General features: G+C 42.6%; 37 protein-coding genes and 1 pseudogene. 20 read left to right on the top strand and 18 right to left on the bottom strand.

From position 1 onward, the window contains the following. Positions 1-9: 9 nt before the first annotated feature. Positions 10-603, top strand: coding sequence for a YceI family protein (locus IPP74_14175; GenBank protein ID MBL0320417.1), 594 nt, complete (start codon positions 10-12; stop codon positions 601-603). Positions 604-795: 192 nt separating this feature from the next. Then, entirely contained in the window at positions 796-1,221 is a 426-nt protein-coding gene (locus IPP74_14170) for a hypothetical protein (protein ID MBL0320416.1), read from the top strand. Between the two features lie 21 nt (positions 1,222-1,242). Here the strand turns inward: IPP74_14170 and IPP74_14165 are convergent, their stop codons facing one another. Then, entirely contained in the window at positions 1,243-2,007 is a 765-nt protein-coding gene (locus IPP74_14165; GenBank protein ID MBL0320415.1) for a hypothetical protein, read from the bottom strand. Positions 2,008-2,194: 187 nt separating this feature from the next. After that, positions 2,195-2,644 carry a YaiI/YqxD family protein gene (locus IPP74_14160; GenBank protein ID MBL0320414.1) on the bottom strand — a complete coding sequence of 150 codons (450 nt, stop codon included), beginning with the start codon at positions 2,642-2,644 and terminating at the stop codon, positions 2,195-2,197. Positions 2,645-2,813: 169 nt separating this feature from the next. Between IPP74_14160 and IPP74_14155 the strand changes: the two genes are divergently transcribed. The 3 genes from IPP74_14155 to IPP74_14145 all read left to right on the top strand — a co-directional run bounded on the left by IPP74_14155 (position 2,814) and on the right by IPP74_14145 (position 4,029). Next, positions 2,814-3,038, top strand: a complete 225-nt coding sequence (locus IPP74_14155; protein MBL0320413.1) for an alkylphosphonate utilization protein — start codon at positions 2,814-2,816, stop codon at positions 3,036-3,038. A 1-nt stretch (position 3,039) separates the two neighbouring features. Further along, the gene (locus IPP74_14150; protein ID MBL0320412.1) at positions 3,040-3,249 is read left to right on the top strand and encodes a SlyX family protein; all 210 of its coding nucleotides are present in this window, start codon (positions 3,040-3,042) and stop codon (positions 3,247-3,249) included. A 186-nt stretch (positions 3,250-3,435) separates the two neighbouring features. Then, positions 3,436-4,029 (top strand): hypothetical protein, encoded by a 594-nt coding sequence (locus IPP74_14145; protein MBL0320411.1) that lies wholly within the window; start codon positions 3,436-3,438, stop codon positions 4,027-4,029. Between the two features lie 513 nt (positions 4,030-4,542). Here the strand turns inward: IPP74_14145 and IPP74_14140 are convergent. Both IPP74_14140 and IPP74_14135 read right to left on the bottom strand, forming a co-directional pair. Continuing rightward, positions 4,543-4,791: a hypothetical protein gene (locus IPP74_14140; protein MBL0320410.1), complete on the bottom strand. Its 249-nt coding sequence runs from the start codon at positions 4,789-4,791 to the stop codon at positions 4,543-4,545. 368 nt (positions 4,792-5,159) lie between these two features. Continuing rightward, positions 5,160-5,492 carry a hypothetical protein gene (locus IPP74_14135; GenBank protein MBL0320409.1) on the bottom strand — a complete coding sequence of 111 codons (333 nt, stop codon included), beginning with the start codon at positions 5,490-5,492 and terminating at the stop codon, positions 5,160-5,162. A gap of 487 nt (positions 5,493-5,979) precedes the next feature. Between IPP74_14135 and IPP74_14130 the strand changes: the two genes are divergently transcribed. The 5 genes from IPP74_14130 to IPP74_14110 all read left to right on the top strand — a co-directional run bounded on the left by IPP74_14130 (position 5,980) and on the right by IPP74_14110 (position 10,364). Further along, positions 5,980-6,666 carry a hypothetical protein gene (locus tag IPP74_14130; GenBank protein ID MBL0320408.1) on the top strand — a complete coding sequence of 229 codons (687 nt, stop codon included), beginning with the start codon at positions 5,980-5,982 and terminating at the stop codon, positions 6,664-6,666. A 36-nt stretch (positions 6,667-6,702) separates the two neighbouring features. Next, positions 6,703-7,311 (top strand): hypothetical protein, encoded by a 609-nt coding sequence (locus IPP74_14125; GenBank protein ID MBL0320407.1) that lies wholly within the window; start codon positions 6,703-6,705, stop codon positions 7,309-7,311. 42 nt (positions 7,312-7,353) lie between these two features. After that, positions 7,354-8,337, top strand: coding sequence for a nucleotidyltransferase domain-containing protein (locus tag IPP74_14120; GenBank protein MBL0320406.1), 984 nt, complete (start codon positions 7,354-7,356; stop codon positions 8,335-8,337). Further along, on the top strand, positions 8,337-9,152 hold the full coding sequence (locus IPP74_14115) for a nucleotidyltransferase domain-containing protein (protein MBL0320405.1): 816 nt from the start codon (positions 8,337-8,339) through the stop codon (positions 9,150-9,152). Before IPP74_14120 ends, IPP74_14115 begins: the two co-directional genes overlap by 1 nt. Before the next feature lie 138 nt (positions 9,153-9,290). Beyond that, positions 9,291-10,364: a sel1 repeat family protein gene (locus tag IPP74_14110; GenBank protein MBL0320404.1), complete on the top strand. Its 1,074-nt coding sequence runs from the start codon at positions 9,291-9,293 to the stop codon at positions 10,362-10,364. Between the two features lie 3 nt (positions 10,365-10,367). Here the strand turns inward: IPP74_14110 and IPP74_14105 are convergent, their stop codons facing one another. The 3 genes from IPP74_14105 to IPP74_14095 form a co-directional block, all read right to left on the bottom strand. Further along, a complete protein-coding gene (locus IPP74_14105; GenBank protein ID MBL0320403.1) occupies positions 10,368-10,913 on the bottom strand; it encodes a hypothetical protein in 546 nt (181 codons plus the stop codon). Between the two features lie 70 nt (positions 10,914-10,983). After that, positions 10,984-11,466 (bottom strand): hypothetical protein, encoded by a 483-nt coding sequence (locus IPP74_14100; GenBank protein ID MBL0320402.1) that lies wholly within the window; start codon positions 11,464-11,466, stop codon positions 10,984-10,986. A gap of 111 nt (positions 11,467-11,577) precedes the next feature. Then, the gene (locus tag IPP74_14095) at positions 11,578-12,255 is read right to left on the bottom strand and encodes a hypothetical protein (GenBank protein MBL0320401.1); all 678 of its coding nucleotides are present in this window, start codon (positions 12,253-12,255) and stop codon (positions 11,578-11,580) included. A 651-nt stretch (positions 12,256-12,906) separates the two neighbouring features. On the opposite strand from IPP74_14095, the gene IPP74_14090 reads away from it, so the two are divergent. The 4 genes from IPP74_14090 to IPP74_14075 all read left to right on the top strand — a co-directional run bounded on the left by IPP74_14090 (position 12,907) and on the right by IPP74_14075 (position 20,904). Continuing rightward, a complete protein-coding gene (locus IPP74_14090; protein ID MBL0320400.1) occupies positions 12,907-14,070 on the top strand; it encodes a hypothetical protein in 1,164 nt (387 codons plus the stop codon). 12 nt (positions 14,071-14,082) lie between these two features. Further along, positions 14,083-18,492 (top strand): calcium-binding protein, encoded by a 4,410-nt coding sequence (locus tag IPP74_14085; GenBank protein MBL0320399.1) that lies wholly within the window; start codon positions 14,083-14,085, stop codon positions 18,490-18,492. A 39-nt stretch (positions 18,493-18,531) separates the two neighbouring features. Next, positions 18,532-18,828 carry a hypothetical protein gene (locus IPP74_14080; protein MBL0320398.1) on the top strand — a complete coding sequence of 99 codons (297 nt, stop codon included), beginning with the start codon at positions 18,532-18,534 and terminating at the stop codon, positions 18,826-18,828. 450 nt (positions 18,829-19,278) lie between these two features. Continuing rightward, positions 19,279-20,904 carry a hypothetical protein gene (locus IPP74_14075; GenBank protein MBL0320397.1) on the top strand — a complete coding sequence of 542 codons (1,626 nt, stop codon included), beginning with the start codon at positions 19,279-19,281 and terminating at the stop codon, positions 20,902-20,904. Between the two features lie 22 nt (positions 20,905-20,926). On the opposite strand, the gene IPP74_14070 is transcribed toward IPP74_14075, so the two are convergent. Together IPP74_14070 and IPP74_14065 are read right to left on the bottom strand one after the other, a co-directional pair. Further along, positions 20,927-21,259: a hypothetical protein gene (locus tag IPP74_14070; protein ID MBL0320396.1), complete on the bottom strand. Its 333-nt coding sequence runs from the start codon at positions 21,257-21,259 to the stop codon at positions 20,927-20,929. 216 nt (positions 21,260-21,475) lie between these two features. Then, entirely contained in the window at positions 21,476-22,141 is a 666-nt protein-coding gene (locus tag IPP74_14065; protein MBL0320395.1) for a hypothetical protein, read from the bottom strand. A gap of 188 nt (positions 22,142-22,329) precedes the next feature. Between IPP74_14065 and IPP74_14060 the strand changes: the two are divergent. After that, positions 22,330-23,386: pseudogene (locus IPP74_14060) on the top strand (IS3 family transposase). 994 nt (positions 23,387-24,380) lie between these two features. Here the strand turns inward: IPP74_14060 and IPP74_14055 are convergent. The 9 genes from IPP74_14055 to IPP74_14015 all read right to left on the bottom strand — a co-directional run bounded on the left by IPP74_14055 (position 24,381) and on the right by IPP74_14015 (position 36,857). Then, positions 24,381-26,090 carry a hypothetical protein gene (locus IPP74_14055; GenBank protein MBL0320394.1) on the bottom strand — a complete coding sequence of 570 codons (1,710 nt, stop codon included), beginning with the start codon at positions 26,088-26,090 and terminating at the stop codon, positions 24,381-24,383. 9 nt (positions 26,091-26,099) lie between these two features. Next, positions 26,100-27,860 carry a sel1 repeat family protein gene (locus IPP74_14050; protein MBL0320393.1) on the bottom strand — a complete coding sequence of 587 codons (1,761 nt, stop codon included), beginning with the start codon at positions 27,858-27,860 and terminating at the stop codon, positions 26,100-26,102. A 16-nt stretch (positions 27,861-27,876) separates the two neighbouring features. Continuing rightward, positions 27,877-29,220, bottom strand: a complete 1,344-nt coding sequence (locus tag IPP74_14045; protein ID MBL0320392.1) for an ATP-binding protein — start codon at positions 29,218-29,220, stop codon at positions 27,877-27,879. Positions 29,221-29,222: 2 nt separating this feature from the next. Continuing rightward, the gene (locus tag IPP74_14040; GenBank protein MBL0320391.1) at positions 29,223-31,712 is read right to left on the bottom strand and encodes an Hsp70 family protein; all 2,490 of its coding nucleotides are present in this window, start codon (positions 31,710-31,712) and stop codon (positions 29,223-29,225) included. Beyond that, positions 31,709-32,077 carry a hypothetical protein gene (locus IPP74_14035; protein MBL0320390.1) on the bottom strand — a complete coding sequence of 123 codons (369 nt, stop codon included), beginning with the start codon at positions 32,075-32,077 and terminating at the stop codon, positions 31,709-31,711. The genes IPP74_14040 and IPP74_14035 overlap by 4 nt, the downstream gene beginning before the upstream one ends. A 548-nt stretch (positions 32,078-32,625) precedes the next feature. Further along, entirely contained in the window at positions 32,626-34,005 is a 1,380-nt protein-coding gene (locus IPP74_14030; protein ID MBL0320389.1) for a tyrosine-type recombinase/integrase, read from the bottom strand. Positions 34,006-34,436: 431 nt separating this feature from the next. Beyond that, complete coding sequence (locus tag IPP74_14025) at positions 34,437-34,661, bottom strand: AlpA family phage regulatory protein (protein ID MBL0320388.1); 225 nt, start codon at positions 34,659-34,661, stop codon at positions 34,437-34,439. Positions 34,662-34,746: 85 nt separating this feature from the next. Beyond that, positions 34,747-35,664 carry a hypothetical protein gene (locus IPP74_14020; protein MBL0320387.1) on the bottom strand — a complete coding sequence of 306 codons (918 nt, stop codon included), beginning with the start codon at positions 35,662-35,664 and terminating at the stop codon, positions 34,747-34,749. Next, entirely contained in the window at positions 35,661-36,857 is a 1,197-nt protein-coding gene (locus tag IPP74_14015; protein MBL0320386.1) for a tyrosine-type recombinase/integrase, read from the bottom strand. Before IPP74_14015 ends, IPP74_14020 begins: the two co-directional genes overlap by 4 nt. Positions 36,858-37,189: 332 nt before the next feature. Between IPP74_14015 and IPP74_14010 the strand changes: the two genes are divergently transcribed. From IPP74_14010 to IPP74_13990, 5 genes are all read left to right on the top strand, one after another. Further along, positions 37,190-37,510 (top strand): hypothetical protein, encoded by a 321-nt coding sequence (locus tag IPP74_14010; GenBank protein ID MBL0320385.1) that lies wholly within the window; start codon positions 37,190-37,192, stop codon positions 37,508-37,510. Between the two features lie 101 nt (positions 37,511-37,611). Then, positions 37,612-38,940, top strand: a complete 1,329-nt coding sequence (locus tag IPP74_14005; protein ID MBL0320384.1) for a TolC family protein — start codon at positions 37,612-37,614, stop codon at positions 38,938-38,940. Then, entirely contained in the window at positions 38,933-40,060 is a 1,128-nt protein-coding gene (locus tag IPP74_14000; GenBank protein MBL0320383.1) for an efflux RND transporter periplasmic adaptor subunit, read from the top strand. Before IPP74_14005 ends, IPP74_14000 begins: the two co-directional genes overlap by 8 nt. A gap of 15 nt (positions 40,061-40,075) precedes the next feature. Further along, positions 40,076-43,324, top strand: coding sequence for a CusA/CzcA family heavy metal efflux RND transporter (locus IPP74_13995; protein ID MBL0320382.1), 3,249 nt, complete (start codon positions 40,076-40,078; stop codon positions 43,322-43,324). Between the two features lie 29 nt (positions 43,325-43,353). Further along, the gene (locus tag IPP74_13990; GenBank protein MBL0320381.1) at positions 43,354-43,614 is read left to right on the top strand and encodes a hypothetical protein; all 261 of its coding nucleotides are present in this window, start codon (positions 43,354-43,356) and stop codon (positions 43,612-43,614) included. Positions 43,615-43,657: the final 43 nt, after the last annotated feature.

The following is a 43,657-nucleotide window of genomic DNA, read 5'->3' as shown; positions in this document are numbered from 1 at the left end:
TGGGGATTCATGAAAAAATGTTTCATCAAAACATCATTATTATCGTTTGTATCAAGTTGCGTATTTGTTGCTTCCGCGCCAGCGTGGGCGGCGGAGACTTATAAGCTCGATCCCAACCATACCGCTGTGGTCTGGCACATTAGCCATTTCGGCTTTTCAAATCCATCGGGTAAATTTATGAATATCGTGGGTACGTTGGTACTAGACGAAAAGAAGCCCGAAAATAGCAAGATTGAAGTTGCTATTCCAACCGATGGTGGTGTTTCTGGTGTTCCTAAATTAGACGAGCATCTTAAAACCAAGGATTTTTTCAATGTAGAAAAATATCCTTCAGCTACCTATGTCAGCAACAGCGTTGAAATGACGGGTAAGGATACGGCTAAAGTTCATGGTAAGCTTACCTTGTTGGGCGTAACCAAGCCAGTGGTTCTGGATGTTAAACTGAACAAAATTGGCGATAATATGATGAAGAAAAAGACCGCTGGTTTTACGGCAACAGCTCAGATCAAACGCTCTGACTTTGGTATGACCACGTATCTTCCTGGCTTAGGCGATGATGTTACACTGAGCATCGAGACCGAAGCAACCATCAGTCAACCGTAAGCGCCCATGCTTGACGAAGACAGGAGGGGGCTATGTCCGGCTGGCTGGTTTTCCAGGAAAATCAGCCATTGCATGGGAGGATGAACATTCTGCTCTGTTTTTAGGACAAAACGCCCCCCATTAGAGTCGTTTAGGTTACGTATCATTAACCAAACTCCGTCATGCTGAAGAAACGGCATGATGAGACATTGTATGAGCCCAAATGAATTTTATTATCTAAATATCATCCTGACAATCTTGACGGTGCTGCCATTTATTTTGCGCAGGATGAAAAAAAGGCAAAAGAACAAACTCAGCGTCAAACTCTACGGTGCTTTTTTATTCGCACCTATCATGTCGGATCAAACAGGTGAGCTGGTTCAGCCGATTCGTTACACCGTCGTGAATGATTGCGGCAAATTGCTGATGCTTACGCATATCGAAATATGTGTGCAAAACGAAGTGGTCCAGGTGCAGGAAGTATTTGAGCAGATAGAAAAAGGCGGGTTGCCTTTTAAAGGTGAAATCTTGCTTAAGGATGTGCCTCAGCAGGGTTACCCAAGAATTGTGATGAAGATCTACCTGCACCGAGAAAAGAAGCCTATCATCAGGGATGTTTCATTAACCCAGATTCGCTGAGATTTTTAGAAAAGATAGACATTAGCGCGGGTAAAAATTGGTGATATTGGATAAGGCCGCGCGCGCAGTCCATGTGGGCTGTGCAACCTGGCAGTTAGGTGATGGCGTTGCTTTATCGACGTTGTGGTCATGGTTTGATTGTTCGGGCTTGCTAGCCGGAGTTAAATTAAGGGAGCGTTTTGAATGTGGATCATTAGTCAATTGGCGTGGTAAATCAGTAACATCCGCGGGTGCTCCGTTTTTTAACAGATGCCTGATTTGATGGCTAAACCCTTGTTGAAATGCATAACATAAAGGAGAGTTACCATAGAGATCATTGGTATGGATAGCCTTTTTCAAATCGGGAAGTTGTAGCAGCAAATCATATCGCTCACAGCCTAAGATCAAATGGATAGGTGCGTAATGGCTTTGTTTTTTCTCAAAAAGGACATTGGTCGTTTCAACAAGTCTAGGAAACTGATAGATGTTAACATGTTTAAAGGCGAAAAATAATACAGGTAAGCCTTGGTCATTGTGATGGTTAATATTGCCACCATTATCAAACCAGAAGTTATAGGATTCCGGTTGTTGGGCGATAAGTGCCCAATGTCCAGCTGAATTGCCCAGGCAATCGGTTTCATTAGGATCAACGTGTTCATCAAATAGTAAGGTCGCCATTTCGTCTACATCGCCCTTTGCTGCAGCGTGAATTAAGGCGTTTTCGTCGCCGACAAGTTCAGGGGTATCATCGTAATGATCGGCATGGATACTAGAAATGGATTGATAAAATTCGGATATTGATTTCATGTTATTTAATTAATTCCTGTATAATTTTGCATGTTTATTGAAATTTATCAGATAAATTATGATGTCAAAAAAGAGTCAAAATAGAGCTGAGGTTTTTTATATGAAGTTGAAAGAGTTGTCAATCAATATAATTTAAAATTGACTATTGAATGATCTTTAATTACTAATTTTTTTTAATGAGCACGTTCTAGGAGTGTTTTATTTTCTGAATCGCATTCTCCAGGCTCTGCAAGAAATGGGAGCGGTCTTGTTTGGAGAAGCTGGGGTTATAATTGGATATTTCGCCGGTTTCACGTAATTGACTATGAAGCGCCCGCATGGCAACGGCCGAGCCAATATTATTGGCCGTAAAAAGTTTGCCATTTGGATTAATGGCGGTAGCGCCATTATGCAGGCATCGTTGCGCCAGCAGGATATCGGCGGTGACAACGACATCATCGGCTTCAACGTGTTCGACGATCCAATTATCGGCAGCATCGAATGCGTGTTCCACAATAATCGAATGCACCATGGGGTCCCTGCTTGGTCGTACACCACCATTACTAACCATAAACACTTCCATTTTATGGCGGCTGGCCACCTGAATGGCTTCGTCCTTAACGGGGCAGGCATCGGCATCGACATAGAGTTTTAGCATAGGGAGCTTTGTAAGGTAAAATCCTAACTATAGTGGCATATTCGGCGATTCCAGGCAAGTCGCTCGGCTAAGTATTTCTATTTCGCATGTGAATTAAGTTGTTAAAACCAGATTTACCATTAAAATAAACAACTTACTTAACCATTTAAAGTTAAAGCCAGGAGGCTCCATGACGGATATCGTTGAAACAAAAGGCTGTAATGGAAATATTTTAAAAGACGGTGATTCTGTTTTTCCGATCAAAGATTTAAAGGTAAAGGGACGTTCCTCAGCGTTGAAAAAAGGAACTATCATCAAAAAAATCCGCCTCACGTCCGACCCTGACGAAATTGAATGTAATGCTCCCGCCATTAAGGGACTGGTGCTTAAAACCTGTTTTGTGAAAAAGGCCTAGCATGCAAGCGTTGATAATACAGCTTCAGGAAATGCTGGCTCATCAAAGTGAAGATATTTCACGTTTGAGCGATGAGCTGCACATCCAGCAAAAGGAAATTGCGAAGCTGACGATGAAGGTGATGCAATTACAGACCAAGCTGGATGCTGCCTTACAGGATCCAGCGCACGGGCCATCGGGAGAAAAAGAACCGCCGCCGCCGCATTATTAGCAGCGATGTTTTATATGACCTGGAGAGACTCCAGGGTGTGCCAAAAAATATTAAATGTAAAAATGGATGGGTAATATTTTTTAATATGAAATTTAATGGATATCGATTCTTTATATCATAAATTATTATTTTATTGATTTATAAAAAAGTTCCTATACATATTTGTCAACAGTAAGAGAGGTTGCTATGACAAAATATAGGCCTAATGGCAGGAACAGAGCGATTATTGCTCCTGAGACTGAAGCCGTCATTCATCATTTTTATCCCACATTGCATCTGGGATGTGCCCGCTATATCAAAGAGGGGATTGAAACACACTTAACGAAAGAACCATCTGTTTCATCGCTTTTGACCTATTCGTATACGGTAGATGCTACACCTGTGGATGAAATTGCCTCCAAGGTTGAGGGCGCACTCACCTTAAACCCTGGAAAACATTTATTTTTGCTTGAAGCACATTATGGCAAACTGGTGCTGGAGCAATTAAAGCCATTTTTGGAAAAGGAATCGAACCGCTTTACGGTGGTATGGATGGGAAATTTTAATAAGAATTGGCAGTTCAGTAGTGAGGCCAAGCAGCAAGTGCCAATGGGGGGTGATATGAATATTGACATGATGTGCTTAACTGATTATCAATCACTTTCACACCGCGATAAATTGCGTGCTGATGTGTTAAATGGGGAGAATGCCGCGTGTCCAACTGCAGGCAAACTAATTGGCCAGAATATAGCCAGGGCTTGCGTGGATAAATGGTATGATCTAAGCCAATATTTATTTTAGAGTCTGCCTGGTTTTTTATGCGCTCTTTCCAGCTTAGATAAGCCTCTCCCTCTCTTTTTTTATCCAATCGTTCATCCATTTTGTCGAGCAATAATTGTGTGATATCGGTGCGTAATTTGCTTTTTTCAAACAAGCGCATATGCATGGGGGGCTGGTAAGAAGAGGGCTGGTCCATGATGTTTGTAGGTGTATCCAGTACATATTTAGCCAGATCTGCATTTTGGGGGGGGATAAGTGAGGGTGTGTTTGATGGGCGTTTGGGTGGTGATGGTTAGTGCCAGGAGTCATGGCGCACAGCAAGGATTTGTTAATATCATCATTCCGAAATAGAGCGTCAATAGAGCGTCTTCATAGGTCAGGATCGGTTTGGCTAACCAGCTCTTCGAGTATGTTACAAAATTGATCTCATTTCGTATGTTCAAAGAGTAGCGTTAATGATTTGAATGCCTGCCTGGAATTGCCGGTGTTGATGGCGGATTTTAACTCATATGCATAGGGATCTAAATCATAGTATCACCCTTTTTTACGTGTGGGCACAGGGGTGGGGTGATCCATCTCTTCGGTAATGATTAAGCTACCAAGGGCTCCTACCGCTCCACCTATGGCCGCTCCCATGACCAAGCCAGGAAATTCTGCTGCAATGCCAATGGCGGCACCTACAGCAACACCGGCTGATGCAGCTGATGCAATGGCCCCAATTGCACCATGCTCATAGGGGTGATCGGTGTTATTTTCAGTTCTTACTTTGTTAATTTTCGTCATAACAACTCCTGAAATGAGGATTCATGTTTAATACCAAACATGCGTTATGTTGCGTAAGGATGCGATGCGAAAATGCTCTCTTTGTGTAAGGGGTGCGTAATGGCATTACCCAGGGTTCATAACGGAAGTAAAGCTCAGTCGTTAGGTGTGTTTCTATGCGTGTATTAAAGCACTATTCTATAGGGTTATTGCGCGTAAAGCGGGTTTGTGTTCGCCACTATTTTCGATGCTTCAAAATCAATTAGGGATTATGCACGCGTTATCCTTCGCTCTCACGGCTATGATCATTTTATTAACCAGTATCGGAATCAATTTTTATGGTTATAAAAAAAATAGGTTGGTGCGAACCAACCGTGAAGATAGATGTGTCATTTTACAGCTCCACATTCTGCGCATAATTTGGCATTAGGTGTACGCAACGGCTTACCACACGATTTGCAAGGCTCTCCATATCCCGAAATTCTATGATGTATGATTGCGTTCTGATGACAATTAATCATTCCAGTTTTCTGCTGATACCAGTCACGCAGAGGCTTAAATAATGTATCAATAGGCGATTCAGCTAGGGGTGTTCTATTCTCTTGGCGGAATTTTTTTACATTTTTCGTGCACATACTATAAATATGAGATGCTTCTGCATACTCTGTTTCATCAAGCATTGGAACGACGCCCTGACAGCGCCAACACCACATTTTCTTCATAAATTAATATCCTGATTTTCTATCCCGGTCAGCGTCTAGAAAACCAATCCAATGTGGAGCGGAATTAAAACGTTATACTCGGATGATGGAATATATCATAAATTCGTAGTTTGTCGGAAACTCTGACACGCTGCTTCATAACCAAGCGTATGAGCCTTTTTAAAAAAGCTTCTTAATAGCAGTAGCATATTACTAACCCCATGAATCGAGAGCTTAGACCACAATAATGCTCGTTGACGGATAGCCAATCTTATCACAATCTTTTTGCAAATCATCCAGTGATAAATCGTCATTCAGCATATCAATTGCCCACGTCCTTTGCCATCGACAATATTCTAAAAAAGAATTCCTATGGCGGATAATGTAGAAAGCTGTTTTAATATTTAAATTAAATGGTACAGTCTACCAAGAATGCGAGAATTCAACGATGCCGGTTTGCGGCTTTATGAAGCCGGAAAAGTGGGAAAATTAAGAGGAGTATTAAATAATGAAAATATGGACGGTTACATGTTGTTTGGTGATGTTTTTTTCCAGTTTCTCTTCTGCGTGGAGCCAGGAGCGAGATTCTAATCTTATACGGACTAAGTTGCCTAAAATTCCCCAAAGTATGATCCATTTTGATAACAGGATTGTCTATGCCAATCTAACTCCATACGGCTATACTCAAATACAAGAAACATGTGAGGACAAGAACGTGTGGTATTTATATGGCAATCTGCCCAAACGAACCTATCCTAGCAATGCCAAGAGTTATGGCAAACCACAATTTATGAAAGGAGTCTCCGGTGATTCATATGTTGCCGATGAGGCTATCACACAAGAATGCAAAAAGACTTCGGAGTGGAAACAACTTCACAAAGATGATCAAGGTACAGTTACCTGGCTTGATACCAATAGTCCCGAAAAGAAAGATAACGCATTAAAAGCTATTGTTAAAATGGATTATGCCGAGCGGAGTTATGATCCTCCGTATAATGCACCTTACATACAAAAAATCTCAACGTACATGTTCTATTGTGAAGCTCAAAACTACATGATAATCAACGGATATGATGTGGATAAAGATCAGTTCGTCACGGACGGGTATTTTCCTCTTAAGCCAGAAATGGCGCCTATTTCAGAAGCATTAGATGCAGAGAAAGAAGTATTTAAGTATGTTTGTGGGCAAAGATAATTGAGAGATGACCAATAGATTTCTATGGAAGGAATTATGGATATTGACACTTTAAATCCAGAAATAATAAAAGAACTCAATGTTGCTTTTAACGAAGCTAAACTCCTGGGAGCGGAATTAGATACAGCGCGACGCATGGTAGCAATAACCTTCTCTTTGATAATGGTTGATGAAGAAGGTCATGTGCCTGATGATACAAGGATACAGGTTATATTGTATCCGGTGGGTCAACTATGTGCATCATTGAGAAATGGTGAGTGGAATGATCCTGATGCACAAATCGTCCCTTTCCAACCCGAACAATTGCTAGATATTATTATTAGTTTTGGTGGATTGCATATCTATGGTTGGGATTTTTTTGATTGTGAGGAGAATGAGGAATTAATATGGAAAGATAAAATATCTATGAATTATGAAAACGGGACTGATGGCAAAACACACACGCTTCATATTTTTCAGCATGGCCCCGGTAGAACACTTGATATGCATATATCCTTTGATAATATAAAATTTTTTACGCCTGACTATAGTGAAATACCAATCACTGAAGTGGCCAAAACAGGCCGCAGGGGATGGGATGCCTTATATAGCGGGAATAAAAATGTACAAAATCATTATCAGATATTCCCGATAAATAAGTCATAGAAATAAGAATCTTAACAAGTGAATCATTCGGATAAAATTAGCATGCAGACAATCGTTGAGATGACATTTGGATCCTATCTCTATGGTACACAAACGCCTGCTTCGGATCTCGATATTAAGGCCATTTATATCCCTAATGCCAGGGATATTCTCTTGCAACGAATTCAACCTGTAGTCTCCTATAAACGTCCTAAAATGCAAGGTGAGAAAAACACCTCTGAAGACATAGATAACGAGGCATACAGCATAGCGAAGTTTCTTGAGTTGTTGGCAGAAGGACAAACCGTTGCATTAGACATGCTCTTCGCTCCCCAACAAGCGATGAGAGAAAAGCCCCATCCGCTTTGGAATGACATACAAATTCTGGCTCCAAAATTATTTACCAAACAAGCCGCTTCTTTTGTGCGTTATTGTAAACAACAAGCCAATAAATACGGTATAAAGGGTTCTCGTGTTGCTGCTGCAAGAGCAGCTTTAGACTTTCTCATCACCGCAGAAATAAACCACGGCCCTTCCGCTAAACTAGAACGTGTTAAAAAGGAACTTAATCTTTTAGTACATCAAAGTGAATTTCTGATCTTAGGCGAAATAATAGAAACAAGCGGGAACCGGGTGCAGTACTTTGAAATATGTGGAAAGAAGGCTTTATTTAGCAACTCCATCAAATCAGCTCGAGCCACAGCACAAAAACTGATGGATGAATATGGCCAACGCGCGCTATCAGCTGAGAGGAACCAAGGAGTGGATTGGAAAGCATTATCGCATGCAGTGCGTATAGGCCACCAGGCACTAGAATTTCTTACCACACAATTCATTACCTTCCCACGGCCAGAAGCTAATCATTTGGTAGATATTAAGTTGGGAAGACTTCCGTTTCAACAGGTGAGTGAAGAAATTGAAACATTGCTGGTTGAAGTGGAGACTGCCATGGTCTATTCACCGCTACCTGATTCATTTGATCAACGGCTTATCGATGGTTTTATTGAAGCACTGTACCGTAAAATAATAAACGAGGATAAGAATTGATGCTGCCAAAATTTCCTATATCTGATGAAAAGAAAAATTATATTCGCCACAAAATAAGTGAAATAGAACGGAACCACCATGTTCAAGTGCTCCTGGCAATTGAGTCAGGTAGTCGCGCTTGGGGCTTTCCATCTTTGGATAGTGATTATGATGTGCGCTTTATTTACGTACGTACCAAAAATAATTATCTGTCAGTGAATGAATGGCGTGATGTTATTGAAACACCTAGTTATCATGATCAAACTCTGGATTCATTATATGACATGAATGGATGGGACATACGGAAAGCGCTGCAATTGGCGCTTAAGTCCAATCCGGTTTTAGTAGAATGGCTAGTATCACCGATCACGTACCAGAAACACTCTCTTAGTGTGGAAAAGTTGCTGGATTTTGTTCAGCAAGCATCCAACACCAATACACTTTGTTACCATTATGACCGTCAAGCACGCCGCGCCTGGGAACAAATGGAACAGATGGGAAATCAAGTTAGAGTCAAAACCTATTGTTATGCATTGCGTCCAGCATTGGTGACGCAGTGGATTTTACAGCATAATAGCCTCCCTCCCATGGATATGACTTCTTTATGTGAAGGAGTCGTGAAGGATAATCAATTATATAAAGAAATTGCACGATTAATCGAGGGTAAAGCCCAATCGCAGGAAGGGGATTTTATGCCAAGAAACCGGATCATAGATGATTATATTAGCTCAATTCTACAGCACAAAGCGGAACATCCTAAAATGATTGCTAAGAATGAAACTATTGCCGCGGCAGCCGACAACTTGTTCCGTGAGATACTAGAAAATATTTCCTGAGCCATAATCATGATCCTGAGAGACAAACCCATGCGCCATATTTTACCCCTATTCATTTTTCTTAGCTTCATGCTATGTTTACTGCCTTCTTCTGCTAAAGCCCTTTGGATACAGGGGGATAATTATTGCAGACTACAAGTGAAACAATATCTGCCCGAAGCGAAGGCTGGGAACCCTGCCGATCAATTAATGGTTGGTGAATTGTTGATTTATCCGATATCGGTTGGCGGTTGTCAATGGGAACCTAAGGAAGATAAAAGCCGAACGAAAGAAGGGATCGGCTGGTATTTAAAAGCGGCGAACCAAGGGTTCACGACTGCTATGATTGAGCTGGGCGACATCTATGCAGACGCCCATCTACCATTCCTTCATCAGGATTTTACTCTTTCCAGTCAGTGGTATAAAAAAGCCGCTGATCTTAATGACTCAAGAGGGCAATATAAATATGCGATGTTTTTGCTAGAAGGGGTTGGAACGCAGCAAGCTAATGATTCAGCCGTTCAATTATTAAGATTATCTTCGTTTAACGGCAATATCAATGCTCAAAATAAGCTGGCTGAATTCTATTATGAAGGCGATAATGTGATTCAAGATAAAGAGCGCGCCCTTAAATTATGGAAAATAGCGGCACGCCATTGCAGTGTTAGTGCGGCTGACAATTTAATCAGAATAAAAGAAATACCGCTTACAGAGGAAGGAAAAGTAATCATCAGGCCGTATTTATCAGAATTTTATAGAGATAACTCACCGGCGCTTGCAGGATGTTCTTCTGCACAGTCAGATATTGCTGGTTGCTACGAAGAAAAGAACCGTTGTGCGGATATTTCACCTAACGAAGACAAAGCGCGCGAATGGCGTTTGCGTGCTGCAGAAAGTGGTGACTGGGTGCGTCAAAAGGATCTCTTTGAACAATTCCTTAAGCCGGATTCAAAGGATAAGGAGTCTGACAATAAAATAAGTGCTTGTTATTTTGGCACGTTAATAGAGGTAACGAATCCCATAGCTTTTAAACCTGATAAATACAGCCTATACAGAAAAAAAGAGGATGAGAAATATTGGAATGGCCTGCGTAATGACTCAAAGGAACGGCTTGCCACGCTTAAGGCCACGATGAATCCAGATGAGTTAAAAGCCTGTAGCGATAAAATAGATGCGTGGAGCCAGTTGCACCCGGAAGTCTCTGAAGATGAATTACGGTCTCTGGTGTTTTGATAATCAAAATCTGCGGGGAAAGCGCGCTTGATTGAGCGGAGCAAGATTAAATTGTTTTGTGGATGCATTCCAAACGAGAGGGATATCACAACTGATAGCAGAAGCTCGATCAACAAATATTTCCTGCCCGCAATAATGACCGCCAACCTTTATCCACACAGTCGCTTTTGATTCCAGTTTTTCAATAGTTATTCCAAAAACAGTCTTATCAAATGCTTTTATCACGCCACGGGGTGTATTCGCGAAAATGATGACACCCGTTCCGCCATTACCATGCCGATAGGAAGCGCCTGCTTCACATGGAATATAGGCATCTTCTAAAATAAAATCATCAACACCATCACCATTTAAATCAACGCGCTTAACATAATCATACTTAGATTCTGTTTGCTGAGAGGTGGATTTTTCTAAACGGCATCCTTCTTCTAGGCTTTTAATCTCTGCGATCACGGCATCAGGAATATGTGCTTCTTTTGCAGCACGTGCGCTAGCCCCATTCGGACTAAGAGCGAGAGATATGAATATAAAAAGGAGTGATACTTTTTTCATCGACCTATACCTAACATGAGAGCTAAACAAATATAGATAATACGACTCAATACGTTTTAAACAAACTGTCCTATCCGGCATTTTTATCTGACTGATCAACCTGGCGAGATAAGATTGTGAATTCCGGTTCCACATATGAAATAACATCGATAGTATGATTGAGGCAATTAATGCCCCAATGTTTTAAGGGGCCAGGATGTGCGTCGCATGCAATCGTGGCTTTTTGAGCATAATCTAAGAAATGTGATTTTGAGTATAAGCAAAGCAATCTGCCTTCCCATTTCTCTGTCTCATCGTTGCAAGAAAATGATTCATTTCTAACAGAATAAATCACATAGGAGGGCCATATTATTTCAAATAAAGAACATGTCGAATCGGATGCAATAGCTCCTACTTCACTCATGACATCCTTGCCCAGTTTTAAATCTTTCGCATTTGCTCTTACCAGGGTGGCTTCTTCGAAAACAATGCGTAAACAATTATCCCGAGGCTCAGATAGACTGCGAAGATAGAGATGTTTACATGCATTAATCTTGTCTTGCAATTTCATCATGCTAATAACCTTATTATTCGAAAATGTGACCGATGAAAGAAACTTCACAACTAATCCTCCGCAACTTCCCAATCCGAGAGCGTGGTTTTGCCTGTTTTGTTGAAACAATCGTTATTGAGCCTTTTGATCTGCCTTCTTGGGATCTTTGATGACCCCTGAACAAAATCGTCGTTCCTGATTAATTTTCATCAAACCAACTTTGATCTTTTCAGTAAGCAGAGGATAGTTAGGTAACAGTTTTGACTTTATTTCGGAGAACTTGTCTTTAATTTCCATATTGCAGGTATATGGCTCGAAGAGTTTTCCATTCATAAAATCTCCTCCTGTAATTGTAACACTAAGATCGCCGAGATAGGTTACTTCTCCTGGTTTAACCGTGAAATGAACAAGGCTGCCCTCATTCTTAACAGCATCCCATTTTCCACCTATAACCCGATAGATCGCTGAGCCCACGGGGACCTCTAAACGATACAATGTATACGTCCCAGGAGCTAATTTTAAAATGTTCAGTTCCTCAACAACCTTTCCATTAAACAGGCCTGATTTTCGACTAGTGAAGTTCTTTGGAGTATGAAGACGTTTTCCGGTAACCTGTGCCCATGAAGTCATGGCCGTATGATGAATGGTTGTTAGTGCATTGAAATTAGTTACCTCCGTTCTGAAGACCACTATCGATTCTTCCGGAGTGGGATTCATGTCTGAAGTGAGACGTTCTTTAATAAGTGTTTCAGAGCAGCTACCCAACAAAAGAGTCAATAACAAAAGGCAGAACATTTTCGTGATACGCATAACAACTAACACCTAATAGAGTAAAAGGCGGATAGTACTCCTAAAAAATTAAATTGAAAGTCCCGTAAAGCGACATTAGCCGACAAGGCAACTCGTCCTTGCCAAGATAATTCAGTAGAAACCCTTTTATAAGTATCAACCTCTATCCAATAACATTCCCGCGTTGAGCCATTGGGCAATCTAAATTGAACTTGCCCCCCCATGTTTAATAAATGGGCTCTTCGTGCTGCTTCGATGACTTCTGGGATTGCACTCAATCGGCCAAGCATATTCATTGCCACTTAAAGAGGCTTTCTGCAGTAGCATTAGCGGTAATAATGATTCAGCTTTTGTCATGTTATTTAAAATTATAGCTAACGAACCGGATTAAGTTGAGTGTTGAAGAATTCCCACTTCCAGTTAAGATGATTGGGACTAATTTTTTTCGATTCTCTCAATACGTGTATGGTTATAACTCGCTCTTGCCTTATTCGGCTTCATATGATGGTCCTTGAGCGATAAATTATTCTAAAAAATTCGGGCAGTATATACCCTCTCTGGTGTAGGGTATAAGAGAGGTAAAGATTAATAATTCTTTAATTTTGTCTCTGTAGTGTTGGCAACGCAATTATTGTGAGTTTACAGTTGCATTGAAATATGGGCAGAAAAACTATGAAGTTATTTTATCAGTTAATGATGATTGTCGCTGTGTGTGCAAGCTCTTATCTTGCGCGGGCTAGTGAGAACTGCTCTACGGAAGAGGTTGATTTATCAGAATATAATTCTGCCGACGAAATCAGGAACGTGTTGCTTAAAATTATTCCTCCTGGCAGTCAATCTATCTGTGTGGATGGAGTACAAGAAAAAATTCGAATGCACCGAGCAGGAAATCGGATTGGGAAGAAACTTATATTTGAAGTTGCAAGCCCACCTGATGTTACTGATGATATGAAGAATCGTATAACCCGTCTTTATTATCGTCAGGGATTAATATCTGGTAAGCAATATTGGATTGATGTGATCTATCAAGGAAATAATAAGAATGTAATTTATAGAGTTGATGATATCCAGGTAAGGGAAATTCCAGATAAAGACAAAGAATTTGCCGCAGAGCTCGCAGGAAATGAATTGCCGTGCTCTGAGAAATTAATTGACCCATCACAGTATACTTCGGCAGCAGACATGAGAACGGTGCTGCTTAAAGCTTTTCCCGTTAATAGCTCGCCACGATGTATTGATCGTGCAATGGATAAATGGAAGGCCAAGAAAGTGCCCATTATTGAACCCGAATCGGTTATTAGTAATCTCAGTGACCAGCACAAATCGCGTTTTTTATTCAGTTTTGGATTCCAGAACAAAAAAGAATATTGGATTGATGTGATCTGGAAATTAAAGGAAAAAAAAATACTCTACTGCTTAGAGGATATTCAAGTAATGAATGTTGCTGAAGCAGAAAAGCAATTAGAGCAGAAGCGGTTTTCTGAGGCTCCTGAATTTCAATTTAACGCATACAAAAATGATCAAGAAGCATTATCGAAGTTATTAAAATTACATCCGTTATTGAGCCGGGCAAACCTGATTCATTATACACTTATTAAAGCTGGTGCTACCATGAAGGGTATTAGATATCCTTATATAGTTTCTGCCAATAATAACTATAAATCATCGGATGATGAACCGAAACATGTTATGTATTATGAAGTTAAGAAAAGACCATGGTTCTTTAGCGATACGATTGAGGTAGAAGTATTTCGTGTGATCGAGCACGGTGTTGTCACGAATAAAATTAGAGACATAAAATTAAAAACAATACCCTATGTTTGGTTCTATATTTGATAAGGAAATGTTATGGTCACGCCTAAAATAGAAATGGGAGTAAAAGAAATAGATGGGAATACGGGGCTCTATCATGCTTTCGTTGTGATGACATTAAGCGATGGTAGTCAGTATATTTTACGTGGAGGCCCCAAAGATGGTCATTCATTTACAGATGATTTTTATGCTGTAGGTGCGGATCAGCTCACTGAATACTCAGAGCAAACAAAAAACATAACCTATGATTGGGATTATCGGAGAGATAATATACCTAGTAATGATGGAAATAATGGAGATTTAAAATTTTATTATCAGGAACAAGTGCATGGAACCGATGCCGAGATGAGGGCTATTTTCGCTAAAATGCAGGCAGTTGGCAGTCTGCTGAATAGATCGGATATGGATTATGAACATCTTCAACAAAATTCAAATACTTTTATTGCATATGCTTTCAGTGCGGCCGGCATAAAACCAATTATTCCGCTAAAAGAAAATGGAGACACAATATCACTTACTGGCTTTGGTGGCGTATTCCAAAGTGGGCATAATTTCCAAAACATGGAACAATTTATTAGTGACAGATTTGCTTCAACGGTAAGCCAATTTGATTCGTTGGGTGCAAAATTGAGCAATTCCTTACCTGGATTGCTTGCTGATTTAAATTACCTTGCTCATGCTGCATACGCCGCGTTCACAAACGGTTATAGTGGCAACCTGTCTCCCATCGTTTTAGACCTCGATCATGACGGCTTCGAACTAACAACTACTGATAGCGGTACTTTCTTCGACCTTAACAACGACGGCTTTGCCGAACGCGCAGGCTGGGTTAACACGGATGATAGCCTATTGGTTCACGACTTAAATGGAAATGGTGCGATCGATAATCAACATGAATTATTTGGTACCGATAGTGTTTCTACGGCATATGAAAAACTCAGCACACTGGACACGAATGCTGACGGAAAGATAGGCAGCAATGATGTTGGATTTGGCGATTTGCGCGTATGGCGAGATTTAAACCATGATGGATATACCCAAGAGGGGGAATTATTTACCCTCCCTGAAGTTGGTGTTTCAGCACTGTCACTGAGCAAAACAAATTCAGGGGCAAATATTGCAGGAAACACCTTAGATTGGCAAGCAACCTGGTATACGAATGATGCTAATGGTAATGCAACTGTCGCGGGTGGAAGTTTTGGAGATGTGTTTTTTGCCACGAATCAAGCGAATAGCAAGTATGTAGGCGATGATACTAATTTAGCTCAGATTGTCAGCTATGATTCCATGGTATTACCATGGTCACGCGGTTATGGGACCGTTAAGTCTTTTCAATTAGAAGCAACCGAACATAGTGAAGTACTTGCAAAACTTCAAGCGGTTGCCGATTTAGGAATTTCTGATCTTTCCCAAGCCAATCATACCATCAGTGATTTTCTTTATGAATGGGCGGGTGTCAGTACCGTTTCCAGGGAGGGCGGAACGGAATATTATAATCCTCAAGAGATGGCGTTTCTTGAGAAAATTTTTAATTATGATTACACCGTTCCCAGCGGCAACGGTGTTGGCGAACAATTCCCTATTGGTAAAGATGCAACGGCAGCAATCTCAGACAGCGAAGCAATGGTTTGGATGATGTTGAAAACGCGATTGATGGTGCAAGGTCCTCTTCACGATGTTTTTGATCATGCAGCCTATGATATTGGTACTGATAAAATAGAGTTTCACGACACGTTGACAAACGTCCTGGCCACTGCAATATCATTAGCTCCAGAAGATGCCCAAGAAAAGCAAGTTTATTGGCAAGAGATTGGACAAGTTTTGGTCGTCAATGCCGATGAATTTGGCGGAGATGTCTCGGCCATCAAATCTCAGCTCAATACTGCCGCCGGTACAACGATCCATGTTTTAGAAAACTGGATTCTAGGCAAGGAATCGGCGGATAATTTTATTGCGTCTCAATATGCCGATAGTATAGAAGCTGGCAGCGGTAACGATACCATTAGAAGCGGTGGTGGAGATGATAGCATGTTGGGGCAATCAGGTAATGATTCCTTATATGGTGGTGTGGGTGATGATACTCTAGTAGGCGGCCTTGGTAATGATACATTGCTGGGAGAGCAGGGCAACGATACCTTCTTATATGCTATCGGCGACGGTGCCGAGCGAATTTTGGATGATGGCGGTTCTTATAATAGCTCCGATAAACTCATCATATCGGGGTATAATTACAGTTCAGCAACCTTTAGCCGCGTTGCTAACACCACTGATTTTAAAATTAGCTTTAATGGCAGCAGCACCGACTATATCATCGTTCAACGTGGGATAGAAAATGGCTATGCCACCTTTGAATCCGTTCAATTTGCAGATGGAATAACCAGGGATACTAACCAGATTCGCGCAGACATCTTTGCTGGTCAAAGCACGGAAGGCAACGATACTATTGATGGTTGGAGTTGGACAGAAAATAATATCATTGGCAAAGGCGGAAACGACGGACTAACTGGTTCTGTGTTAAACGATACGTTAAGTGGCGATGCCGGTAATGATACGTTAAATGGCTACAGTGGCAATGATGATCTGACCGGCGGAACAGGCAATGATTCTCTCATGGGTGGAGCTGGGCAGGATACCTACCATTATGCCATAGGCGATGGTGCGGACACGATTTATGATGGCGGTAACCTGAACGAAGCCGATAATCTGATTATCACCGGTTATGATATGAGCGCTGCGATTTTTAGCCGGGTTGGGAATACTAATGATATCAAAATCAATTTTGTCGGTAGCAGCACCGATTCGATTCTCATCACGGATGGATTTGAAAATGGCAATGATACGTTTGAAACTATCAGCTTTGCCAATGGGGGTTCAAAAAATGTAGCTGATTTACGAATTGAAGTGATCTCAAATCAGGCAACGGCGGGTAACGATACCATTGTGGGTTGGGGATCATGGTCAAATACCGTCGATGGTTTGGCGGGTAATGATTCGCTTACTGGCGGTAGCTCCGGTGATATTCTTTCTGGTGGAGTAGGGAACGACACAGTTAAAGGAGATTATGGTAATGACACGATAGCCGGTAACGCTGGCAATGACTCGATGGTGGGTGGTGTTGGCAACGATACCTTTGTTTATACAACGGGTGATGGAGCGGATACGATTAATGATAATGGAGGTGTAAACCAAACGGATACACTGCAAATCAGCGGCTATGACCTGGCATCGACGATATTTACCCGTGTGAATAATACCTCAGACTTCAAACTGACCTTCGTTGGCACCACCACGGATAGTATCACCATTAAAAACGGATTGGAGGATAACGCCAGTACCTTTGAGCTTGTGACCTTCGCAAATGGTGATACCAGAACCTTAAGCCAGATACGTGATGAGGTGATGACTAAGCAAATAACGACAGGCAACGACACAATAACAGGTTGGCTCAATGTTGCTAACACCATTCATGGTGATGCCGGGAATGATTCATTATACGGTGGTCTTCAGGCCGATACACTGAGTGGGGATGCTGGTAATGATACGTTAATGGGTGATGGCGGCAATGACAGTTTGATTGGTGGGTTAGGCAGCGATTCATTGAAAGGAGGCGATGGCGATGATTATTATTCGTATCACTCTGGCGATGGCGCGGATACGGTATTTGAATCGGCTTCAACCAATGGTAATGATACGTTACACATAGACGGTTATGATCTGAACTCAGCTGTGTTTAGCCGCGTGGGCAACAGTACCGATTTCAAGATTACCTTTAATGGAAGCGCCACTGATTCTATTACCATTCAATATGGATTAGACCCGGTTACCAACACGCTAGAAACCGTTAATTTTGCTAGCGGTGGCAGCAAAACGGTCGCTGAATTGCGGGTTGATGTCTTAAATAACCAATGTACTACTGGCAATGATACGATTGTTGGCTGGACGTTCCAGGCCAATACCATTTCAGGCAATTCCGGGAATGATTCCATTACCAGCTCTGGTTATGCTGACAGCTTAAGTGGCGATGCCGGTAACGATACTATTTTGGGTGGCGGCGGTAACGATACGATAACAGGTGGAACAGGAAACGATTCATTAACGGGTGATTCAGGCAATGATATTATCAATGGCAGTGTTGGTGTTGATACACTCACCGGTGGTGCAGGAAATGATATCTTTACATTTTCGAGCCTGACCGATAGCGTGCATACGGGTAATGGCTATGATTACATCAAAGATTTCGTGGATGGCGCTGATAAAATCAGCCTCGCAGGGCTTGGATTCAATCATATCACAACCAACAGCACCACAACCGATGGCGAGCTGCGTTTGATATTTGATAGCGTAGCAAATAAGACGTTTATTCACTCGGATCAGAATGGTTTTGAAGTTTCATTGCTTGGGGACTGCAGGGCTGTCATGAGTGATACGGATTTTATTTTTAGTTAGAAGTTTCCCTGGTGATGTTCCTAAGAATTAGGGGGGGCTTTGAGCGACACTTCAGGGTGCGCGCATATTGCTGAGACATTCTCTTTCCCTGCTATCCGGTATTTTTGCTGCCATTATTTTCTACCTTTAGGGGGCTTAACCAAGAGGAACATCTCTTGCGCATCAGTAGCAAGCTTAAGCGGCTTATCTTTCAATAAGACGGATATCTCTGCAGCACAAGCTATTGAGCTCTCAAAAACCATCTTTCATGCCTCGTTCAAGCTACCAGGATCAGGGAAAGATATAACCATATTTAACCAATTATCTGCAGATCAAGAAAAGTTGATAGATCTCTAAAACCTTGTTTCGGGTGTCCCATTGACGAAGACAGGAAAATAGCTCCATGTCAATTATCTCAGTTTAGATGGTTTCTGATCATAATTAATTATAAATCAATATGTTGTGATTGTTCTGATATGCAAAATGATCTTTAGAGGAACTTGTAAGTAATCCTTACAGGTTTATCTTTTAGGCAAGCTCCTATGGAGAAGGTAGCAATTTGTTATGACTAAGACAAGATAGAGTTATTTTCATATTATCTAGTGTAGAGTCCTAAACTGGTTTGTTGTGGGTGTAATAGCAGAACATGATAAAGCGAGCTCCGTTCCAGTTCGGTAGATGGCGAATTAACGGAAGAATCGGTTGACCGAAATTTCCTAAACGTAAAAATAGAGCACCACTAAGTGACATTTTTCTTGTAATGAATAAGATAGAGGAAGCGTGCCGCAACATAAAGGTCGAAATAATATGGAAACAGAAATATCCAAACTGCTAAAAATATTAAACACCAAAAAGCAATTTTTAGGTGGTCCAAAAACAAAAGATTACCTTGATGCTTTAGATCAATTTGGTGAGATAGGAACATTTTATGATTCGCAACATATAGTCCCATATGTATTCTCTGATAATAGTCTTATTGCGCAGAAAGCAGCTTTTATTATCAGAAAGTTACTTGGACAAAAGGGAGCAAACGAATCCTGGCAGCATCTCTTCAGACAGTATAGTTATTATGATCGAGAAAGATTATTCAATAGCAAAAGCCTTAAACATTTTGGATCATTTCCGCCAGATGATGCGGTCCACTTATATGGTATGGCTTCATTTAATCATAATGGTTATATACGCGAAGAAGCACTTCACTATCTTCAAAATTTTCCTGTTCGTGAAGCAATTCCTTACATTCTTTTACGTCTTAATGACTGGGTTGTACAAGTTAGACATAAAGCAAACGCGGTATTAGCGCAAATTCTTCCGCTTATTTCTGTTACAGACCTAATTAAATATTATGACACGATCGAACGGTTAGAAAAAACTAAGCACGCACAATTAACAGATATCCATTCTAAAATTTTGAATCAATTACAGGATTCCCATAACAAAAAAGCGTTACTGGATATCATGAAGAACATGTCTTTCAAAGAACGTTTTTTCTGTTGGAAGGCTCTTTCCATAGAAATGCCTAACGATGATCAGCTATTAAATATCGCAATAGCGGATCCTGCTCCTGAAATAAGGCAATGGGTTATTGGGCATTTACTCACAAATCCTGATTTTAGAAAACGAATTAAGATTTTGATTTCAGACAAAGCAATTCGTGTTCGTTATTCAGCTATTGTGGCAATTCCAAGTGAAGATTTTGAAAAATTTAGAGAATGTTACGAAGCCGCTATTTTCGATACTTCTAAATCAATTAGGGATTATGCACGCTTTATCCTTCGCTCACACGGCTATGATCATTTTATTAACCAGTATCGGAATCAATTATCATTATTACCAGAGAAGCTCAATATCGGAGCGATCGCAGGTTTAACTGAAACAGGTGTGCAGGAAGATATACCTAAAATGAAAGGTTTTTTTGGGAGTAACAATCCAAGAATTCGGGCCCTAGCCTTATCTGGGTTATGCAGGCTTAAGATACAGGACATCGATTTATTGCTCTTATCAGGACTGCAAGATAGCAATGCAAAAGTGAGAAATACAGCCGTTTCAATCTTATCATCCGGATATAGCCATTTACGGCAAGAGTTAGAGGATGTATTGGAAAGTGGCACACCAAAGTCACAAAAGTCTGCTCTTAAGGTGCTTATCCAATATGGTGCACTAGAAAGTCTCAAAAACATTTTAGTTGCTTTAAGAAAGCCATCTGAAGAAGTCCGTGCTTTGGCATGGCAATTGCTGGTTTCCTGGCATCAGTATTATGCACAACGTCCTTGGTTTAACTGCAGTGCTGAGTCTTATAAGCAAACACGCTATTCCTTTAATGAACTTCAAAAAGAAAAAATAGCCCCTCCTAATCATGCATCGAGTGCGTGGAATGATTTAGCCGATCTGATGGAGCGGCTTTCTTCAAGAGTTCAAGATGGAAATATATAATACCTGCTGCGATATAAATGTGTCATTTTACAGCTCCACATTCCGCGCATAATTTGGCATTAGGTGTACGCAAAGGCTTACTACACGATTTGCATGGCTCGCCATATCCAGAAATTCTATGATGTATAATTGCATTCTGATGACAATTAATCATTCCAGTTTTCTGCTGATACCAGTCACGCAGAGGCTTAAATAATGTATCAATAGGGGATTCAGCTAGGGGTGTTCTATTTTCTTCGCGGAATTTTTTTATATTTTTCGTGCACATACCATAAATATGAGATGCTTCTGCATACTCTGTTTCATCAAGCATTGGAACTACGTTCCTGCAGCGCCAACACCACATTTTCTTCATAAATTAATATCCTGATTCTCTATCCCGGTCAGCATCTAGCAAAACCAATCCAATGTGGTGCGGAATTAAAACGTCATGCTCGGATGATGGAATATATCATAAATTCGCAGTTTGTGTCGGAAACTCTGACACGTTGCTTTCTAACCAAGAGTATGATCCTTTTTAAAAAAGCTTCTTAATAGCGGTAGCATATTACTAACCCCATGAATCGAGAGCTTAGGCCACAATAATGCTAGTTGACGGATAGCCAATCTCATCACAATCTTTTTGCAAATCATCCAGTGATAAATCGTCATTCAGCATATCAATAAGTTCCTGGCTTAGCGTTGTGTGAGTGTAGATTGCGGTAATCGCCTTTAGATTAACAGAACGCTCATAGTATTCCTCTGCCCAAATCTTATAGGTTTTCGGTGAGCCATCGAGTGGTGATAATAAGCTCATAGAGCCGTCAAAATCATTGCCACTCTGAAGCTTCATTTTGTCTTGTTGCCAATTATTATCCGAATACCGACGCCAAATGCAGAATGTTGTATCGGTCATTTTAAAAGCCGGCTCATGTAAGCATTCTTCAAATGCTGCCGGAACATTTTCCAAAATATTCGGGAATATTTGCGGTGACTGATCGCGGTAAGGAATGATAGGCGCATCATGCACAAAACCTTTTAGAAAGCACCCCGCTTCGTTAAAGAGTGCATAAAAATCATCTCCGCTTCCATTTCGCATGGAACCCATTTGTTCATTCTTGCTCCAATGCGCATTGAATGAGTAATATCGATATGTCCATTCAGGCATTAAAATAGCATCGAGCATTGCCATCGATTGAAGAAGCTTTTTAAGTGCATCGATGTTAGGGAGGGAAGAAAGATTATGGGTCGAAATCATAGAAAAGTTATTGCCTAATGTTGCGAATTTTATAAGCCCAGAATAAACAGAATAAATCAATAGCAATCAATCTATAAGTTATGAGTAATAAAAAAGGACCTGCTGATTTTCGCAGTGCTGACGTGCTCCCCAAAAATTGGTCCACAAAAAAGTAGAGTCTGTTAACTTTAACCTAAAAGGAGCAGACTATGAAAAAGCGTTACACGGAAGATCAAATCATTCGCATACTTCATGAGCATGAAAGCGGTACTGGAACAGGAGATTTATGCCGGAAATATGGGATAAGTTCAGCAACATTTTATAAATGGAAATCGAAGTACGGTGGGCTTGGTGTATCTGAAGCAAGCAGATTGAAGGCGCTTGATGAAGAGAACCGTCGTTTGAAGAAGCTTTTAGCTGAGGCTGAATTAGACAAAGCGATATTGAAGGAAGCCCTGTCAAAAAAGTGGTAAAGCCTGCATCTCGGCGTTTGTTGGTAGAAGATATCTGCCAAACGAAAGGTTTATCAGAGCGTCGCGTTTGCAGGCTATTAGATTTGCTCGCAGCACCCACCGTCATAAGCGGAAGCATGATGATAGTGAGCTGCGTGCTGTCCTAAAGAAACTTGCGCACGAGCGTTGCCGTTTTGGTTACCGTCGTTTGGCTATTTTATTGAAACGAGAAGGTTATGTTATCAATTTGAAGAAAGTTTACCGATTATACCGAGAAGAAAATTTATCTGTTAAACGTCGCAAGGGCAGGAAACGCGCATTGGGAAGCCGCGTTCCCTTGCCATGCTCTCGCCGATTGCACGAAGTGTGGTCACTTGATTTTATGAGTGATGCTTTAGCAGATGGCAGAAGATTCCGTATCCTTGGGATTATGGATCACTATAGCCGCCAATGCCTTAACCTTGTTGCAGACCTGTCGATTGGTGGCCACCGGGTTGTACGTGAACTTGACGTTCTGATAAAGCGGTATGGGAAGCCCGGGACAATCATCAGTGATAATGGTACGGAATTGACAAGTAAAGCGGTGTTAATGTGGGCAGAGCATCATGGGATCAAATGGCACTATATCCGTCCTGGAAAGCCTTCAGAGAATGGTTTTACAGAAAGTTTAAATGGGAGGATCAGAGATGAATGTTTAAATGAACATTGGTTCACGAGTTTGCGGGAGGCACGGGTAATTATTGAAGAATGGAGGCAGGATTATAACCATGTGCGCCCCCATTCCAGCCTGAATTACCAGACACCCGCACAATTCGCCGCGATCAACACCGCATTGGGCATGCCCAATGCGGTGTTGATCGCGAAACCAAAAGCAGTTATAAAGAACTCAAGACTCTACTTCTAACTGGTACAACAATTGGGAGCACGTCAATAGGCATCCTGGTATACTCACCAGAAATGAATAAAATGATTATCCGAATTTCGAAATTATCAGAAAATGCCAGCGGTAAAATTGGTGATACTTTGCTTAGATATGATCCAAAAATGACTAGAATTAAATATGAGAGCTTTTCAACGGCTACTGCTTATTTTAAAAACGTCATTAAAGTTGGAAACTAAGCTTCCTTTAGAAGAATTTTGACAACCTGAGACATTTGGGTTGTCAAACGCTTTAAACCAGGCAACCAACCGATTTTGGGTTGTCAAAAACCGGTTGTCCGGTTGCCTGATAACATATTGATATATAATGTTATAATACTAAAATATTACGCAGGCAACCACTGATGCAACCCAAAAAATTTTCTGACGCTAGCGTGGTGAAAAGGTTTGAATTACCCCGTATGTGAAAGTGCCAGGAAGTACCTTTGATGGGGGTAGGCAACAGCTTCTATTGGGAAATCCAATTGGGACAAAAAAGTGCGATTCCCAATTGGAGCCCTTATAAATCAAGGTCTCGCTAGATATAAAAGCTTAATCCTTTTGGGAAAGAAATAAGGCAATTCCCAAAAGAAAATCATTATATATCAATAGAATAGTGACCTTCTATATGGGAATTCTTATTGGGAAACTATTTGGGATACCATTTAGCATAGCGTTTACCGCCAATACACGTTGCCCGGCCTTCTTTCTTCAAAAACCTGAGATAATATCTGACTGCTTCCTCCGAACAATTAGGAAGCACCTGTCTTAAGAGAATGTTCTTTGTTGGGTGTTGTTCTGTGTGCTAGAAAAATCCACATCTTTGTTGAAACGGCACTTACCGCAAACGAAAATCAAACCTTGATTCTATAGTAGTGCATTTTAATAATTTATTGGTTAAGCAGTATAAAGCTAGCAATGATGGCAAGGGATATTCCAAGATGCCACTTATCAAAATTTCTCAACGGAATTTTACTTAGGAAACGAAAGCTCGAGCCGTCTTGAATAACACGATATCGTGCTATTGGAAAGATAGGGATGAACAATGCTATGAAATAATAGGTTGCAATATGTGAGCCAGTTTCTCTGTCGTAGTCTGTGGCACCATATAGTGTAAAACCAAAACCATTTATGGAAGAAAGTGTTGGAGCCGATTTGATTGTTCTAGCTCCACCCCATTTAATATTCTCACGAACTACGGATAGGTTTTCTTGAATAAGATGTATTGTTAATTCATCCGTTGCAAAATAAGCGGCTGTTTCTAATAATTTCAGGCAAGACGTCCACTTATTAGTAGAATTGCCATATTCTATAGCACATTGCATCAGTGTATGAGCTAATAAATTTCTTGATCTGGTAATAGACTTAGCATTAAGGCCGTCAGCATCCATCTTAGCCAAGCGTTGTTTGGCCGTTACTAACAAAACTTGAGCTTGGGAATTCGCTGATTTTGGGTCTCTTTTTATCGCTTCGAGAACACTATCACAGAGGTTTCGGATAGGTGAAATTATCTCTGAAACATGTTGCTCTTCTGCAATCTTATTAAGATCTTCGGAATCTTCTGTCAATTGCTCAGCTAAATCGGGCAATTCGGCAAACACATCTCTAAGAATATCTGTGATAACACTAGCGGGTTTAAGCATCTTATGCTCAACAGCAAGACTAATAGCCAGGTTACGCATTTCAATGGCTAGTTCACGACTTAAATCATGCCGCATGCCACGACTTTTCATGCTTATTTGAATTGGTTGAGCAAATTTATCCCAGTTTTCTAAAGCTGCTTGGATTAATTTAATAGAAGCGATGACTTTCGCTTCACCTTCTGGCACTAGCAAAAGAACTTTTTTAAAGCCATCTTTTATTTTATCTGCTTCGTGCTCAAGAAATGACTGGATACCGAGAATGTAAACATCCACCATATCATCAATCAGTACAGGAGCATGTGTCTCACCGAAACTTGTAGTGGTGTCAACAACGAGCGTGACTACGTCAGTAATTTTTTCAGCGTTGAGTCTTTCTAAAGCTTTCTTCACCGCAGTTTTATAGGCACGGATTCTTTCATTAATCTCAGTTTCAATTGCGTCCAGATTCTTGGCTTCGGTAAAGCCTGAAATCGCTCTGTCTTCGTTAATATCGCGTAGCAATTTTTCTGCTTCAATTTGGTTGGCAGCTTCCGCCAAATCTATAATCCAAGACGACCATTCTTTTGCGCTCACTTGGTCATCTATTAATTCTAAAGCTGATGCAATGAGGTTAGCGTGGGCGATTTCGGGAATTTTAGATTTGTACTCATGAAGAGCCGTAGGATTATTTCGCAATATTATTAATAATTCAGTTGCGCGTTTAGGTGATACCCCTGGAAGCCATGAAATTTCTGAAGACAGGCGATTTCGTGGATTTGTCAAGTCGGCTCTTGCTTTAGCGCAAGCATCATGGTCACCGGTAAAGCCCTTTTCTTCTGCTAGTTCGACAATTCGTTTACGATTATCCCTAGTTGTTGCCCCAAGCAAAACAAAAGGATTCATCTCAATAGCTGTAACTTCTGGTGCATCATCACGAACTTTTATTGGCACGACCTCTATTGATTTTTTTGCTTCCATTTTTAACCCCTATTGGATGCCTTTAAATACAAGATTTTGACTCCATCCCCTCATTATTCTCATGGCCTCCAGCGTTATTTGGCTAAGATAAATTGGGTCAGTTAGTTCTTGCTGTATAAGTCGCATATCACTCTCAAGATATTGTCGTCCATTAGGACAATGGCTGTTCGTGTCATTTACCATTTTATCAAAATTATTTGATATTTCTGGCGTGATTGCTTTAGCATTTTCGGTGGCAATTATGTCATCTTCCGTTTCATTCTGTGAGAATTGTGCATTTATAAATTCCAGTCGCTTGTTTTGATAGGTACACCAGCGCAATTCTTTTATATTAAGTTCAGGATACAGCCCGATTGATGGCATAACTTCGCCACTATCATATGTTGGATCCCACGTAACTGGTTGGGGTACCGCAGATATATCCTTGGCATCTTTTATCCATTTTATGATCCATATGTTTGCAGCTGTATCACTCTTTTCAATATCTTCTGGAGTCATTTGATTTTGAATCGAAGACTTTAGCGAATTAACTTCTGCCTCTTCAGTAAAGCCATACATCTGCATATACTTACGCGCTTCAATATTATTTTTTTGAACATCGACGCCAAAATGATAATCCTTTGCAAGTTTCAACATTGCAGAGCGTAAGCCAAGTTGCGCAGCAGTGATATAATCGTTACGCTGCATTCTCGATTCCACAAGAGTTTGAATGTTCTGAACCTTAGGATTAGTTTTATCGGCACATGTCAACCAGTAACTCGCTTTTCCATAATTCTGAGGAATGGCCTTTCCACCATCAGCGTATAAGGCAGCCACAAAGGCGCATGCTTCAGCATCATATCGCTTTGCCGCAAGCATGGCCCAAGCAAATGCCTGTTTTTCATCCTTATTTACACCATTCCCTATATAATAGAGTTTGCTAAGGGCTATTTCTCCCTTTGGATTATGTTGTGAAGCAGCTTTCTGATACCAAAAAAGAGCCTTATTTGTATCCTTAGGCATTCCGTTTGAGCCAGTGAGATAGGCATCTCCTAAAACTACTGCCCCATCTGAATTGCCTTGTAATGCCGCTTGCCGTATAAACTTAAAGTTGATTGGGTCTTTATCATTCGTAAGACCAGCAATGAATGCGGCGTCAGGCTGGCCATTCATTGCGGCGACGTATAAATGTATCCATGCTTGCTTTTCATCCTTTTCGATGCCTTTTCCGGTCATTTCCAGGATTCCCTGGATATACATAGCATCTAGACTTCCGGCACTGGCAAGTTGGAAGAATTTCTTATATTCAGTTTTATAATCTTTTATCTGTCCTGCTTTATTTTTTTCCATATAATCTATATAATCAGACGTATGGTGATAGGCCGTAATTTGGGGATTATAACTGCCTGTATCAGTAAACGTCACCTGATAAGCCAGTTCTGGTTCTGGTTCTGGTTGATAAGTTTGCAAAGGCGGATAAGTGCTGTTTGTATCGATGGTGGAGATAGAATTATCAGATGGATCCATTACTGTAGCTTGTTTTTTTGAGTTATCCGCTATCACAATATCGAGGGCAATAACAATGACAACTATAATGCCAATAGCCCCTAGCCACCGCTTGTTATTGTTTGATTTTGTGACTAACTTGTCCCCCTCCTCGTGAATCACGTTTTGATAATCTTCTCCAGCTGCTTTAGATGCGTCTCTTGGCTTAGGGGCTTCAATGGATAGATCGCTTCCTAAATCTTCAAAGCCGGAAAATCCCTTTTTCTTTTTGGGTGATTCATCCATTGTGATTACCTTTATATTAGCTCATATTACGCGCTGGTGAAGCTAGCAATGCTTTATTGAGAGATTCTTGGTCTAATTTAGATTTGCCATCACGAGCTGTTAATCTTGCAGCTTCTCGAACCACAAAAGCCACATCTGAAAGTGGACGGCCGGTAAGTGGTTTTGCTAAGGCAGAAACATCTATTCCATTTTCCAGCGGTAATTCGGTGATGAGTTTTTCTAAAAGTGCTTGAACCTCTTGTTCTGAAGCCATACCAACTTTAACCACATGATCAAAACGACCCCTGCGTAAAATCGCTGGGTCAATCATTTCAATGCGATTTGTCATAGCAACGATAAGCACTTTGTTTTTCACAGCTTCAGGAATTCTGCGCAAGAATTCTGCAACTTCCTCTATATGATGATGTCCATTGCCGGTCTGACGATCAGCCAAAAATGCCTCCATTTCATCTATGACAATTACGGCTGGCGAATTTTCGATTGCATGATCAAAAATGGTAGCAATCTTCTTACTTGTTTCATGAATATACGGACTAGCTACACTTGAAGCTTCAATATGATAGAAAGGCCATCCCAGATATTCTACTAAGCGCTCAATGGCAAATGTTTTGCCACAACCTGGTGGACCATGCAGAATAATCGCCGAAGGAAAATCAATTCCAAGAGCCTTATATTTTTCCTGATTCTGAATTATATCTATGACATGCTCATTCAGAAAACTCTCAAGTTCAGGACGACCGGCTAGCTGAAAGGCGGAATTTGACTGGATTTTCTTACTTGTAGATTTTGCGTTTTTTTGATTGCTGATGCCAGCACGAATTCGCAATTCCTCTAAATCATCAGGTTCGGCCCATGAGACTAATTTCACCAGTCTTTCTGTAGCTCCGGCAGGAAGTGGCACACCACCAGTGAGCCAGAAACCAAGAAGCGTATCATCATTCAATGCAATTTCATCACCATATGTGGGTAAAATTCTTAATATTTTTTCAATATAAATACTTGTTTCATTCAATATAACTTCTTTGTTGATTTGGCGAGTATTCTTTAATGATTCAGCGAATGCAAGGGCTTCAGCCTTCGTACCCGAAGCGGCACAATCGTCAATTTTTGCCAGGACATGTTTTGAATCGCTAATTAAGTAATAGAAATTTTCTTTTCCAAAGTGAATAGGCTGTGCAGCGCCATCAACCAATAATCCACTTTCAGTCCAGTGCTGTACCAAACTCTTTTTTGCCAAGAGTGCGCGCCCACCTTTTTGTGTACTGTAAATTTGCCAATCTATCCCTTGAACCAAAACTCCTTTGAGCTTAATATCATTTTCAACTTCATGATTTACTGGTAACCACGCGTCTAAGGCCATAACTAACCTCTAACAATATTTGTAGTTGAAATCATGTCGTCATCAACACTTGTATCGATTCTTAATGACTCAAGAAGTTGTATAATGTTGCGCAGCCTGTCTATGTCATCTGCCCGCAAAGCCTCTTGGCCGTTTTGTACCATTTCTTTATGGATATGTTTATCCATAAACAGGTGATCGTTTTCAGAAAGATATTTGAAACGATGCACTATCCACCAATCTTGGCGGTTAAGAATGATCCAAAATTGTACAGAGAGTTGGCTTAATAAATTTTCAAAATCAGGGCTGCTATTATCTATTGAACGTTGTGCTGTTTTGGCTAGGCTTTCGAACGTGGAAATTTCGGATGGTCGTGCATCCTTACGTAAACCGTCGAACAAAGAAATACATCTATCTAAATCTAACTGGCGAATTGGTTTGAGATTATCCCTGCGTACCTGAGAGAGAATTTTCTTTGCTTCCTGCACTTCGTCCATAGCAGCTTTGGCTTCTTCAGGGTCTTGATATTCATATTCAATTCTTTCGGCTTTCTCAATTTTCTCTTTCGCATTTTCTAACTTAGGGTCACTTACTTTTTGAGAAACCTCTTCAAGTCGTTCACGCATCTTACTGGCTTCTTCTTTGATTTGCTTGGTGGCTGTGCTATAATCTATTTGGCCAGATTGGCGGGAATAAAGATTTTTAGCGCTATGAAAAGTACCACCTATGCTTGGCACAGAAACCTTCAATATGACGTTGCCAGAATCTAAAACTTCATATTCACAAATTAATTCTGCACCAGTGGCAATAATATTGTCATCAAAATCTGAACCAGTGATAGCAAGGGCTCCAACAAAGCGATTATCTGTAACTGGGTCGTTAATTTCGCCTTCACGGATTTTGAAATTGATGGAGCCAGAACTGCCTGCACGTAGTGATTCACTTGCTTTGAAATTTATTTTTCCTTTCTTTGGTAGTGGCTCACCTTCTTTAACGATATATTCTAAAACGGGTCTACCTCCTAGTTTTTCCAGCACCTCAATTCCAATTGAGCTGGATGCCGGTATTGCATCAACCGCTGCAGCTGTCCGAGTGATAGTGATTTTGTTGTTATCCAACGTGAGGCTTCCCCCATCTGTATCAAAAACGAAAACCTTGAAGACATTTTCACCTTGCTTTGAAAGCGATACGTCAGTAATGGCACCATCCTTCAATGCAATACGACCTGATGACCAACCTGTTTGAAGACAATCAATTTGGAATTCTGCTCCATGTGTGACTCCACCAGTTATTTTCACACCAATTTTTGCTTTTGAGTCCGGCGTTCTCGCAATGAAATTAAAAGTAAGATTCGGTTTGCCTTCGGTATTAATAGAGCCGCGTGCATTTTTTCTTCCACGGCTTTGAGAACTCCAGTCAATGGATTCGGCAAAAACAGCTGCCCCCTCCGCCACGGCAGTCATAGGGTTTACATCTGTGGACGATGCAATGCCTAATTCAGAAGCAACCTTATCTCTAAGGGGCTTGTATTGAGTAGGTCCACCGACAAAAACGATGCGTTCAATATCGTGGGGTGTTAAACCGGCCTTTTCTAATGTTTCACGAACCGAATTTACGGACTCAGAAATTTTCTCAGCTATCAATTCATCATAGAGTGAACGAGCCAAAGGTATATCAATATAGATTTCGTTGCCTGATTCATCTTCAATACCAAGCTCTGTTTCTGATGCACTGATCGTCGCATTTTCTTTCTGTGAAAGCTCGATTTTTACCTTTTCAGCGGCCCACGTCGCCATACGTAGAAGTGAAAGGTATTTAGGATTGTTGCTTAAATCCTCGGGTAAATTGAATTTATTTCGCAACCAAGGTTTTACCACCTGATCAAGCAGAGATCTATCAAAATCACGCCCACCGCACATGGCTATCCCGCCATGCGCTAAAAGATTTACATGCGAGGAAATACTTTCAGCAATCGCAACATCGAGTGTACCACCACCAAGATCATAAACTATGAAAATCCCATCACCTTTTCGCTGGCGCATCACACTCATTACAGCAGCAACTGGCTCCTGCATTAATGCAACGCGTCCTAACCCAGCCATTTCTGCTGCTGCCATAGTTGCATCTTTCTGCATTTGATTGAAAGCTGCAGGAACAGTGATTACAGTGCCCGTAACGTCAGAATTTCGTACTTCTTCAGGTAAGTAGCTATAAAGCACTCGCAAGATTTCCGCAGAGCATTCTTCTGGCGACATTGTTAAATTAACTGCGGATAGCTTAATGGGAGTGCTGGTACCTATCACTCGCTTAAAAAGAATTGCTGCATTGTTGGGGCTTTTTGCTGCCATGTCGTAAGCACGGGAACCAATGTATCTATTGCTCCGCTTATCAATATATATCACCGATGGTGTTACATCGTGCTGCTCGGGGCTTTTATAAAGCTGTACATTTTCACCATCATAAGAGCAAATCACGCTATTCGTGGTTCCCAAATCTATTCCAACATATTTCATAGCAAAGTCTTCCTTAACAATACAGTTCCAGAACGTACCAATCCATCCGGTCCCATTATTATGGGCTCTAACATCTGCTCAACGAGCAATATATCTTCTGCTTCAAAATCAGAAATATTTAATGCAGTTGCAGCCATACCGGCCTCATAAATTTGCCCTTCGACATTCACAAGTCTCAGATTTACCTGCTCAAGGTTGAAAGTAAGCTTTTCTTGGTAATAATTGAGTTGGCTAGCAAACCTTGTTGTTTCAGCAGCATCCAACTTGTTCATCATACGAATAAACACTTTTGTGAATCGCCAACTTTCAAGAGTAGTATCAATTAATGCTTTGAGTGCCATTCCTTGCAAGGGTTTATTTCCCATCATAATTGATTCGCTTGTCATACTCTTCTCAACTGTTTAATCATCTGATTTTCATGCATTAATTATGTGCTTCGTTTAAAGAATTTGAACCTGGATAAGAACTTCAAGGGGCTTGAAAAGCATTGGCTCAGTATGCGCCACGATATCACAACCGTATTTTTATTTCACTGACGAATTCATAAAACTGTAAAAAAGTCGCTTGAGAATCACTTAAGACATTCGATCTACATTTTTGTATCGTTCCTTATAAACGCTTAGGATTGTCATACTGGATAAACCCAAATATAAAGTTCTAATCCATTTTTCTAAGACATTTATTTTTGCGTTACACTTTTTTGACCTAGAAATTAAAAACAGTAACGCAAGACCTCTGCGTTACACATTAGATATTTCATATAACAATTTGTTATATATATAGAATATTTTTTAAACGTAAAGTGTAACTGTAACGCAAAATATTTTCTGACGCTAGAGAAATGCCGGGGTCCGAATCACCCCGCTTTTCAAACCCTCAGGAAGTACCTTGATCTACCCAGAACTCGGTGCATCTACCCCCAATTCGTATTAGCAATCCTCTTTCGCTGTTCTGATACAGGAATTTGCCCATATGATCGGATAGTGGTTTGAATTGAGTCGTGGCCTAAAGATTGGCTAGCCGCTTGTAGTACATCAAAAGATTTTTCTCCTGCAGCTCGCGCATATGTATGTCGGAAAGAATGAGGTCTCAAATATTTATGTCCTGCTTGATGGAAAGCTTCTTTAAATATATTCGCTATGGTTGAAGAGGACCTAATCATCTCAGGCAGATGTACCGTGTTGAAGAGTGTGACTTTACCAAAATTGCTTTTAATAGAGGGAAATAAGGGAGCATCCTCAGGAAATTCTTGTGACAAAAGGAAATCTCTCCATTCAATAACATGCACTAATACATCATCTTCTAACTGTATAAGGTCTGTTTGTCGGGTTTTTGAGAACTTTACTTCCATATCCTTTGGGCTAACATAGATAAAATAACCCTCCTGGTCGCATTTTAAATTCTTGATTTTGATTGTTCTTAATTCCGATGAACGAAGAGATGAAAGGGCTTGTAAGCAAATCATAGCCCGGTTGCGGCGTTGTGTTAGATTTTCTGAAGGCATCTTTCTGATGGTATCGATGATGGTGCCATAATCATGGGCTTCCTGATAATTGACTGCTTTGGCAGCAGCGCGTTGTTTTCTTGTGAGCTTTAGGTAGCTGATATGTTTCTTGGAAAGCTTTTTCTTATACCCAGGTTGGTCTTGAAGCCAGTACAGTAGTTCTCGTACATTTCTTACACAGCTATTGAGATATGATGCAGACAAATCTTTTGACTCTAGAAATCGAATAAACTGATCTGCCAAAATATCATTAAATTCAGTGAATAAGATAAAATCTGAAAAATTTTCATACTGACGGATTTGTTTCAGGACAGAAATCACCGTTTTGTCATCATACCCTTTTTCTCTTCTGAGGTAGATGCGGTATTTGTATTTCATTCGTTCATTGAAAGGGTTAAAACGCTCAATGTTTTCTATAGGTTCTTCACTAGGTTCTTCACATTTCTTGAGAATTTTGATTTTCGTTTCAAAGTGAGTCTTATCGGTTGATAATGCGGAATTTATAGAGGAAGAAATAACAGGATGAATAGCTCCTGGTTTTTGTGCGTTTTGGTACGCAACGTGAGTCCTATCGGTTGAGGATCCGGAATCACAATGTGAGAACAAATCTAACTGCTTCATTTCAAAAATGTGTTGTTCGCGATGATGCTCAAAGTGAGCCCTATCGGTCGAAGAACAGGAATCAAGAATGGAAAAGAAATTTTCCTGATATAGCTCACTTTCGTATGTTTTTGAATGACTGTCAAAGTGAGTCTTACCGCTTGGGTTGGTGGAATCACATAATTCCAACACATCAACCATATTAAAGGTCGATCTTAGTTTTGGAAGGTCTTCAAGCTTGTATCCTTTATGCATGAGTGTTTTGCACTCCCCACATCTTCCACTAACCTGTAGACAATTATTTTGGTGCGCTATTTTTATCTGCTTCTTATACGGAAAACTTTCTTGCTTGCATGCCAAGCAGAATATTTTTTCAAAAGAAGTTGCCCGCTTATTGGCACAATTATGTGCTAATAAGCGTGTCTTTAAGTTATAACCATAAATGAGAGTTGGTATTTGATCATCGACAGTTGGAAGACCATCTTTTATCCAACCACGAATCGTTTGCGGGTGTAGTTGATGCTTAGAATACAGTTTGCATATATCCTGCAAGTCATAACTGTAACACGGCTTAATCCCTTTAATGGGATAAACACGTCTCATACGATTACCCCTTTACACTACTTGTTTATGGGGTTTTTAGTCTGGATATGGCTTTGTTTATCAATAAACTCTTTGATATCTTCTACCCGCCATGCAGTAGTGCGCGGTCCAAGTTTTACAGGTTTAGGAAAGCGCCCGGTTCTCACTCCCTCCCACCAAGTTGATTTACCAACAGGAATGTATTTTAAAAGTTCTCGAAGACGGATGAATCCGGTCTCGGGTAGTTCAGAATATTGTTTCATAAAATTGCCTTTGTTCGTTGAGATACGAGGCAATTCTAAGAAATCTCAAATGGTCTGGGCTTAAATTAGAAAAACAATTTTCTAATTAGACAATATCGTCCCTATGTATATTTTTATAAGCCTCTTTAAGCCGGTCAATAATGGGATCTACTGACTTTAGTTCATATCCTGTAAGTTGAACATCGGATAGTATCTTTGATGCAACGCCGCGTTCTTTGCCTGGGGTATATCCATATCTTTGTTTAGCCATGGAAAAGAACATTTTATCAGAATTATTTCTCTTTCGTGCCGCTTGGCTTGTCTCCTTTCCGATCATCTTTTTTAACTCTGCATTTTCCTCTCTTAGTTTTCTAACTTCATCTTTCGATAAGTTAGAATCTTCATATTCTAACTTCCAATTCTTCTGACTCTTACTAACTTCAACAACCAGTTTCTCAAGCTCTTTCGGCAGTTGATAATTATGCTCTTTTGCCCATTGAATAATATCAATCGGTTTTAATGGGCTTTTTAATAAACCAGCATCAATGTGATTCTTCATCAATTTGTGAAGAACACAGAATCTTTTAGCAAAAGAGGATGTATGTTTAAGGCCAACTAATCTACCTTCAGTTACTACTTCTGGATTCCTGCCTAAAATCAGAGCTACAGCTTCGCCAAGTTGCCAGGAAAACATTTTGCTCCATTCTTCAAAATTAGCCATTGCATACGGTTGATTATAAAAAGCCGTTTTATCCTCTTTATCGTCATCTTTCATTCTAAGAGGTATTTGAAGCGCTACTTTTATTCTCAATTCATCGAGTTCATATTGCCTTTCTTTAGGAGTTTTAAGTTTGAGATAGTTTATATGGGCTTTAATGAGGGCATTTATTTCTGGAGTGAGAGGAGAGCTATCATCAATAGATACAGGTTCCATATCTTTATTCACTGTATAACCCGGATATTCAAGTTCGATAATTCCTCGAATGTTATCAACCTTCGTTATTTCCATTAAATTAGTTGTCATAAACCCCTCTTGTTTTGTTTTCCAACCGCATTTTCCAAATAATCCCCCCACCACTGCATCATCTTTCTACGTTCCTGAAGATATTGCGCGTGGTTATAGCTCGCTCTTACTTTGTTTCGTTCGGCATGTGCGAGTTGTCGTTCAATCACATCGGCGGGAAATCCATGCTCATTGAGAATGGTTGAAGCGGTGGCGCGGAATCCATGAGCTGTTGTTTTTGATCTGTATCCCATGCGGTAGATCGCAAACAGCATCGTATTTTCACTAATGAAATGTGTTGGCTTAATGCGGTTAGGGAAAATCAATTCACGGTGGCCGCTGATTTTCTCTAATTGTTTTAGGATATCGATTGATTGTTTGGTTAGCGGCACGATATGCTGCATACCCATTTTCATTCTCTCACCAGGAATACGCCACTCTTCTTTTTCCCAATTGATCTCTTCCCATTTTGCACCGCGTAATTCAGTCGTGCGGACGAAGGTGTTGAGTAATAGCTTGAGAGCAAGTTTGGTTTGCAGGTCTCCGTCATAGTTTTCTAATGTGGCTAGGAATCCAGGTAGTTCATCTTCTTTGAGATGTGCGAAGTTTTCTCGTTTACGAGTTTTGAGTGCGCCTTTTAATGCCGCGGATATATCGTATTGAAGGTCTCTTGTGAGAGTGGCGTATCTGAAAATTTGTCCACATGACTGTAACAGGCGTTTAGCTAGGTCAATGGCTTCTCTTGCTTCTACTTTGCGGAGTACGGCTAATAGTTCTGGTGCGGTGATTTCTTCTATGGGTCTGTGGCCCAGGTGAGGGAAGATGTCTAATTCTAAACGGCGGATCACATAATTAGCATGTCGTGGAGTCCAACTGGGAATTTGATTTTCGTGCCATTCTCTGGCAACCGTTTCAAAACTATTTTCTGTTTTGAGAAGAACCTGACGCTTAGCCTCTTTTTTTGCTTCTGATGGATCGATACCATCTCTTAGTTTCTTACGGGCTTCATCTCGTTTATCCCGTGCCTCTTTTAATGAAACTTCTGGATACACTCCAAACGCTAATCGCTTCTCTTTCCCACCAAAACGATATTTCATTCTCCAGTACTTGCCCCCACTTGGGGTGATTTCCAGATAGAGGCCTTTATCATCAGATAATTTCTTAGCTTTAGGTTCTGGTTTTGAGGTCTTACAGAGTATATCAGTCAGTGGCATGTGGGGGCATCTCCAGTTGGGGGCATATAGATGCCCCCAGAAGTGCCCCTATATGCCCCCGGATTTTGCTAAATACGGATGGACGTTATAAGACCAACTATAACCTGGAAGTCTTGATTTGTATAGGATTTTCGGATGATTTGGGACTGTCTCAGACAAGAAAATGGCGGTGTGCTGTATGCCAGCCTCTTGAAGTTTCTCTCGCAGAAGCCAGAAGCAGCCAGAACAGACCATAGCTTTTTTACTACATCTACCGAAAAATTCCATCAGAAAACATTAGATGATCAAATATCTTAGTTGAAACTTAACCATATTCAGTTATGATACTTTCCATGAAAAAAGTCATCCTTTCACTCTTTATCGCCTTTTCTATGCTTGTTGCGCCTATCGCACACGCATACGATATGAATTGTGAAGGCGATAATTGCCAGATGACTGAAAAATCTGAGAAGCAATCCAAGAGCGAAAAGCAGGATGATGGAAAGATGGCTAACGCTGGACACCATTGCTGCTGTCCTCATGTATCGGCCATGCCTAACCTGACCGTAGCTGCGCCGATGACGGTTTCCAGCCGCACGGTTTTCGTTCTTGAGCAGAATGCCACGACATCCGTAGTGGTCGGGCCACCACTCAAACCACCCTCACACGCTTAATTCCATAAAGCAGGCTTGCGCCTGAAAGAGTGCCTATTCAGGTGCTCTAATGTCGCATGTCTTTTTGTGTTTATCCAAGGAATTAAGTGTGAGAACTCCCAATGCCAAACCCATATAAGCTCCCCGTGTGGCTGCTCTGCGCCACCATGCTAACCAGTGTGCCTGCTTACGCTGAACCAGAAAAGCAACCTGATGCACCGCCACCTGCTGCTGTGGCCGCACCAGTGAAAACCACTGGCTTTACGCTGGATGATGCGATTGCCAAGGCACTCGCACAGTCACCCCGCTTGAAAGCCTTTGGTAGTGGCGTTGCGGCTGCAAAAGGTGAACAGCGGCAGGCTGGGGCATGGGTAAACCCCGAAGTGGGCTTGGAAGCGGAGAATGTCGCGGGTCAAGGAGCCTATAAAGGGTTTGATTCGGCGGAAGTGACGGTTGGGGTCACGCAGGAAATTACTATCGGCGGGAAGATTTCGGCACGGGAAAGCATTGCGGGTAAAGGGTTGGAAATCGCCTCGCTCGATGAACAGGCCGCAACACTTGATGTGATCCGCGATGTTACCACTGCTTATGCGGATGTGGTGGCGGCGGAAGAAAATGTGCGCCTTGCCCTTGAGCAAAAAGAACTGGCTGTGGATGTACTGAAATCGGTCAGCGTGCGCGTGGGTGCAGCTGCCGCGCCGCTGATTCAGAAAAGCCGCGCCGAAGTGGAACGCTCCACCGCCACTATCGCGCTCGATAAAGCGAACCGTGAACGTGATATTTCCCGCAAGAAACTGGCTGCGCTGATGGGCGAAGAACGCCTTACCCTGCCGCTCGATAGCGCAGCGTTTTATGCCATTGCAAAGCCAGAGGCTGCATCGCTGGAAGAAAAGCTGAAAGCCAACCCCGATCTGGTGAAGCTGAATAGCCGTTTGGAGCAATCTAAAGCGCGGCTGGATTTAGAACAGGCGAACGCTATTCCTGACCCGCGCCTAAGTGTAGGCGTGCGCGATTTTCGTGATAGCGGCGATCAGGCGTTTATCGTCGGTGTGTCGCTGCCCATACCCGTGTTCAATGCCAACCGTGGCAATATCGAGAAAGCGCGGCACGAAGTTAGCCGCACGGAAATGGATAATCGTCAACTGGCACTCAACACCAGCGCGGAACTGACACAGGCGCACGAGCGCATGGAAAACGCCTATGTGCAGGCAGAAACACTCAAAACCGAAATTCTGCCTTCCGCCGATAAAGCCTTCAGGCTGGCGCGTGAAGGTTATGGTTTAGGACGTTTCCCCTACCTCGAAGTGCTGGACGCGCAGCGCAGTCTGTTCGGGGTGAAGCAGCAACAAATTGAAGCGATACGCGAATTTCATACTGCCAAGGCACAAGTGGAACGGTTGACCGCCACACGCCTTAGCACACTACAAAAATCAGGAGAGAACCATGAATAAGCGCAACCTCATTTTATTAACGCTGCTGCTGGCCATTGCTGGCGGTGCATATCTCGTGCTTGGTGGGGATGCGAAAGAAACCGCAACAGAGAATCACGCCCATGCAGATAAAGACGAGCATGGCCACGGCGATGAGCATAAGGACGACCATGCCGAAGGTGGCGATCACGGGCATGGTGATAAGGATGAACACGCGCATGGCGATGAACATGGTCACGATCATGCGGAGGCCAAACCCGCTGATGCTGAGGAACATGGTGAAGCCGATGAGCATGGGCATGGCGGCGAAGAAGGTGGCCATGATGAGGGAAGCAAAATTAGCGACAATGCGGTGAAGAATCTGAATATCGAGATTCTGCAAGCTGGCAGCGCGATGGTGCAGGAGACCGTGGGCGTCAGCGGTCGCGTGACCCTGAACCAAAACACTACTGCACAGGTGAAGGCACGCTTCCCCGGTGTGATTCGCAGCGTAGTAAAAGAGCCTGGCGAAGTGGTGAAGGCTGGCGACACGCTGGCAACGGTGGAGAGCAACGATAGCTTGCAAGTCTATGCGGTAAAGTCACCTGTTTCTGGCACCATCATTACTCGCAATGCTAATGTGGGTGAACTGGCGGCGGATATGCCGCTATTCGTGGTAGCCGATTTGAGCAAGCTATGGGCGGAATTATTCATTTTCTCAAAAGATGGTGAGAAGCTGAAAGCTGGTCAGAAAGTCCGCATCCAATGCCTTGATGACCCTATTAATACTGACACCACGATTGCGCTGGTGCTGCCCACCGCTGAAGCCTCCAGCCAGACGGTGGTGGCGCGTGCGGTGATTGAGAATGCCGATAACCACTGGCGTTCGGGCATGAATATCCGCGCCGATGTGGTGCTGTCGGAAAAAGAAGCCCCGCTTGCCGTGAAAACCGAAGCTATCCAGCGCATGGAAGGTAACACCGTGGTGTTTGTGCGCGAAGAAGGTGGTGAGTACAAAGCGCAGCCCGTGGAAACAGGCATGAGCGATGCGACTTGGACGGAAATCAGAAGCGGCCTCACGGCTGGCCAGCATTACGTCGCCAAAAACAGTTTCGTGGTGAAAGCCGACATCGGCAAAGCCGGTGCGGAACACGCACATTAATCGCAGGGGAATATCATGATCGAACGTATTTTAGGATTTTCACTGCATCACCGCTATTTGATTGCGCTGCTCACATTGGCAGTCGCGGTGTTTGGCATGTACTCACTTAAGAACCTGCCGATTGATGCCGTGCCTGACATCACCAATAATCAGGTGCAGATCAACACCGCTGCATCGGCATTTTCACCGATGGAAGTAGAAAAGCAGGTGACATTCCCAGTGGAAACAGCACTGGCGGGGATTCCTGGTCTTGAATACACCCGCTCGATTTCGCGCAACGGATTCTCTCAGGTAACAGCTGTATTCCGCGATGACGTGGATATTTACTTCGCACGCGCTCAGGTGAATGAACGCATCGCGGAAGCAAAAGAAAGCCTCCCCGAAGGCGTTGACCCGAAGATGGGCGCAATCTCAACTGGCCTTGGCGAGATTTATATGTGGACGGTGGAATATGAACACCCACGCGGCAAAGGCGCAGACATAAAAGATGGCAAGGCTGGCTGGCAATCCGATGGCAGCTACCTCACGCCCGAAGGCCAGCGTATGCAGTCGGACGTGGAGCTGGCTTCGTACCTACGCACCGTGCAGGACTGGATTATCCGCCCTCAGCTGAAAGGCGTGAAGGGCGTGGCGGGTGTCGATGCTATCGGCGGCTATGTGAAGCAATACCATGTGCAGCCCAACCCTGAAAAGCTGGTGGCACTTGGCCTTAGTTTCTCGGATGTAGTAAATGTGCTCGAACGCAACAATACCAGCATTGGTGCTGGCTATATCGAGCGTAGCGGTGAAGCCTATGTGGTGCGTGCAGATGGCCGCATCGAGAATGCCGAGCAGATTGGCAATATCGTGGTGGCCAACCGTGGCGGTGTTACTATTTACCTGAAAGACATCGCCACTGTGGGCATCGGCAAGGAACTCCGCACGGGTTCGGCTTCTGAAAACGGCTATGAGGTGGTGGTTGGCACGGCACTGATGTTGATTGGCGAGAATAGCCGCACCGTATCGCAAGCGGTGGACGGAAAGATCACTGAAATTAATAAATCATTGCCCGAAGGTATCCACGCCAAAACGGTACTGAACCGCACCAAGTTGGTGGATCGCACTATCGGCACAGTGCAGACAAACCTCATCGAAGGCGCGTTGCTCGTAATCGTGATTCTGTTCCTGCTGCTGGGCAACTTCCGCGCCGCGCTGATTACCGCGCTGGTCATTCCGCTTTCCATGCTGATGACCAGCGTGGGCATGATACGCGCTGGCATCAGCGGCAATCTGATGAGCCTTGGTGCGCTTGATTTCGGGCTGATTGTAGATGGCGCAGTGATTATCACTGAAAACTGCCTGAGCCGCTTGGCGCACCGCCAGCACCATGAAGGCAGAATACTTACCCTGCAAGAACGCTTGCATGAAGTGATGGTGGCCAGCCGAGAGATGATTCAACCCTCCGTGTTCGGTCAGGCGATTATCATCATGGTGTATATCCCACTGCTGACGTTTAGCGGTGTAGAAGGCAAGATGTTCGAGCCGATGGCGATGACAGTGATTTTTGCGCTGATTGCCGCCTTCGTGCTGTCGCTCACTTTTGTCCCTGCCATGATTGCCATTTTTGTGAAAGGCAATGTGGAGGAAAAAGAAAGCCGCATCATCCAAAAAACCAAAGGCTGGTACGAACCTGCTTTGCATTGGGCATTGCGTGCGCCGATGAAAGTTATCAGCGCAGCAGCGGCTGGCTTCGTGTTCTCACTCGTGCTGTTTTCCACGATGGGGCAGGAATTCATCCCAACGCTTGATGAAAAAGACATCGCCATGCACGCGATGCGGATTCCTTCCACCTCGCTCACACAATCACAGGAACTGCAATTCGCCGTGGAACGCGCCGTGAGCAGTGTGCCAGAGGTGGAGTTTGTGTTCTCTAAAACGGGTACGGCGGAAATGGCCTCTGACCCGATGCCACCCAACGTATCCGACACGTTCATTATCCTGAAAGATAAAGAACAGTGGCCAGATTCCAGCACAACCAAGGAAGAAGTGTTGAGTAAAATCAACAAAGCCGTGTCTGACGTTCCAGGGAATAACTACGAGTTCACTCAGCCGATTCAGATGCGCTTTAACGAGTTGATTTCGGGCGTGCGTTCGGACGTAGCGGTGAAGATTTATGGCGATGATTTCGCCGTGATGGAGAAAACCGCAGCCCAGCTGGTGCAAACGCTAAAATCCGTTGAGGGCAGTGCGGATGTGAAGATGGAGCAAACAAGCGGCCTTCCCATGCTGGAAGTGAAGCTGGATAAAAACGCCATCGCCCGTTATGGCCTGAACGTCAGCGATGTGCTGGACGTTCTGGCGATTGCCGTAGGTGGCCGTGAAGCTGGCTTAGTATTCCAAGGAGATCGCCGCTTCGATATTCTGGTGCGCTTGCCCGATTCCATGCGTCAGGATTTAACCGTGCTGGAAAACCTGCCCGTATTGCTGCCCGTCGATGATGATAATATGTCAGATCGCATCGGTGGCCAGCCGCACACCCGCCCAGCCTATATCCCTCTCAAGCAGGTGGCGAAGCTGGAAGTCACAGATGGTCCCAACCAGATCAGCCGTGAGAATGGTAAACGCCGCGTGGTGGTGCAAGCCAACGTGCGCGGACGTGACATCGGCTCATTTGTGAAAGACGCACAGGCCGCTATCGGCAGCAAGGTGCAAATCCCAGCTGGCTACTGGCTGGAATGGGGTGGGCAATTCAAGAACCTTGAAGAAGCCAAGGCGCGACTCGGCGTGGTTGTGCCTGCCTGTTTCTTCATGATTTTTCTGCTGCTGTTCACTGCGCTCGGCTCGGTGAAGCAAGCCTTGCTGGTGTTCTCTGGCGTGCCGCTGGCACTCACGGGCGGTATTATTACCCTCTGGCTGCGCGGTATGCCGTTCTCCATTTCGGCGGCGGTGGGCTTGATTGCGCTCTCAGGCGTGGCGGTGCTGAACGGCCTCGTGATGATTACCCGCATCAACCAGCTGGTGCGTGAAGGCATAGAGGCGAACAAAGCCGTCATCGAAGGTGCGCTTTCCCGCTTCCGCCCCGTGCTGATGACCGCGCTTGTTGCTTCCTTGGGCTTTGTGCCGATGGCGATTGCCACGGGTGCAGGCGCAGAAGTGCAAAAACCACTGGCGACAGTGGTAATCGGCGGATTGATTACCGCAACTATCCTTACATTGCTGGTGCTACCCGCCATTTACAAACGGTTCAACCTCGCTCGTGACCTGCTGGCGAAGGAAGAGCTGTGATTTTTTCAACCAACTCTAAAGGAGAATCTATGACTAACCTGAAATCCATGCTTACCGCATCTGCCCTCGCGCTGGTGATTGGTACTGCCGCACCTGCCATTGCTGGCGAACATAAAGCCGAAGATGGCAAGAAGATGGAAAAGCACGAACACAAGGACGGTGAGCATAAAGATCACGGTAAGCATGAAGGCCACAAAGATGGCGATCATCACGACCACAAGGAAGGCGATGGTCACGATCATGACAAAGAAAAAACTGGCAAGCCCGAAGCAAAAGGCAAAGGCCAGTAAATGAATACGATCAGAGGCATGGTGCTTCTGATCGTAGGTGCGA

It is taken from the genome of Alphaproteobacteria bacterium, assembly GCA_016722515.1.
GTDB lineage: Bacteria > Pseudomonadota > Alphaproteobacteria > Rickettsiales > JADKJE01 > JADKJE01.
The sequence above is the reverse complement of the archived record's forward strand: the minus strand, read 5'-3'. Positions and strand labels throughout refer to the sequence as shown.

What these genes read in the sequence shown, in the direction of transcription:
- IPP74_14090 (MBL0320400.1), top strand. Translation starts at nt 12,907, where the DNA reads ATGAAGTTATTTTATCAGTTAATGATGATTGTCGCTGTGTGTGCAAGC.
- IPP74_14085 (MBL0320399.1), top strand. Translation starts at nt 14,083, where the DNA reads ATGGTCACGCCTAAAATAGAAATGGGAGTAAAAGAAATAGATGGGAAT.
- IPP74_14015 (MBL0320386.1), bottom strand. Translation starts at nt 36,857, where the DNA reads ATGCCACTGACTGATATACTCTGTAAGACCTCAAAACCAGAACCTAAA.
- IPP74_14155 (MBL0320413.1), top strand. Translation starts at nt 2,814, where the DNA reads ATGACGGATATCGTTGAAACAAAAGGCTGTAATGGAAATATTTTAAAA.
- IPP74_13995 (MBL0320382.1), top strand. Translation starts at nt 40,076, where the DNA reads ATGATCGAACGTATTTTAGGATTTTCACTGCATCACCGCTATTTGATT.
- IPP74_14040 (MBL0320391.1), bottom strand. Translation starts at nt 31,712, where the DNA reads ATGAAATATGTTGGAATAGATTTGGGAACCACGAATAGCGTGATTTGC.
- IPP74_14075 (MBL0320397.1), top strand. Translation starts at nt 19,279, where the DNA reads ATGGAAACAGAAATATCCAAACTGCTAAAAATATTAAACACCAAAAAG.
- IPP74_14115 (MBL0320405.1), top strand. Translation starts at nt 8,337, where the DNA reads ATGCTGCCAAAATTTCCTATATCTGATGAAAAGAAAAATTATATTCGC.
- IPP74_14105 (MBL0320403.1), bottom strand. Translation starts at nt 10,913, where the DNA reads ATGAAAAAAGTATCACTCCTTTTTATATTCATATCTCTCGCTCTTAGT.
- IPP74_14170 (MBL0320416.1), top strand. Translation starts at nt 796, where the DNA reads ATGAGCCCAAATGAATTTTATTATCTAAATATCATCCTGACAATCTTG.
- IPP74_14020 (MBL0320387.1), bottom strand. Translation starts at nt 35,664, where the DNA reads ATGACAACTAATTTAATGGAAATAACGAAGGTTGATAACATTCGAGGA.
- IPP74_14125 (MBL0320407.1), top strand. Translation starts at nt 6,703, where the DNA reads ATGGATATTGACACTTTAAATCCAGAAATAATAAAAGAACTCAATGTT.
- IPP74_14160 (MBL0320414.1), bottom strand. Translation starts at nt 2,644, where the DNA reads ATGCTAAAACTCTATGTCGATGCCGATGCCTGCCCCGTTAAGGACGAA.
- IPP74_14010 (MBL0320385.1), top strand. Translation starts at nt 37,190, where the DNA reads ATGAAAAAAGTCATCCTTTCACTCTTTATCGCCTTTTCTATGCTTGTT.
- IPP74_14025 (MBL0320388.1), bottom strand. Translation starts at nt 34,661, where the DNA reads ATGAAACAATATTCTGAACTACCCGAGACCGGATTCATCCGTCTTCGA.
- IPP74_14055 (MBL0320394.1), bottom strand. Translation starts at nt 26,090, where the DNA reads ATGGAAGCAAAAAAATCAATAGAGGTCGTGCCAATAAAAGTTCGTGAT.
- IPP74_14035 (MBL0320390.1), bottom strand. Translation starts at nt 32,077, where the DNA reads ATGGGAAATAAACCCTTGCAAGGAATGGCACTCAAAGCATTAATTGAT.
- IPP74_14070 (MBL0320396.1), bottom strand. Translation starts at nt 21,259, where the DNA reads ATGAAGAAAATGTGGTGTTGGCGCTGCAGGAACGTAGTTCCAATGCTT.
- IPP74_14130 (MBL0320408.1), top strand. Translation starts at nt 5,980, where the DNA reads ATGAAAATATGGACGGTTACATGTTGTTTGGTGATGTTTTTTTCCAGT.
- IPP74_14135 (MBL0320409.1), bottom strand. Translation starts at nt 5,492, where the DNA reads ATGAAGAAAATGTGGTGTTGGCGCTGTCAGGGCGTCGTTCCAATGCTT.
- IPP74_14045 (MBL0320392.1), bottom strand. Translation starts at nt 29,220, where the DNA reads ATGGCCTTAGACGCGTGGTTACCAGTAAATCATGAAGTTGAAAATGAT.
- IPP74_14050 (MBL0320393.1), bottom strand. Translation starts at nt 27,860, where the DNA reads ATGGATGAATCACCCAAAAAGAAAAAGGGATTTTCCGGCTTTGAAGAT.
- IPP74_14005 (MBL0320384.1), top strand. Translation starts at nt 37,612, where the DNA reads ATGCCAAACCCATATAAGCTCCCCGTGTGGCTGCTCTGCGCCACCATG.
- IPP74_14140 (MBL0320410.1), bottom strand. Translation starts at nt 4,791, where the DNA reads ATGACGAAAATTAACAAAGTAAGAACTGAAAATAACACCGATCACCCC.
- IPP74_14120 (MBL0320406.1), top strand. Translation starts at nt 7,354, where the DNA reads ATGCAGACAATCGTTGAGATGACATTTGGATCCTATCTCTATGGTACA.
- IPP74_14065 (MBL0320395.1), bottom strand. Translation starts at nt 22,141, where the DNA reads ATGATTTCGACCCATAATCTTTCTTCCCTCCCTAACATCGATGCACTT.
- IPP74_14165 (MBL0320415.1), bottom strand. Translation starts at nt 2,007, where the DNA reads ATGAAATCAATATCCGAATTTTATCAATCCATTTCTAGTATCCATGCC.
- IPP74_13990 (MBL0320381.1), top strand. Translation starts at nt 43,354, where the DNA reads ATGACTAACCTGAAATCCATGCTTACCGCATCTGCCCTCGCGCTGGTG.
- IPP74_14150 (MBL0320412.1), top strand. Translation starts at nt 3,040, where the DNA reads ATGCAAGCGTTGATAATACAGCTTCAGGAAATGCTGGCTCATCAAAGT.
- IPP74_14175 (MBL0320417.1), top strand. Translation starts at nt 10, where the DNA reads ATGAAAAAATGTTTCATCAAAACATCATTATTATCGTTTGTATCAAGT.
- IPP74_14095 (MBL0320401.1), bottom strand. Translation starts at nt 12,255, where the DNA reads ATGCGTATCACGAAAATGTTCTGCCTTTTGTTATTGACTCTTTTGTTG.
- IPP74_14100 (MBL0320402.1), bottom strand. Translation starts at nt 11,466, where the DNA reads ATGATGAAATTGCAAGACAAGATTAATGCATGTAAACATCTCTATCTT.
- IPP74_14000 (MBL0320383.1), top strand. Translation starts at nt 38,933, where the DNA reads ATGAATAAGCGCAACCTCATTTTATTAACGCTGCTGCTGGCCATTGCT.
- IPP74_14145 (MBL0320411.1), top strand. Translation starts at nt 3,436, where the DNA reads ATGACAAAATATAGGCCTAATGGCAGGAACAGAGCGATTATTGCTCCT.